The sequence below is a fragment of the Acidovorax sp. BL-A-41-H1 genome (assembly GCF_051942715.1).
Map to the genome: position 1 here is coordinate 56,992 of NZ_JBPVJQ010000013.1, position 56,090 is coordinate 113,081.

The 56,090-nt window shown below is 65.5% G+C and carries 53 protein-coding genes and 2 tRNA genes (2 of these 55 only partly in view); 27 read left to right on the forward strand and 28 right to left on the reverse strand.

The window, feature by feature from the left end:
* The 10 genes from ACTPOI_RS25295 to ACTPOI_RS25340 all read right to left on the reverse strand — a co-directional run.
* Positions 1 to 908: the 5' portion of a methyl-accepting chemotaxis protein gene (locus ACTPOI_RS25295; RefSeq protein ID WP_440114265.1), read on the reverse strand. The gene continues 682 nt to the left of window position 1, outside the view; 908 of the gene's 1,590 nt are visible here — the first part of the coding sequence; the start codon lies at positions 906 to 908; its stop codon lies off the left edge, out of view.
* Positions 909 to 1,294: 386 nt separating this feature from the next.
* Positions 1,295 to 2,845, reverse strand: a complete 1,551-nt coding sequence (locus ACTPOI_RS25300) for a methyl-accepting chemotaxis protein (protein WP_082606736.1) — start codon at positions 2,843 to 2,845, stop codon at positions 1,295 to 1,297.
* A 382-nt stretch (positions 2,846 to 3,227) separates the two neighbouring features.
* Positions 3,228 to 4,235 carry a P1 family peptidase gene (locus ACTPOI_RS25305; protein WP_440114268.1) on the reverse strand — a complete coding sequence of 336 codons (1,008 nt, stop codon included), beginning with the start codon at positions 4,233 to 4,235 and terminating at the stop codon, positions 3,228 to 3,230.
* 77 nt (positions 4,236 to 4,312) lie between these two features.
* Positions 4,313 to 4,684, reverse strand: a complete 372-nt coding sequence (locus ACTPOI_RS25310) for a copper-binding protein (protein WP_440114271.1) — start codon at positions 4,682 to 4,684, stop codon at positions 4,313 to 4,315.
* Entirely contained in the window at positions 4,681 to 5,214 is a 534-nt protein-coding gene (locus tag ACTPOI_RS25315; protein ID WP_094287792.1) for a DUF411 domain-containing protein, read from the reverse strand. Before ACTPOI_RS25315 ends, ACTPOI_RS25310 begins: the two co-directional genes overlap by 4 nt.
* Positions 5,215 to 5,243: 29 nt before the next feature.
* Entirely contained in the window at positions 5,244 to 5,741 is a 498-nt protein-coding gene (locus ACTPOI_RS25320) for a cupredoxin domain-containing protein (RefSeq protein ID WP_094287794.1), read from the reverse strand.
* 13 nt (positions 5,742 to 5,754) lie between these two features.
* The gene (locus ACTPOI_RS25325; RefSeq protein ID WP_440114275.1) at positions 5,755 to 7,137 is read right to left on the reverse strand and encodes a multicopper oxidase family protein; all 1,383 of its coding nucleotides are present in this window, start codon (positions 7,135 to 7,137) and stop codon (positions 5,755 to 5,757) included.
* Positions 7,138 to 7,140: 3 nt separating this feature from the next.
* Positions 7,141 to 8,574: a TolC family protein gene (locus ACTPOI_RS25330; RefSeq protein WP_440114278.1), complete on the reverse strand. Its 1,434-nt coding sequence runs from the start codon at positions 8,572 to 8,574 to the stop codon at positions 7,141 to 7,143.
* An 84-nt stretch (positions 8,575 to 8,658) separates the two neighbouring features.
* Positions 8,659 to 8,781, reverse strand: a complete 123-nt coding sequence (locus ACTPOI_RS25335) for a hypothetical protein (protein ID WP_289814346.1) — start codon at positions 8,779 to 8,781, stop codon at positions 8,659 to 8,661.
* Positions 8,782 to 9,173: 392 nt separating this feature from the next.
* The gene (locus tag ACTPOI_RS25340; protein ID WP_440114281.1) at positions 9,174 to 9,707 is read right to left on the reverse strand and encodes a hypothetical protein; all 534 of its coding nucleotides are present in this window, start codon (positions 9,705 to 9,707) and stop codon (positions 9,174 to 9,176) included.
* Between the two features lie 221 nt (positions 9,708 to 9,928).
* On the opposite strand from ACTPOI_RS25340, the gene ACTPOI_RS25345 reads away from it, so the two are divergent.
* Positions 9,929 to 13,486 carry an EAL domain-containing protein gene (locus ACTPOI_RS25345; protein ID WP_440114284.1) on the forward strand — a complete coding sequence of 1,186 codons (3,558 nt, stop codon included), beginning with the start codon at positions 9,929 to 9,931 and terminating at the stop codon, positions 13,484 to 13,486.
* Between the two features lie 43 nt (positions 13,487 to 13,529).
* Here ACTPOI_RS25345 and ACTPOI_RS25350 read toward each other — a convergent pair whose 3' ends face one another.
* From ACTPOI_RS25350 to ACTPOI_RS25360, 3 genes are all read right to left on the reverse strand, one after another.
* The gene (locus ACTPOI_RS25350; RefSeq protein ID WP_440114287.1) at positions 13,530 to 14,186 is read right to left on the reverse strand and encodes a YitT family protein; all 657 of its coding nucleotides are present in this window, start codon (positions 14,184 to 14,186) and stop codon (positions 13,530 to 13,532) included.
* A gap of 139 nt (positions 14,187 to 14,325) precedes the next feature.
* The gene (locus ACTPOI_RS25355; protein WP_440114290.1) at positions 14,326 to 15,237 is read right to left on the reverse strand and encodes a DUF3703 domain-containing protein; all 912 of its coding nucleotides are present in this window, start codon (positions 15,235 to 15,237) and stop codon (positions 14,326 to 14,328) included.
* 3 nt (positions 15,238 to 15,240) lie between these two features.
* Entirely contained in the window at positions 15,241 to 15,912 is a 672-nt protein-coding gene (locus ACTPOI_RS25360) for a cation transporter (RefSeq protein WP_252658300.1), read from the reverse strand.
* Positions 15,913 to 15,986: 74 nt separating this feature from the next.
* Here ACTPOI_RS25360 and ACTPOI_RS25365 point away from each other — a divergent pair, with 74 nt between their 5' ends.
* From ACTPOI_RS25365 to ACTPOI_RS25380, 4 genes are all read left to right on the forward strand, one after another.
* Positions 15,987 to 16,451 (forward strand): Cd(II)/Pb(II)-responsive transcriptional regulator, encoded by a 465-nt coding sequence (locus ACTPOI_RS25365; RefSeq protein WP_252658299.1) that lies wholly within the window; start codon positions 15,987 to 15,989, stop codon positions 16,449 to 16,451.
* A gap of 146 nt (positions 16,452 to 16,597) precedes the next feature.
* Positions 16,598 to 17,398 carry an MlaE family ABC transporter permease gene (locus ACTPOI_RS25370; RefSeq protein ID WP_094288118.1) on the forward strand — a complete coding sequence of 267 codons (801 nt, stop codon included), beginning with the start codon at positions 16,598 to 16,600 and terminating at the stop codon, positions 17,396 to 17,398.
* Between the two features lie 22 nt (positions 17,399 to 17,420).
* Positions 17,421 to 18,428 carry an MlaD family protein gene (locus ACTPOI_RS25375; RefSeq protein WP_440114295.1) on the forward strand — a complete coding sequence of 336 codons (1,008 nt, stop codon included), beginning with the start codon at positions 17,421 to 17,423 and terminating at the stop codon, positions 18,426 to 18,428.
* Positions 18,425 to 19,114: a hypothetical protein gene (locus tag ACTPOI_RS25380; RefSeq protein ID WP_440114298.1), complete on the forward strand. Its 690-nt coding sequence runs from the start codon at positions 18,425 to 18,427 to the stop codon at positions 19,112 to 19,114. Before ACTPOI_RS25375 ends, ACTPOI_RS25380 begins: the two co-directional genes overlap by 4 nt.
* 13 nt (positions 19,115 to 19,127) lie before the next feature.
* Here ACTPOI_RS25380 and ACTPOI_RS25385 read toward each other — a convergent pair whose 3' ends face one another.
* The 4 genes from ACTPOI_RS25385 to ACTPOI_RS25400 all read right to left on the reverse strand — a co-directional run bounded on the left by ACTPOI_RS25385 (position 19,128) and on the right by ACTPOI_RS25400 (position 20,650).
* Complete coding sequence (locus ACTPOI_RS25385) at positions 19,128 to 19,505, reverse strand: hypothetical protein (protein ID WP_440114301.1); 378 nt, start codon at positions 19,503 to 19,505, stop codon at positions 19,128 to 19,130.
* Between the two features lie 151 nt (positions 19,506 to 19,656).
* The gene (locus tag ACTPOI_RS25390; protein ID WP_252658296.1) at positions 19,657 to 19,842 is read right to left on the reverse strand and encodes a hypothetical protein; all 186 of its coding nucleotides are present in this window, start codon (positions 19,840 to 19,842) and stop codon (positions 19,657 to 19,659) included.
* Positions 19,843 to 20,211: 369 nt separating this feature from the next.
* Positions 20,212 to 20,296 (reverse strand) — tRNA-Leu (locus ACTPOI_RS25395).
* A 269-nt stretch (positions 20,297 to 20,565) separates the two neighbouring features.
* A tRNA-Leu gene (locus ACTPOI_RS25400) sits at positions 20,566 to 20,650 on the reverse strand.
* 19 nt (positions 20,651 to 20,669) lie between these two features.
* Between ACTPOI_RS25400 and rnr the strand changes: the two genes are divergently transcribed.
* Positions 20,670 to 23,003: a ribonuclease R gene (rnr, locus tag ACTPOI_RS25405; protein ID WP_094287812.1), complete on the forward strand. Its 2,334-nt coding sequence runs from the start codon at positions 20,670 to 20,672 to the stop codon at positions 23,001 to 23,003.
* Between the two features lie 87 nt (positions 23,004 to 23,090).
* Here rnr and ACTPOI_RS25410 read toward each other — a convergent pair whose 3' ends face one another.
* Complete coding sequence (locus ACTPOI_RS25410) at positions 23,091 to 24,092, reverse strand: alpha/beta fold hydrolase (RefSeq protein WP_440114305.1); 1,002 nt, start codon at positions 24,090 to 24,092, stop codon at positions 23,091 to 23,093.
* 110 nt (positions 24,093 to 24,202) lie between these two features.
* On the opposite strand from ACTPOI_RS25410, the gene ACTPOI_RS25415 reads away from it, so the two are divergent.
* Positions 24,203 to 24,952 (forward strand): helix-turn-helix domain-containing protein, encoded by a 750-nt coding sequence (locus ACTPOI_RS25415; RefSeq protein WP_440114308.1) that lies wholly within the window; start codon positions 24,203 to 24,205, stop codon positions 24,950 to 24,952.
* Between the two features lie 6 nt (positions 24,953 to 24,958).
* Here ACTPOI_RS25415 and ACTPOI_RS25420 read toward each other — a convergent pair whose 3' ends face one another.
* The 3 genes from ACTPOI_RS25420 to ACTPOI_RS25430 all read right to left on the reverse strand — a co-directional run bounded on the left by ACTPOI_RS25420 (position 24,959) and on the right by ACTPOI_RS25430 (position 29,220).
* Positions 24,959 to 26,497, reverse strand: a complete 1,539-nt coding sequence (locus ACTPOI_RS25420) for an NAD(P)H-hydrate dehydratase (protein WP_440114311.1) — start codon at positions 26,495 to 26,497, stop codon at positions 24,959 to 24,961.
* A gap of 81 nt (positions 26,498 to 26,578) precedes the next feature.
* Positions 26,579 to 27,811, reverse strand: a complete 1,233-nt coding sequence (locus ACTPOI_RS25425) for an FAD-dependent oxidoreductase (RefSeq protein WP_440114314.1) — start codon at positions 27,809 to 27,811, stop codon at positions 26,579 to 26,581.
* Between the two features lie 53 nt (positions 27,812 to 27,864).
* Complete coding sequence (locus tag ACTPOI_RS25430; RefSeq protein WP_440114317.1) at positions 27,865 to 29,220, reverse strand: amidase; 1,356 nt, start codon at positions 29,218 to 29,220, stop codon at positions 27,865 to 27,867.
* Positions 29,221 to 29,402: 182 nt separating this feature from the next.
* On the opposite strand from ACTPOI_RS25430, the gene rpsB reads away from it, so the two are divergent.
* From rpsB to ACTPOI_RS25510, 16 genes are all read left to right on the forward strand, one after another.
* Positions 29,403 to 30,155 (forward strand): 30S ribosomal protein S2, encoded by a 753-nt coding sequence (gene rpsB / locus ACTPOI_RS25435; protein WP_094287824.1) that lies wholly within the window; start codon positions 29,403 to 29,405, stop codon positions 30,153 to 30,155.
* Positions 30,156 to 30,261: 106 nt separating this feature from the next.
* Positions 30,262 to 31,191: a translation elongation factor Ts gene (gene tsf, locus ACTPOI_RS25440; RefSeq protein WP_094287826.1), complete on the forward strand. Its 930-nt coding sequence runs from the start codon at positions 30,262 to 30,264 to the stop codon at positions 31,189 to 31,191.
* 66 nt (positions 31,192 to 31,257) lie between these two features.
* A complete protein-coding gene (pyrH, locus tag ACTPOI_RS25445; RefSeq protein WP_026436856.1) occupies positions 31,258 to 31,980 on the forward strand; it encodes a UMP kinase in 723 nt (240 codons plus the stop codon).
* A 49-nt stretch (positions 31,981 to 32,029) separates the two neighbouring features.
* Positions 32,030 to 32,590: a ribosome recycling factor gene (gene frr / locus ACTPOI_RS25450; RefSeq protein ID WP_094287828.1), complete on the forward strand. Its 561-nt coding sequence runs from the start codon at positions 32,030 to 32,032 to the stop codon at positions 32,588 to 32,590.
* 23 nt (positions 32,591 to 32,613) lie between these two features.
* Positions 32,614 to 33,345: a polyprenyl diphosphate synthase gene (uppS, locus tag ACTPOI_RS25455; protein WP_440114323.1), complete on the forward strand. Its 732-nt coding sequence runs from the start codon at positions 32,614 to 32,616 to the stop codon at positions 33,343 to 33,345.
* A gap of 30 nt (positions 33,346 to 33,375) precedes the next feature.
* Positions 33,376 to 34,230, forward strand: a complete 855-nt coding sequence (locus ACTPOI_RS25460) for a phosphatidate cytidylyltransferase (protein WP_440114326.1) — start codon at positions 33,376 to 33,378, stop codon at positions 34,228 to 34,230.
* Complete coding sequence (ispC, locus tag ACTPOI_RS25465) at positions 34,230 to 35,408, forward strand: 1-deoxy-D-xylulose-5-phosphate reductoisomerase (protein WP_094287834.1); 1,179 nt, start codon at positions 34,230 to 34,232, stop codon at positions 35,406 to 35,408. The genes ACTPOI_RS25460 and ispC overlap by 1 nt, the downstream gene beginning before the upstream one ends.
* Positions 35,409 to 35,437: 29 nt before the next feature.
* The gene (rseP, locus tag ACTPOI_RS25470) at positions 35,438 to 36,802 is read left to right on the forward strand and encodes an RIP metalloprotease RseP (RefSeq protein WP_094287836.1); all 1,365 of its coding nucleotides are present in this window, start codon (positions 35,438 to 35,440) and stop codon (positions 36,800 to 36,802) included.
* Positions 36,803 to 36,846: 44 nt separating this feature from the next.
* Positions 36,847 to 39,144 (forward strand): outer membrane protein assembly factor BamA, encoded by a 2,298-nt coding sequence (bamA, locus tag ACTPOI_RS25475; protein WP_094287838.1) that lies wholly within the window; start codon positions 36,847 to 36,849, stop codon positions 39,142 to 39,144.
* The gene (locus ACTPOI_RS25480; RefSeq protein ID WP_063459514.1) at positions 39,144 to 39,665 is read left to right on the forward strand and encodes an OmpH family outer membrane protein; all 522 of its coding nucleotides are present in this window, start codon (positions 39,144 to 39,146) and stop codon (positions 39,663 to 39,665) included. Before bamA ends, ACTPOI_RS25480 begins: the two co-directional genes overlap by 1 nt.
* Positions 39,666 to 39,692: 27 nt before the next feature.
* The gene (gene lpxD, locus ACTPOI_RS25485; protein WP_240515611.1) at positions 39,693 to 40,676 is read left to right on the forward strand and encodes a UDP-3-O-(3-hydroxymyristoyl)glucosamine N-acyltransferase; all 984 of its coding nucleotides are present in this window, start codon (positions 39,693 to 39,695) and stop codon (positions 40,674 to 40,676) included.
* Positions 40,677 to 40,692: 16 nt separating this feature from the next.
* Entirely contained in the window at positions 40,693 to 41,133 is a 441-nt protein-coding gene (gene fabZ / locus ACTPOI_RS25490; protein ID WP_094287840.1) for a 3-hydroxyacyl-ACP dehydratase FabZ, read from the forward strand.
* 20 nt (positions 41,134 to 41,153) lie between these two features.
* Positions 41,154 to 41,942 (forward strand): acyl-ACP--UDP-N-acetylglucosamine O-acyltransferase, encoded by a 789-nt coding sequence (gene lpxA, locus ACTPOI_RS25495; protein ID WP_094288124.1) that lies wholly within the window; start codon positions 41,154 to 41,156, stop codon positions 41,940 to 41,942.
* 9 nt (positions 41,943 to 41,951) lie between these two features.
* Complete coding sequence (gene lpxB, locus ACTPOI_RS25500; protein ID WP_440114333.1) at positions 41,952 to 43,115, forward strand: lipid-A-disaccharide synthase; 1,164 nt, start codon at positions 41,952 to 41,954, stop codon at positions 43,113 to 43,115.
* Positions 43,081 to 43,707 (forward strand): ribonuclease HII, encoded by a 627-nt coding sequence (gene rnhB / locus ACTPOI_RS25505; protein WP_440114336.1) that lies wholly within the window; start codon positions 43,081 to 43,083, stop codon positions 43,705 to 43,707. The genes lpxB and rnhB overlap by 35 nt, the downstream gene beginning before the upstream one ends.
* Positions 43,708 to 43,728: 21 nt before the next feature.
* Entirely contained in the window at positions 43,729 to 44,502 is a 774-nt protein-coding gene (locus ACTPOI_RS25510; protein ID WP_440114339.1) for a TrmH family RNA methyltransferase, read from the forward strand.
* Between the two features lie 105 nt (positions 44,503 to 44,607).
* Here ACTPOI_RS25510 and ACTPOI_RS25515 read toward each other — a convergent pair whose 3' ends face one another.
* Positions 44,608 to 45,426, reverse strand: a complete 819-nt coding sequence (locus tag ACTPOI_RS25515) for a hypothetical protein (RefSeq protein WP_440114342.1) — start codon at positions 45,424 to 45,426, stop codon at positions 44,608 to 44,610.
* Positions 45,427 to 45,707: 281 nt separating this feature from the next.
* On the opposite strand from ACTPOI_RS25515, the gene carA reads away from it, so the two are divergent.
* The 4 genes from carA (at position 45,708) to ACTPOI_RS25535 (ending at position 51,261) form a co-directional block, all read left to right on the forward strand.
* Entirely contained in the window at positions 45,708 to 46,871 is a 1,164-nt protein-coding gene (gene carA / locus ACTPOI_RS25520) for a glutamine-hydrolyzing carbamoyl-phosphate synthase small subunit (protein ID WP_094287855.1), read from the forward strand.
* Positions 46,871 to 50,116 carry a carbamoyl-phosphate synthase large subunit gene (gene carB, locus ACTPOI_RS25525; RefSeq protein ID WP_440114346.1) on the forward strand — a complete coding sequence of 1,082 codons (3,246 nt, stop codon included), beginning with the start codon at positions 46,871 to 46,873 and terminating at the stop codon, positions 50,114 to 50,116. Before carA ends, carB begins: the two co-directional genes overlap by 1 nt.
* Positions 50,117 to 50,317: 201 nt before the next feature.
* Positions 50,318 to 50,794 (forward strand): transcription elongation factor GreA, encoded by a 477-nt coding sequence (greA, locus tag ACTPOI_RS25530; protein WP_094287859.1) that lies wholly within the window; start codon positions 50,318 to 50,320, stop codon positions 50,792 to 50,794.
* 17 nt (positions 50,795 to 50,811) lie between these two features.
* Complete coding sequence (locus ACTPOI_RS25535) at positions 50,812 to 51,261, forward strand: DUF4149 domain-containing protein (protein WP_440114350.1); 450 nt, start codon at positions 50,812 to 50,814, stop codon at positions 51,259 to 51,261.
* 119 nt (positions 51,262 to 51,380) lie between these two features.
* Here the strand turns inward: ACTPOI_RS25535 and ACTPOI_RS25540 are convergent, their stop codons facing one another.
* From ACTPOI_RS25540 to ACTPOI_RS25565, 6 genes are all read right to left on the reverse strand, one after another.
* On the reverse strand, positions 51,381 to 52,148 hold the full coding sequence (locus tag ACTPOI_RS25540; RefSeq protein ID WP_440114353.1) for a glycosyltransferase: 768 nt from the start codon (positions 52,146 to 52,148) through the stop codon (positions 51,381 to 51,383).
* Positions 52,148 to 52,621 (reverse strand): YhbY family RNA-binding protein, encoded by a 474-nt coding sequence (locus ACTPOI_RS25545; RefSeq protein WP_094287868.1) that lies wholly within the window; start codon positions 52,619 to 52,621, stop codon positions 52,148 to 52,150. The genes ACTPOI_RS25540 and ACTPOI_RS25545 overlap by 1 nt, the downstream gene beginning before the upstream one ends.
* A gap of 78 nt (positions 52,622 to 52,699) precedes the next feature.
* Positions 52,700 to 53,296, reverse strand: coding sequence for a recombinase family protein (locus tag ACTPOI_RS25550; protein ID WP_440114357.1), 597 nt, complete (start codon positions 53,294 to 53,296; stop codon positions 52,700 to 52,702).
* A gap of 273 nt (positions 53,297 to 53,569) precedes the next feature.
* Positions 53,570 to 54,517, reverse strand: coding sequence for a rolling circle replication-associated protein (locus tag ACTPOI_RS25555; RefSeq protein WP_440114364.1), 948 nt, complete (start codon positions 54,515 to 54,517; stop codon positions 53,570 to 53,572).
* A gap of 369 nt (positions 54,518 to 54,886) precedes the next feature.
* Complete coding sequence (locus ACTPOI_RS25560) at positions 54,887 to 56,086, reverse strand: zonular occludens toxin domain-containing protein (RefSeq protein ID WP_440114367.1); 1,200 nt, start codon at positions 56,084 to 56,086, stop codon at positions 54,887 to 54,889.
* Positions 56,083 to 56,090, reverse strand: the final stretch of a protein-coding gene (locus tag ACTPOI_RS25565) for a DUF2523 domain-containing protein (RefSeq protein ID WP_440114370.1). 292 nt of this gene lie beyond the right edge of the window; only the last 8 of its 300 coding nucleotides appear in the window; the start codon falls outside the window, past its right edge; its stop codon occupies positions 56,083 to 56,085. Before ACTPOI_RS25565 ends, ACTPOI_RS25560 begins: the two co-directional genes overlap by 4 nt.

Consider the following 56,090-nt stretch of genomic DNA (forward strand, 5'->3'; position numbering starts at 1 on the left):
GCACTGGCCTGCTGCTCGGTGCGCATCGACAGGTTCTGGTTGCCCTGCGCGATCTCGGCGCTGGCGGTGGAGACGCTCTCAGACCCCTGGCGCACCCCCGCCACCAGGTTCGACAGACTTTGGCGCATGGCCTCCATCGAGGCAACCACCGTGGCGATTTCGTCCTTGCCCTGCGCCACCAGCGGCGTTGCCAGATTGCCCTGCGCAAACTCCTGCGTGGCCCGACTGGCCTCGCTCAGGGGCCTGACGATGGATCGCATGGTGGCGATGCCCAGTACGCAGGCAAACACCACCATCGCCACACTCAGCACAATCAGTTGCAGGCGCAGCGATTCAAACTGGCGCATCGACTGCTCGCTGGCCCGTTTGCTGATGGCGTCGCTCTCGGCCAGGAATGCGCCGATGTTGCCCACCAGCTTGGTCAGCAGGGGGCGGCATTCCGCATTGATCTTCTGGATTGCCACGTCCTTCTCGCCCTGGCTGCCCAGCCGTGTGATCTCCAGCGCGATCGGCCCATAGGCGGCTTCCGTCTCCTTGATCTGGGCCAGCAGGCTGCGCAAAGGGGCTGTTTCGGGTGGGGCGGTCTGGAGGGCTTCCTCCACGCTCTTGAGTGCCCGCCCCATGCTGTCGTGCGCCGCCCCGATGAGCCGGAGTTCGGCGGCGGCATCTTCCTTCGACCCGGCAATCATCAGGTTGCGGGCCGAGATGGCGCGTGCGTTGGCCGCATCCAGCACCTGGTTGCCCAGGCTTTTGACCACATTCAGGTGATTGACCTGGTTGTCCAGGCTCTCCTGCGTCTTCGCCTCCCCATGCAGCCCCATGGCAGCCACCAGGATCAAAGCACCGGTGATAACCACATAGCCCATGCCAAGACGCGCCTTGATGCTCAGGTTTTGCAGGACATTCATGCGATAGGCCCTCCAACTGGTGGTAACGATGATGCACTTTTGTGGGCTGAAGCGCCACGTTCTCAAGCTTTTGTGAGCCAGCAGCCAGCAGCCAGCAGCCACATGCGCACAGGTCGCGCAGGGCGCGCAGGGCGCCACGGCGCGTTCCCGCCGGGGCTGTGGCGTGGTCATTGATGTTGAGCGCCTTTCCAGTCCAGTCAAGGTTTTTTTGACCGCGCACAAAAGATCCTGCGAGCCATGCGCTGCGCTCCTGAATCCCATTGCCATTGGGGTATCGCCGCGCCAAGCGAGTGGTGGAACTGCTGGCCGGGTCGTCGGGCTAGTCAGAAGGGACGGCCCCAATCACCCATCCGTTGACAGGATGGCTGAAGGGCATTTTTTCCGGCTCAACCGGCCTTGAGTCTGAAGCGTGCCACGACCTCGATCAACCGCCCGGCCTGGTCGCGCAGCGACTCAGACGCCGCTGCAGATTGCTCCACCAGTGCAGCATTCTGTTGGGTCATGCTGTCCAGTTGAGAGATGGCGGTGTTGACCTCGACCACGCTCTGGGTCTGTTCCTTGATGGCGCTGGCGATTTCGCCAATCAAATGGCTTACCTGCTGTACCGAGCCCACCACTTCATCCATTGTTCGGCCAGCTTCCCCGACCAACTGCGCCCCGCCTTCCACCTGGTCAACCGAGCTTGATATCAGCTCTTTGATCTCCCGTGCTGCCTGCGCGCTGCGCTGCGCGAGCGTTCGCACCTCGGTGGCCACCACCGCAAACCCGCGCCCCTGCTCGCCGGCCCGTGCCGCTTCCACGGCTGCATTCAGGGCCAGGATGTTGGTCTGAAACGCAATGCCGTCAATCACGCCAATGATGTCACCAATCTTGCGCGACGAGGACTGGATACCGTCCATGGTGCTCACCACACGTGCCACCACCTCGCCGCCCCGGACGGCCACGGTCGAAGCTGCCGACGCCAACTGGTGAGCCTGCTGCGCAGACGTTGAGCTGTGGCGCACCGTTTCGGTGACTTGCTGCAGCGCTGCAGATGTCTCCTCGATGCTCGCGGCCGCCGCCTCGGTGCGCACTGACAAGTCCTGCCCGCCGTTGCTCACCTCTTCACTGGCGGTCGCAATGCTGTCGGCGCTGCGACGTACGTTCGTGACGGATTCATTCAGGGCCTGTTGCATGCGGGCAAGGGCGCGCAGCAAGTCGCCTAACTCATCGCCGCGCGACGAATGCACTTCGCCCGTCAGGTCGCCATCAGCGATGCGATCGGCGGTGCCCGCCGCAAAACTCAGAGGAATGGTGAGCGAACGTGTCAGCACCCAGCCAATGGCGGCACCGAGGGCCAAGGCCACTGCAACCATCAGCCAGATGCCCCAGAGCACCGCGCGGTAACTCTCGGTGCCTTTTTGCTGTGCCTTTTCCACACCTTCATCGTTGCGCTGGTTGAGCTTGCCAATGGCGTCGGTGGTTGCACGAAATGCCTGCCGTGAATCACCCCGCAGGTACGCCAGGGCCTCTTCACCCTTGCCGTCCCGCACCAGGGCCAGCAGTTGGCTCTGGGTGCCTTTGTAGCGTTCGACCGCAGCTTTGAAGGTGTCAAAAAGCTTGCGCTCTGCGTCGTCGTCCAGGGTGTTTGCGTAGGCCTGCAGCAGCTTGGGTACCAGGGTCCACTGCTTGTCTATGCGCGCACTTTCTTCTTGCAGGGCTTTGTCACCGCCACCCAGGAGCACCTGCAGCTCGGCACGGCGCATTTGATTGAGCGCTTCGTTGAGGCCTGCCAACTGCTGGGTGCTGGGCAACCAGTTGGTGGCAAGGTCTTCCACGCTGCCTTGCACCCGATTGACGCGGTTCACGGCAAACAGCCCCATGGCCAGCACCAATGTCAGCAAAAGGCCAAAACCCAGGCCCATGCGCAAACCGACTCGCAGATTCGACAGTCGCATGCTTTTCTCCTCAAAAAATTGGCTAGATTCAGATCGAGAACATGTTCCTAACAAGTAAGTAGCAAGTAGCGCAAGCACCGGGGGCCTCGGTGCTTACCGCGCAGGGAATGCGCGCTCGGCGCATGAAAAGGCCTGCGAGGAAAAACGGCCACAGCCGCAGCTATTGCGAGCATCGGCAGCGCCGCAGACCACCCCATGCCCCGATTGAACTCGGAACAGCGACATGCGCAAAGGTTGTTTTGCGCACAGTATCCGCCGCCCAGATGGTTTTGGATAGGTGTGGAGGCGTGGGCGCAAAGCAGAAGCCCATGGCCCCGGCTGGATCCGAGGCTGGATAGGGAGGAAGTGGCGCTCAGCGCGAAGGCGACGCCGTCGTCCCGGCCTACCGCAGGTCGGCGGCAGCAGGGAGGTACAGGCCTTCGGCGGTGGTGATCGCCCGTGCCGCCCGTGCCGCCCGCGCTGTGGCGATGGCCGTGGCCTCGGCCGCCATGGTGGCCAGCACCATCATGCCCAGGCTCTTGCCGCTGCGGCCCGTGCCCAGGCTGAAGAGGGTGTCGCCGTCGGACATGGTGTGCACCGGGTTGATGCTGCGCGCCAGGCCATCGTGTGCGGCCACGGCCAGGCGGTGAGCCTGCACCTTGGTGATGACGGCATCGGTGGCCACCACGCCAATGGTGGTGTTGGTGCCCGCCAGCAGCGGCTGGGGCGGGTCGCCGCGCAGCAGGGCGCGGCGCGTGTCGCGCAGGCGCAGGCCGTCGTCGGTGCGGGCCCCGGCAATCACTTGTGCAGTGTCCGGGTCGATCACGTCGCCCAGCGCATTGCAGGCGATGAGCGCCCCCACCGTGACGCCGTCTACGGTGACGGAGGCGGTGCCGATGCCGCCCTTCATGGCACGCTGGATGCCGAAGATCTTGCCCAGCGCCGCGCCGGTGCCCGCGCCCACATTGCCTTCGGCCGGGTCTGCGGTGGATGCTGCCTCGCACGCGGCATAGCCCGCAGCGGCATCGGGACGCACGCGCATGTCGCCCACCAGCAGGTCGAACAGCACGGCGGCAGGCACGATGGGCAGGCGGCCCACGGCCACGTCAAAACCGATACCACGCTCTTCCAGCCAGCGCACAGCGCCCGTGGCGGCGTCCAGCCCCCAGGCGCTGCCACCCGCGAGCATGATGGCGTGCACCTGGTCCACCAGGTTGGAGGGGTGCAGCAGGTCCGTCTCGCGTGTGCCGGGGGCGGCGCCACGCACATCCACGCCAGCCACGGCGCCCTCGCGGGTGATGATGACGGTGCAGCCCGTGGGGCGGCGGGTTTCGGTGAAGTGGCCGACCTCGATGCCGGCCACGCGGGTGATGCTGCCAGCGTCGCCAGCCAGTGTGTTGGAGGAAGTCATGGCCGCTGATTATGGTGCCCGGGCGCCTTGCGGCACTTGCGCAGTATCAGCGCCCCGGTGCCGCGCGCGGAGCCGCTTCAGGGCGCTTTCTCGATCCGCTGGACATGGTAGGCCCCGCTGACCTGTTCGGCCCTAAAGCGCACCTTGTCACCCGGTTTCAGGTCACCGACTACGCTGGCGTCTGCCACGCGGAACACCATGGTCATGGGTGGCATCTCCAGGTTCTTGATCTCTCCGTGTTTGAGGGTGAGGCGCAGGGTGCGCGGGTCCCAGCGGGTGATTTCTCCTTCGCTCAGATCCGCCTGCGGTGCGGGCGCTGCGGTGGCTTCAGTGTGGTGGTTGCTGTGGCTGTCAGAGGCTGCTGCAGCAGGTGCCTGTGCCCAAGCGGTCCCAGTGCCCAGCAAGAGCAGGCTGGCCGCCACCGGGATGGGGAGGAATGTCTTCTTCATGTCGATGCCTTCTTGTTGTAGCTGTTGAATACGCGCGTGCTGCCATCGTGGGCCACCAGCAGCACGTCGTACGGATCACGCCGATCGCCATACACGGCGCCGTCCATGCCCGGCGAGCCCACAGGCATGCCGGGCACCGCCAGGCCCAGGGCCTTGGGCTTTTGCTGCAACAGCTTGCGCACGTCGCTGGCTGGCACATGGCCTTCGACCACATAGCCGCCGACCAGCGCGGTGTGGCACGAACCCAGTTTTTGCGGCAGGCCCAGGCGGGCGCGCACCGCGTTGTTGCCGGTGGCGTGCACCTTCACGGCAAAGCCATTGGCCTGCATGTGGTCCACCCAGTCCTGGCAGCAGCCGCAGTTCGGGTCTTTCCAGACCTCCAGGGGCGTGGCGGCCGCTGTGGGCGGGGTGGCGCGGGCAGCGGAGGGCAGCAGGGCAATGGCCAGGCCTGCGCCCGCCAGCGGCAGTGCGGTGGCAAGCCATTGGCGGCGGGTGGGCAGGGCAGGCGTGGTGCGTGGTGTGGGGGTCATGGTGTGATTCCTGCGTGGATGGGGGCGGGTCATGGCTTGCGCGGGCGAACGGTGATGGTTCCCGTCATGCCCGCCTGGTAGTGGCCCGCGATGAGGCAGGCAAAGTCAAAACTCCCGGCGCGGTTGAACTGCCACACGATGTCGCCCTTCTTGCCAGCGCCCACATGGGCCATATAGGGCTCGTCGTGTTCCATGCCGGGGTGCTTGACCATCATCTCGGCGTGCGCGTCCAGCTCGGCCTTGGTGCCGATCACGATCTCGTGCAGCACCTGGCCCTTGTTCTCGGCGCGCAGCCGCACGGTCTCGCCTTCGCGCACTTCGATGTGGCGGGGCGTAAAGCGCATGTCGTCCGTCATGCGGATGGTGATGGTGCGGGCCACGGCCTGGGTGTCGCCTGCTATGCCCCAAGGCTTTTGTTCCTTCACCACCGGGGCATTGCGGTTGTGATGGGGCATGTTTTCATGACCAAAAGAGGCGTTTCCGCCGGCTAGTAAAGCGCAAATAGCTATCAATTTAATAGTATTCATGGTGTGTCCTGTCTCAGTGTTGGTGACCGCTGGCGGCGGGTTTGCGGGCGCTGGCCGCGCCTGGGGCGGTGCCCGGCGCCGTGGTGCGCGCGGGGCGGGGTGTGCTGGCCGGGGCGCCTTGCCATTCGTAGGCCTGCGTGCCCGGTGGCTGGGTGTAGTCGCCGGGGTCGCGGTAGTCGCCTGCCGCCAGCCCCGCACGCACCTTGAAGGTGGTGAACATGCCGCCCATCTCCAGCGGGCCATAGGGGCCGGTGCCGGTCATCATGGGGAAGGTGTTGTCCGGCAGGGGCATCTCCATCGCTCCCATGTCGGCCATGCCGCGCTCCCCCATCACCATGTAGTCGGGCACGATCTTCTGGATCTTGCCGACCAGGCCCCGGTGATCCACGCCGATCATGGTGGGCACGTCGTGCCCCATGGCGCCCATGGTGTGGTGGCTCTTGTGGCAGTGCAGGGCCCAGTCGCCGGGTTCGTCGGCGATCAGCTCGATCTGCCGCATCTGGCCCACGGCCACGTCGGTGGTCACCTCGGGCCAGCGCGCGCTTTTGGGCACGGGGCCGCCGTCGGTGCCGGTCACCTCGAACTCATGGCCGTGGATGTGGATGGGGTGGTTGGTCATGGTGAGGTTGCCCACGCGGATGCGCACGCGCTCGCCCTGGCGCGCCACCAGCGGGCTGATGGCGGGGAACACGCGGCTGTTCCAGCACCAGATGTTGTGGTCCAGCATGGTGTTGACCTTGGGGGTCATGCTGCCGGGCTCCACATCGAAGGCGTTGAGCAAAAACGCGTAGTCGCGCTGCACGGTGGCAATCTGCGGGTGGCTGGCCTTGGGGTGGGTGATCCACAGGCCCATCATGCCCATGGCCATCTGCACCATCTCGTCGGCATGCGGGTGGTACATGAAAGTGCCGGGGCGGCGCGCCACGAACTCGTACACAAAGGTCTTGCCCGGTGGAATCGCCGGCTGGTTGAGCCCGCCCACGCCGTCCATGCCGTTGGGCAGGCGCTGGCCATGCCAGTGGATGGCCGTGTGCTCGGGCAGGCGGTTGGTGACGAAGATGCGCACGCGATCACCCTCAACCACCTCGATGGTGGGGCCAGGGCTCTGGCCGTTGTAGCCCCACATGTTGACCATGAAGCCGGGCGCCACCTCGCGCACCACGGGCTCGGCCACCAGGTGGAATTCCTTGACGCCTGCATTCATGCGCCAGGGCGCGGTCCAGCCGTTCAACGTGACCACGGGGTTGTAGGGGCGGCCCGTGGGCGGGTGCAGCGGCGGCGCGGTGTCGGCGCTGGACTGCATCGCAGGCTCGGGCAGTGCGGCCAGGGCCACGCGGCTGACGGAGGCGGCAGCCACGGCCGTGGCAGCGCCGGAGAAGAAATTGCGGCGGTTCATGGTTCAGTGACCTTGTGGGGTGGTGGAGGCGGCGGCGCCGGAGGTGAGGCCCTGCAGTGCGCCGGGAGAGGTTCCCGTTAGCGCAAGTTGCAGGTCGGTCTCCGCCAGCCAGAAGTCGCGTTGCGCTTCGATGGCGTTGGCCACGGCCTGGGTGCTGGTGCGCGCTTCAGCCAGCATGTCCCACACGCTGGCCAGCATGCCGTTGTAGCGCAGCGTGGTTTCGTCGCTGATGAGTTGTTGCAGGGGCACTACTTCGGCCTGTTGCTGGCGCGCCAGGTCCAGGGCGGTGCGGTAGGTCAGCCAGGCGGCGCGCACCTCGCTGCGGGCGCGCGCGGCGGTGTCCTGCAGCTGGGCGGCGCTTTGCTCCACCTCGGCCTGCGCGCGGGTGCGTGCGGCGCCGCCCCAGTCGAACAGGGGCAGGGGCAGCTCCAGTTCCCAGCCCCGGGTGATTTCGCGGTGGCCGCTGTCACGCTCGGTGGCGGTGTTGCGGCTGTAGGCCAGGCCGATGTCGACAAACACCGCGCCCGCGCGGCTCCAGCCCTGGCGCACGGCCTGGGTGTCGAGCTGGCGGCGAGCGGCCTGCACATCGAGCCGCTCGCGCAGGGCGGTGGCTTCGATGCCGTCTGCGGGCAGCGCGCTGGCGGGCAGCGGTGGCAACTGGGCAGCCAACTGGTACTGCGTCTGCAAGCCCCACAGGCCGAGGCGGCGGTGGAGCTCCTCGCGCGCGGTGGCGGCAGCCAGGCGGGCGCGCGCGTGCTGGCTGCGGGCCTCGTGCAGCGTGGCCTGTTCGCGGGCCTGCCGCAGGCGGCTCCAGTTGCCCACCTGCACCATGCGGCGGGCCAGCTCGGCACCGGCCTCGGCGGCTTCCACCATGCGCCCATGCGTGGCGGCCACCTGTTCGGCCGCCACGGCACGCAGCCAGGCGCGGCGCGTGTCGGCGGCCAGCAGCACCACGTCCTGCGCGGCTTGCAGCGTGGCGATCTGCAGGCGCTCGGCCTGGCGCTGGGTGCGCCAGGGCAGGGTGATGAGGTCCAGGAGGCCAAAGGCCAGGGTGCGTTCGATCTCCCGCTCGTGGCTGTTGGCAAAGCGTCCCAGGCTCAGGTGTGGGTTGGGCAGGGTGATGGCCTGCACCCGTTCGGCATCGGCCACGCCCAGCGCGGCCAGGCGGGCCTGCAGGCCGGGGTTGTTCAGCAGCGCAATGCGCACGGCTGCATCTTGGGTGAGGGGCTGAGCCAGCCAGCCTTCGATGGATTGCTGCGCTGTGGCGCGGGCAGCGGGGTCGGTGGCGGGCAGGGCTGCCTGCACGCCGCCGGTGCGGCCCTGGGTGAGCGCGGCCACGTCGCCGCGCAGGCCGTCGGGCGACACGCTGGCGCAGCCCGCGAGGGCGAGGGCTGCGGCGAGGGTGGACAAGCGCTGCAGGTGGGGTAGGCGAATCATGGCTTGCCCCCATGCATGGGCTGGTCGCCGTGGTGGCTGCGGTGGTGCTGGTGCATGGGCTTGCGGGATGCGCCAGGGGCCGCTTCAGCGCCACTGTGCTGGTGTGGTGAGGACGATGACGAGGATGAGGATGAGGATGAGGATGAGGATGAGGATGAGGATGAGGATGAGGGCGGGCTGGTCGCGGCGCCCTGCTGCTTCTCCCACACCACGATGTCGGCGTGGCCGCGCGGGAACTGGCCGACCGCGTGGTGGGCGTCCTGCCAGGACTGCCCCGTGGGCAGATCGGCCAAGGCAGCGGCGGCTGGGCGAGCGAGGTGAATCAGTGGGGCCGTGGCCGCACTGGGTTCGGCCGCAGGGGCTGCAGCGTGGGGGCTTTGGGCAAAGGCAGTGGGCACCGCGACCCAAGGTGTGAACAGCGGCGCAAGCAGGGCAAGACAGGCCAGCCGGGTGCGGGGTGGCCGCAGGCATGGAGCCGGGGGGTAAAAAAGGGCGCGCATGGCGATCTCCAGACAGCGAGAAAAACAGGCAATGCGCTGCAACCGGCGCGCCCCAGGTGGGGCGGACCGGCGGTGCAGACGCACTTCGGGCGTCGGAGATCAGGCGATGGGGGGTTTGATGGCCAGTGCCGCCGGGGCACTGTCAAATGGCGCCGTGCTCAGGGCGCGCAGGGGGCCGGGGGGCTGGTGCACCGGGATCAGCGCTGCGGGCACATCCAGCATGGCCGAATGGCAGATCTCGCAGGCCGAACAGGCGCTGGCGTGGTGTTCGTGGGCGGCGCAGCCGGTGCTGGCGCCATTGCACGCGGCCGCATCGGCAGCGGCTGGGGCCGCCAAGGCGTGGTCATGGTCGTGATCGTGGTGGTCGTGTTCGGCTTCGGGCTCTGCGGCCGTGCTCTCGGGGGGCGGGTGGCTGCCGTGGTGTGAGCCATGTGCGCCGTGGGTGGCAGAGGGAGCCTGATGGGCCTCGGCCGGGGTGTGGGAGGCGGCGGCACGGGCGGTATCGGCCTGGCTGTGGCTGTGTGGTGCGGCGGGGGACTGGAGCGGGGGCAACACCCCGGCGGCCATGGCGGTGCCGGTGAGGCCCCGCAGGACCAGCACCACCATCAGCAAAAGAGAGAGGCCGCGACGCATCTGCCAATGATACGGCGCGCAAAGGGTTGGTTCCCCTGTGCGCGGACTTTTCTCCTCCCGGCAGCGCTGGTCGAACTGCGCAAACAATGGAGGACGGCCGGGGCGGTGGGCGCTAACATGCAACAAAACATGTCCGCTGCGGGGTGCGGCCCACGGGTTGTGGCCTGTGCGGCGGACCAGCGCGCCAGCCTTCTTTCCTTGTCGAGCACAGAAAGGTCGGTATGCCCCCCTGGGTTGCAGGAATGTGGAGCACCTTGCCCGCGCGGATCCGCTGGCTGGTGCTGTGGGCCACGTTGCCAGCCGTGCTGCTGGTCGTCTACCAGGCCCGGGCCCACCGCGCCGACGCGATTGCGGCGGCAGAAGCCCGCGCGCTGCAGACGCTGCATTCGGTGGCTGGCACCCAGCAGCGCCTGATCCAGAACACGCGGCAATTTCTCCAGCAACTGGCCGCCATGCCGCAGGTGCGCGACCCCGCAGCGCCCGAATGTGGCCGTTACCTGGCCGAGGTGCTGTCGCTCAACACCACCTACGTGAACATCGGTGTGCCGCGTGCAGACGGCGATCTGCTGTGCAATGCCCGCCCGCTGAAGGCACCGGTCAATGTGGCCAACCGCCCGTACTTTCAGCAGACCATCACCGGACGGGACTTTGCCGTGGGCAGCTTCCAGGTGGACCGCGCCGCCCAGGTGGCCAGCGTCAACTTTGCCTACCCGGTGATCCCGGCGGGCACGCAGGACGTGGTGGGGGCGGCCGTGGCCGTGGTGTCGCTGGAATGGTGGAGCCTGCGGCTCACCGACCTGGGCCTGCCCGACGGGGCCGTGGCCCGGGTGTCGGACCCCGATGGCCGCGTGCTGGCCCGCTACCCGCCCGAAGCCAGCGAGCTGGGCGCCCCGTTCGCCGATGGCGAGTTCCGCGCCATGGTGCTGCAAACCCCGCAGGGCCAGCGCCTGCGCACGCGTGCCGATGGCGCCCCAGAGCTGGTGGTGTTCCAGCCCCTCATCGAGGCGGGCGGCAGACCGGTGGCGACCATGAGCCTCACGGTGCCGCTGGAAAACCTGTATGCCGCCGCCAACCAGCGCATGTGGACTGAGATGGCCTTCTTGCTGGCCGGGCTGTTGGTGTCGGTGGTGGTGGCCCAGGTGGGCGTGCAGCGTGGCGTGGTACGGCCCCTGCAGCGCCTGCTGCACGCCACCGACGAGCTGGCCGAGGGGCGTTATGTGTCGCGCGCGCCCGCCACGGGGCTGCAGGAGCTGACCGAGCTGGGCCGCCGCTTCGACCGCATGGCGCTGACCCGCCAGAACGCCGAGGCCGAGCTGCGCCAGAGCGAGGAGAACCTGGCCATCACCCTGCATTCCATTGGTGACGCTGTGGTGGCCACCGATGCGCAGGGCCGCATCACCCGCATGAATGCGGTGGCCGAGCGCCTGACCGGCTGGCCGCTGGCACAGGCCCTGGGCCAGCCACTGGCCGATGTGTTCCGCATCGTCAACGCCAGCACGCGCGAACCCCAGGTGGACCCGGTGCAGCAGGTGATGGACAAAGGCCAGGTGGTGGCGCTGAGCAACCACACCACCTTGCTTGCGCGCCACGGGGCCGAGTACCAGATCGCCGACAGCGCAGCCCCCATCCGCAACCCCCAGGGCCAGATCGTGGGCGTGGTGCTGGTCTTCAGCGACGTGAGCGAGTCGTACCGCGTGCGCCGCAAGCTGGAGGACAACGAGGCGCGTTTTCGCACCCTCACGGCGCTGTCGTCCGACTGGTACTGGGAGCAGGACGCGCAGTTTCGCCTCACGCATGTGGAAGGCCGTGCCGATGACCGGCTGGTGCAGGAGGCGTCGCTGCACATGGGCAAGACGCGCTGGGAGCTGGCTGCGCCGGGCATGAGCGATGCGCAGTGGGAAGAGCACCGCGCGCTGCTGGAGCGCCACCAGGAGTTCCGCGACTTCGAGTTCGAGCGCCACGACCGGCAGGGCCACTCGTACTGGGTGTCCATCAGCGGCACGCCGGTGTTTGACGCAGACGGCGTGTTTTGTGGCTACCGGGGCGTGGGCAAGGACATCACCGCCCGCAAGCGCGACGAAAACGAGTTGCGCATTGCCGCCATCGCGTTTGAGTCGCAGGAGGGCATGATCGTCACCGATGCCGACACCCGCATCCTGCGCACGAATCGCGCCTTCAGCCGCATCACCGGCTACAGCGCCGACGAGGTGATGGGCCAGCGCACCCGCCTGCTGGCCTCGGGCCACCATGACAAGGCTTTCTTTGACGCCATGTGGGCCAGCCTGGCCAGCACGGGCGAGTGGAAAGGGGAGCTGTGGAACCGCTGCAAGAGCGGCGAGGTGAACCTGCATTTCATGGCGATTGCCGCCGTGACGGACCGCCACGGGGCGCTGACCCACTACGTGGCCACGCTCAGCGACATCACGCAGCGCGCCGCCGCGGCGCGCGAGATCGAGCACCTGGCCTTCTACGACCCGCTTACCCACCTGCCCAACCGCCGCCTGATGATGGACCGCCTGCAACAGGCGTTTGCCACTGGCGCCCGCTCCGGCCTGCAAGGGGCCTTGTTGTGCCTGGACCTGGACCATTTCAAGACCCTGAACGACACCCTGGGCCACGATATGGGTGACGTGCTGCTGCAGCAGGTGGCCGAGCGCCTGACCCGCTGTGTGCGCGAAGGCGACACCGTGGCGCGCCTGGGCGGCGATGAGTTTCTGGTGCTGCTGGAAGACCTGGGCGCCCAGGCCACCGATGCGGCCGAGCAGGCGCAGACTGTGGGCGAGAAGATACTGGCCGCGCTCAACCAGCCCTACCAGCTGGCATCGCACCATGTGCACAGCACCACCAGCGTGGGCGCCGTGCTGTTCAGCGGCCAGGGGCAGACGGTGGAGGATGTGGTCAAGCACGCCGACCTGGCCATGTATGCCGCCAAGACCGCCGGGCGCAACAGCATCCGCTTTTTTGATCCACGCATGCAGGCTGCCGTCACCGCCCGCGCAACGCTGGAGAACGACCTGCGCACGGCCGTGGAGCAGGGCCAGTTCACGCTGCACTACCAGTCCCAGGTGGGGTGCGGCACTCGGGTGGTGGGGGCCGAGGCGCTGATCCGCTGGAACCACCCCACACGCGGCATGGTGTCACCGTTCGAGTTCATCCCCCTGGCCGAAGAAACCGGCCTGATCCTGCCCATGGGCCTGTGGGTGCTGCAGACCGCCTGCGCGCAGCTGCGCCGCTGGCAGGACCACCCCGCCACGGCCGAGCTGCAGCTGGCCGTGAACGTGAGCGCGCGCCAGTTCCACCAGGACGATTTCATCGAGCAGGTGGTCACGGTGCTGCGCCAGACAGGTGCGCGGCCCGACCGCCTGAAGCTGGAGCTGACCGAAAGCCTGGCGCTGGACAACGTGGACGACACCATCGCCAAGATGAATGCCCTGCGTGCGCTGGGCCTGGGGTTTTCGATGGACGACTTTGGCACGGGGCAGTCGTCCCTGTCCTACCTTACGCGGCTGCCGCTCGACCAGCTCAAGATCGACCAGAGCTTTGTGCGCAACATCGGCATACAGCACACGGATGCGCTCATCGTGCAGACCATCATCGGCATGGCGCAGAGCCTGGGCATCGACGTGATCGCAGAAGGGGTGGAGACCGAGGCGCAGCGGGCGTTTCTGGAGCAGCATGGCTGCACGCTGTGGCAGGGCTATTTGTTCAGCCGCCCCGTGCCCATCGAGGTGCTGGAGCACCGCCTGCACAGCGCATTGGGCTGGCGGGTGTCCACCTAGAAGACGTGTTTCTTGGAGTGCTCAACCGCCCTTGGCCGGGGGACTACACCGCCATGTAGCGCCCCGGCCGGTGGTTCATGGCCAGCACCAGGTTCAGCGCCACGGCGCCCGCAATGGACCAGGCCACGCGCAGGGGCTCCACCGTCCACAGCGCCAGCAGCACGATGCCGCAGTCCACGGCCATCTGCACCTTGCCTGCGCGCCAGCCATAGCGGTCCTGCAGGTACAGCGCCGCAATGCCCACGCCGCCCAGGCTGCAGCGGTGGCGGAACAGCACGAGGAAGCCTGTGCCCGTAATCAGCCCGCCCGCAATGGCCGCATACAGCGGCTGCAGCTGCGCAAACTGCAGGAACTGCGACTGCAGCTCGGTCAGCAGTGACAGCAGCAGCACCGCGATGAAGGTCTTGACGGTGAACGCCCGCCCCAGCTTGCGCAGCGCGAGCCAATAGAACGGCAGGTTCAGCACAAAGAAGATCTTGCCGAAGCCGATGCCCGTGGCGTAGTGCAGCAGAAACGCCAGCCCCGCAGTGCCTCCGGTGAGCAACCCCGCGCTGGTGAAAAACGCCACCCCCACCGAAATCAGCAGCACCCCGGTGAAGATCGCCACGGCGTCTTCCGTGAGGCTGTGGGGCACCACCACCGGTGCGGCGGGCGCCGCGCTGGGGGTGGACGGGGCAGGGGCTGCGGGGGAGCTGGACATGGGCGAAAAGAGGGGCTGGAGGGAGTGCGTGCGCCGAATTGGAGCACGCAAGCCCTATGCCTGGCTTGTCGCGCGTCAAGTTCTGGCGCCGTGCCGGGCGCTGATTGCGGTGGGGCGGGGGCACCGTTGTGGCACGGGTTTACTCATCATTTGATAGCTGCTTGGGCAAGCTGGTCGCGCGCAGAGGCCATTTTGTATCAAAATTTTCACCCACTGCCGTGGCGGCCAGCGCTTCGTCGATCAGCGGGGTGATCTCTGGCCGGGGCGCCATGGGCGCGAACGCACTCACCCGCGCACGGCCGATGTTGCCCATGGGCAGCCGTGCCAGCGCGTGGCCCAGCGGCACCAGCGCCAGCCGCAGCAACTGGCCCGCCGCCTCGCGCGGGTCGCGCAGCTGCAGGGCATAGCGCAGCATGGCGGTGTGCGAGCGCCAGTGCAGCGACAGCGTGGTCTGCCCCAGCACATGGGCGGCCTCCAGCCAGTGCCAGCGCGTGGTGGGTGGTGCCCCGGCGTCGCGGGCAAAGGCGGCGAGCAGGTGGTCGAATGCGGCATTTTTTTGCCAAGGCGGGATGGCGGTGCTTGGCCCGCGCTGTGCGGCCAGCTGGCGCCAGCGCCGCTGGCGGTGCCGGTAGAACAGCTGGGCAAAGGCTGCGCTCAGCGGCGTCATCAGCCAGGGCAGGTGGCGGGCTACGACCTCGATGTCGTCGGTGTACAGCGTGTGGCCATCGGGCAGGGCCTGCAGGGTGATGCGGTGGTCCCAGCGCCGCATCAGCGCGCCCTCGCCGTTGTCGCGCAACGTGGGCCAGCCACCGGCCTGCGCGGGCGCCTCGACGGAGATGCGCACGGTTTGCGGCCCCATGGGCAGCAGGCCGAGCAGCCACATCTGCACGCGCAGCTCGCCAGGGGACCAGTGGGCGGGCCAGGGCGCGCCGCCCGGGCGCTTGAACCGCATCAGCGGCGCGGTGATGTGGCGGAACACGGCGGTGCTTTGCAGCTGCGCCACCACCCAGTCGGGCGGCGCATTCAAGGGGGTGGACAGGTGTACGCGCATGGCTCAACGCCCCTGCAGCTGCGCACCCGCAGCAGTGCTGGCCAGCTCCTGCCGGGCGTGGCGGACCACGCTCCAGCCCCCGCTGATGGCCAGGCCGGCCATGATGGCGGCCACCACCAGGTCGGGCCACACCGTGCCCGTGCCGAGCACGCCCAGGGCCGCGCCCATCACGGCGAGGTTGCCCAGCGCGTCGTTGCGGGTGCACAGCCACACGCCACGCATGTTGGCGTCGCCCTCCCGGTAGGCATACAGCAGCGCTGCCACGCCCAGGTTGGCGGCCAGCGCGAGCAGGCCCACGCTGCCCATGGTGAAGGGCTCAGGAGGAATGCCCTGCCACGCGCCCCAGGCCACGCGGCCGATCACAAACACGCCAAAGGCCAGCATGCTGGCGCCCTTGACCAGGGCAGCGCGGGCGCGCCAGCTGAGGGCCATGGCCAACACCCACAGCGACAGGCCATAGTTGGCTGCGTCGCCCAGAAAGTCGATGGCATCGGCCAGCAGCGAGGCCGAGCCCGAGCGCATGCCCGCGCCCAGCTCCAGCACAAACATCGCGGCGTTGACGAGGAGCGCAATCCACAGGATGCGACGGTAGCGCGGATCGGCGCCAGCGGGCGCGCCGTGGCTGTGGCCAGGGGCGCCGTGGTCATGGTGGTCGTGATTGCAATGGGCAGACATGGATTTCTTCTCCTGGCGGTTCTTGAAAGCGATGGCATCATTGGAAACCTTGAAGTCACTTGAAGGTCAAGCCCATGCATCAGCATGCCGCACAGTTCCGCATCGGCGAGGCCGCCCAGCAGTCCGGGGTGTCGGCTGCCAACATCCGCTATTACGAAAAAGAGGGCTTGCTACCCCCCGGTGCGCGGGAGGGCAACAGCTACCGCCTTTACAGCGGCGCCGATGTGCACCGGCTGCGCTTTATCCGCCTGTGCCGGGCCATGGACATGTCGCTGGACGAGGTGCGCACCCTGCTGGCGCTGGACTGGGGCCGCAAGGCCGACTGCGACGCCGCGCGCGACACGCTGGATGCCCACCTTCAGCATGTGCGCACCCGCCTAGCCGAGCTCCAGGCGCTGGAGTCTGACCTGCTCGCCCTGCGCAGCCGCTGCGATGGATCGGACGCCACCTGCCACATCATCGAAGCCCTGCACGAGCGGGCCGACGCGCAGCAGGTGGCCCTGCCCACCCCGGCAGTGCCGGGCAAGCGCCATGTGTGAGGGCATGTTTCCTGGGGATGGCAATTGCTATTGTTTTAATAGCTTGAAAGGCATATCCATCAGGCGGAAGAGCCCAAAAAAGCATGTATCCCCGTGCCTGCAGGCGCGCCATGCGCCCGTGTGCAGGCCGCCGCTATGATCCGGCCATGATCTCGCGCCTGCCCGGCCTCTCCCTGCCCGAACGTGTGTGGAACACGGCGCGGCGCTGGGCGGTGGCCTGGTGGCGCATCCTGTACCTGGGGGCTGTGGTGCTGGTGCTGGTGCTGTCGCCGTCCAGCTACGGCAAGGGCACACGCCGGGCCCTGGCCCGCCACTTGTATCTGGACACGGCACCCGTGCTGCTGGGCTTCACGGTGCTGGCGGCGCTCATCAGCCTGGTGCTTACGCGCATCGTGGTGGTCACGGCGCTGAGCTATGGGCTGTCCCGCTACGCGCTGGAGATGGTGATCCGCGTGCTGGTGCTGGAGCTGATTCCGCTCACGGCGGCCCTTTTTGTGGCCATGCGCTGCACCATCCCCAACGGCGCGCAGCTGTCGCGCCTGCGGCAGGCGGGGCGGTTTGATGCGCTGCGCAGCCAGGGCTCCGACCCGGTGCGCATCGAGTTGCTGCCGCGTGTGATTGCCGGGGTGTTTGCCTGCGTCACGCTGGCCGCGCTCAGTTGCGTGGTGGCGCTGGTGCTGGCCTACCTGGGCGTGTATGGTTTCAACATGGCCGGGCTGTCTGGCTACACGCGCATGTTTGGCCAGGTGTTCTCGCCCAGCGTGACCATGGTGTTTGTGCTCAAGACCCTGTTCTTCAGCCTGGCCGTGGCGCTGATCCCCATGGCCGCAGGCCTGTACGACAGCGGCGAGCGCGCCCAGCCCGACTCGGAGCTGGGTGGCCTGGCCCGCATGTTTGCCGTGCTGCTGCTGATCGAGACCGCCTCGCTCATGGGCAACTATTACTGACTGGTTTGTTCCACCCGCATCGATGAACGATCCCACCCCCACGCCCCCCACCGCAGCCGATGGCGTGCCGCCCGTCGAAACCCTGCGCCCCGTGGCCTACCTGGAGCTGAAGGCCGCCGCGCTGCTGCTGTTCACGCTGGCGCTCATCGTGGGTTCGGGCCTGTACCTGCTGTATGCGCGGGGCGCGTTCGAGCCCACCCAGACCCTGGTCCTCACGGCCGACGATTCCGAAGGTGTGGTGGTAGGCATGGACATGACGTTCTCGGGTTTCCCCATTGGCCGGGTGCGCCGCATCGAACTGGCTGATAGCGGCAATGCCCGCATCCTGGTCGATGTGCCCCGCAAGGACGCGCACTGGCTGCGCGTGTCCAGCGTTTTCACGCTGGTGCGGGGGCTGGTGGGGGGCACCAACATCCGGGCGTATTCCGGCATCCTCACCGACGACCCGCTGCCTGATGGCGCCGTGCGGCCCGTGCTGCGCGGCGATGCCACGGCCGAGATCCCTCAGCTCATGGCTACCGCGCGCGAGCTGCTCACCAACCTCAACGCCCTGACCGCTCCGGACGCTGCGCTGGGCAACAGTCTGACCAATGTCAAAACCCTCACCGACCGCCTCAATGGCCCCGGGGGCGCGCTGGGTGTGCTGATGGGCAACGAGACCGATGCGAAAAAAATCATCGCCACGCTGGAGCGTACCAATGCGCTGCTGGCGCGGCTCGATGGCATGGCCGCGCGGGCCGACCGGCAGGTGCTGGGCAGCGACGGCAGCAAGGACGCGTTGGTGCCCGAAGTGCGCGCGGCCGTTGCGCAGCTCAATGGCCTGCTGGCCGACACCCGCGCCAGCGTCAGGAAGGTGGACGCCGTGCTGGTCGAAGCCCAGGCCGTTGGCGCCAACGCCCGCGAGGCCACCAACGACCTCGGGGCCCTGCGTGCCGAGGTGGAGAGCAACCTGCGCAAGGTGGAAAGCCTGGTCAACGAGATCAACCGCAAATGGCCTTTTGCACGCGACACGGAGCTGAAACTGCCATGAAGCGATATGCCATTCCTCGTCTGCGGGTGCCGGGGCGGCTTGCCGCCGTGGGCTGCGCCTTGCTGCTGGCGGCCTGCTCCAGCAAGCCCCCGGTGCCCGATTGGCAGATGAACGCCCAGGGGGCCGCCACCAAGGCCACCGAGGCCTATCTGTCGGGCAATGCGCGCGTCGAGCAACTGGAGTGGGACCGGGCCCGCGCCGAAGTGGCCCGCACCGGCCGCGCTGACCTGCTGGCTCGGCTGGAGTTGATGCGCTGCGCGGCGCAGGTGGCCAGCCTGGTGGTGACGCCGTGTGATCGGTTTGAAGCGCTGCGCCCGGATGCGTCTGCACCCGAGCAGGCCTATGCCGACTACCTAGCCGGTCGTGTGTCGCCGCAACAGGTGCCATTGCTGCCGGAGGCCCAGCGCAAGGTGGCCGCAGCGGGCGAAGCCGCCACGCTGGCGGGCATCGAAGATCCGCTCTCGCGCCTGGTGGCTGCCGGGGTGTTGTTCCAGACCGGTCGCGCCACTCCTGCCGTGATGGCCGATGCCACCGAGACGGCGTCGGCCCAAGGCTGGCGCAGGCCGTTGCTGGCCTGGCTGCTACTGCAGGTGCAGCGGGCCGAGGCAGCCGGTGATGCGGAAGCCGCCGCCGCACTGCGCCGCCGCGTGGGCATCGTGGAGCAGGGCGCGACGAAGGCGAAGTAGGCGGTGGAGCGGCTCAGCGCAGGCGCGCCTGGAGCTGGCTCTCGATGTCGCTGCGCTCTGCGGCAAATTGCTGGGCGCTGATCTCGTTGGCTTCAAACTTGCGCGCCATGGACAGCAACAGCACCGTGTTTTCCAGTCGTGTGTCTTGCTGCAGCGACGGCGGCAGGGCCGTGAGGCGGTCGAAGCTTTGTTTGTACAGCTCGCTCCAGCTGAGCGCGCCCGCCTGGGCCTGGGCCCGCGCGTCGTCATGCCATCGCGAGAACTCCTCCAGGGCCCCGTCTCGGGGGCTGGAGCAGCCCGCAAGCCCCCCCAGGAGCGCCAGTGCTGCCCAAGGACGGGCGGTGAAGAGTGAGCGAAGAATGTCTGCAGGGATTCGAAAACGTGGGTTCACGATCGTCCTCCATTCCTGAATGCCACCCAAAAATCAAGGTGTGCAGCGCGGAATGGTACTCTGATGCTATCGTTTTTGCTACGGTGTTGCTGTTTTGACCCACACGCCCGCGTGTCGGGCGTGGTGCCCAAGCCGCAAGGGGGGCAGTGGCTCAGTGGCTTACCAAGCCGCTGGACAAAATCTCGTCCAGCCCGGCAGGCAGGTGCAGCATCGAATCCACCGACTGCACGGCCACTTCGGGCATCAGCACGGTGACTGCCGCCAGCACGGCCAGCACCACGGTGCCCAGAAAGGCTGCCACGGCGCGTGCGCCAGGTGGGAGGGGATGGCGTTTCATGATGAAGTCCTCGTCATCAAGAGACAAAAAAGGATGGGCGTCGCAATGACCGCCCAGGCAGCCTCAATGGCTACCGGGTAGGATTTCAGCAAGGTGCCGCAGTTCCGTCTGTAAGACAAGAGCGATACCGGGGCTCCATAGGGAGGCTGTTACGGCTGGTTGCCTTCTTTGCGAAGCCGACACGACTGGCGGAGGCGATAGGGCGGGGCGTGCGATATGGCGGCCGCGAGGACGGCTCAAGGGCAGGCGACCCTGCGTGATCCGGGCCTTGTGGGTGGAGCAGGCTGGTGCCCACGTTCAAGTGCGTCTTCCGCAGCGAAGCGGGCAAAGAAAAAGCCTGCAAGTTTTGCAACTTGCAGGCTTTGTATTTGGTGCCCAGGAGAGGACTCGAACCTCCACGATGTTACTCGCTAGTACCTGAAACTAGTGCGTCTACCAATTCCGCCACCTGGGCTTTCAGATCAGCTTTGAATTATAGAGCGTTTTTTGAGGGCTCCGGCCAAGTTGCTCATTTTTTTGAAAATTGTTTGCGGCACTCTTTTGTCATCGTGCACCGTGGTAGCCGGATGGTGCGTCTGCATGAGGCTGCGGTTGGTTCAGTGGGGGTGGCCTGCCTGATGTGCGCACATGGTCTGCGTGCGCAGGTCGCCTGAAAAATAAAAAAGCCGCTGTGTGTGCAGCGGCTTTGATATTTTGAAAACCGTCTCCGGTTCTCGTTAAACTTGGTGCCCAGGAGAGGACTCGAACCTCCACGATGTTACTCGCTAGTACCTGAAACTAGTGCGTCTACCAATTCCGCCACCTGGGCATTTCAGGAAAGACTCAGATTGTATAACAAAAAAACCACCCCCGGCGCGCAACCCGTTGCGCATTTGTCTCAGGAAATTGAAGGCAGCGTGCAGGGGCACCGTGATGGGCACGGTTTTGTCATCCGCGACGATGGCGAAGGCGACATCTTTATTCCCCCCAACGAAATGCGCGCCGTGCTGCACAAAGACCGTGTGCGCGTGCGCATCGTGCGCCAGGACCGCCGTGGCCGCCCCGAGGGCCGCGTGGTCGAAATCATCGAACGCCCGCCCCAGCCCATCATTGGCCGACTGCTGCAGGAAAGCGGCGTGTGGCTGGTGGCGCCAGAAGACAAGCGCTACGGCCAGGATGTGCTGATCCCCAAGGGCGCCACAGGCGCAGCGAAGCCCGGGCAAGTGGTCGTCGTTGAACTGACCGAGCCGCCTGCACTGTTCGGCCAGCCCGTGGGCCGCATCACCGAAGTGCTGGGCGAGGTGGACGATCCCGGCATGGAGATCGAGATCGCCGTGCGCAAGTACGGCGTGCCACACGAGTTCTCGGCCGAGTGCCTGGCCCAGGCCAAGGAGTTGCCCGACAAGGTGCGCGCGCAGGACAAGAAGCGCCGTGTGGACCTGACCGACGTGCCCCTGGTCACCATCGACGGCGAAGACGCGCGCGACTTCGACGATGCCGTGTACTGCGAGCCCGCCAAGGTGGGCCGCAGCAAGGGCTGGCGCCTGTTGGTGGCCATTGCCGATGTGAGCCACTATGTGGAGACCGGCAGCGCCATCGACATCGATGCCTACGACCGCGCCACCAGCGTCTACTTCCCGCGCCGCGTGATCCCCATGCTGCCCGAGAAGCTCAGCAATGGGCTCTGTTCTCTGAACCCCGAGGTGGAGCGCCTGTGCATGGTCTGCGACATGCTGGTCACCGCCAAGGGCGAGGTGCACGCCTACCAGTTCTACCCGGCTGTGATGTTCAGCCACGCGCGCTTCACGTACACCGAGGTCGCGGCCATCCTGGCCAACACGCGCGGCCCCGAGGCCAGCAAGCGCAAGGACCGCGTCAAGGACCTGCTCAACCTGCACGATGTGTACCGCGCGCTGCTGATCGCGCGCCAGGCGCGCGGCGCGGTGGATTTTGAGACGACGGAGACGCAGATCGTCTGCGACGAAAACGGCCGCATTGAAAAGATCGTGCCCCGAACCCGCAACGACGCGCACAAGCTCATCGAAGAGGCCATGCTGGCCGCCAACGTGTGCAGTGCCGACTTCATCGCGCAGGGCGGTCAGCCCGGCTTGTTCCGCGTGCACGAAGGCCCCACGCCCGAGAAGCAGGAGATTCTGCGCAACTACCTCAAGGCCATGGCCGTGGGCATGAGCATCGGCGACGACCCCAAGCCGGGCGACTTCCAGGCGATTGCCACGGCCACCAAAGACCGGCCCGACGCGCAGCAGATCCACACCATGCTGCTGCGCTCCATGCAGCAGGCCATCTACACGCCTACCAACAGCGGCCACTTTGGCTTGGCGTTTGATGCCTACACCCACTTCACCAGCCCGATCCGTCGCTACCCCGATCTGCTGGTGCACCGGGTCATCAAGGCGATTCTGAACAAGACGCAGTACAAGCTGCCTGCGCTGCCCACGCCGGGCGAGGCGCATGCCAAGCTGGCCAAGCGCCTCGCTGCGCGCGTGGCCGCGCCTGGCACCAAGCCACGCAAAGACGTGAAGCCGCCCAGCCGCGAGACGCAGGCCTGGGAAGCCGCCGGCCTGCATTGCAGTGCCAACGAGCGCCGCGCCGACGAGGCGAGCCGCGACGTGGAAGCCTGGCTCAAGTGCAAGTACATGCGCGAGCACCTGGGCGAGGAATACAGCGGCGTGGTCAGCGCTGCAACGAGCTTTGGCATCTTTGTCACGCTCGACGCCATGTATGTCGAAGGCCTGGTGCACATCACCGAGCTGGGCGGCGAATACTTCAAGTTTGACGAGGCGCGCCAGGAGCTGCGCGGCGAGCGCACCGGTATCCGCTACGCCATCGGTGCCCGTGTGCGGGTGCAGGTGAGCCGTGTGGACCTGGACGGCCGCAAGATCGACTTCCGCTTGGTGCGCGAAGGCGAAGAGCTGCTGGGCCGCGCGCTCAAGGACAAGGGTGTGGGCCCTGACGGCGCAGGCGGCGGTGCGCGCAAGGCTGGTGGCCGTGCGGGAGGCCGCAAGGCAGACAAAGGCGCTGCGATGTCGGCCACCGAAAAGGCGGGTCTGACCCGCGAGCGCGCGGCGCGTTCGCCCATCCAGTCGTTGAAGGCCTCGGTCAAGAAAGCGGTGGCGGGCAAGTCCAGCAAGGGCAAGGCGCGCAAGCCACGCCGGGGGTGACCAGCCGCGTCCCCCCGGGCGCTGGTTGTTGAAACCGATTGCTCATTAATTGATAGCTGCTACCGCTTGATGGACGGGCGGTAGAAGCTATTTTTGTTGAATTTTCTGGGACGCCAGCGCGCTGGGCGGTGCCAGGCCCTCCAGAAAACGCGCATACCGCTGCGCCGTGTCGGCAGGCGCTTCCATCATGGGCAGATGGCCGATGCCGGGCAGGGCTTCCAGTTGCGCCTGGGGCAACAGCTTCTGCAAGGGCGAGAGGCCAGAACGGTCAAACACGCGGTCGCTGTCGCCCCATAGCGCGAGCACGGGGTGATTTTGTAGATCGCCCAACCGCTGTTGCAGCAAATAGCGGTCCTTGAGCTGGGCGTCCCACAGGCGGGTGTTCGACGGCGCGTTGCCCAGCGCTGCCTGCTCGGTGGCGTGCAGGATGGGGTAGGGCAGGAAGGGGCGTCTTTCAAACACCAGGTCCATCATGGCGCGGAAGGCTGCGGCGTCGTGGGCGACCAGCGGGCGCTGGCCTGCGTCGATACGCCGGTCCATGGTGCTGGGCTTGGGCGAGCGGATGCCATGGGGCGCGCCGATGAAAGCCACGCTGGCCACGCGCTCGGGGTGCTGCAATGCAAACAGCGCGGCGATGGTGCCGCCCATGGAGTTGCCCGCGAGGTGGGCCTTTTCGATGCCCAGCGCGTCCAGCAACGCGCCCAGGCGCTGGGTGTGCGCGGCGTAGTCATAGGGCTGGTCGTCCAGCCGCGTGCTCTCGCCAAAACCGGGGAAGTCTGGGGCAACCACCCGGTACTGGCCGGTAAGGGGGCGCGCAAAATCCACCCAATGGTCCTTCTCCGCAAAAATGCCGTGCAGCAGCACCAGGGGCGTGGCGCCTGGGTTGCTGGGCGCCGGTTGGGAGGGCGCACCGCTGTCCAGGTAGTGGACGGTGTGCAGCGCGGCAGTGATGGTTTTTTCTTCCATGCCCGCGAGGCTGCGGTTGAGGTGGAGCAGGGGCTCCTTCAGCAGCGACGGCGCGCCGTAGTAGAAACCCACGCCGCCAATGGCGAGGGCGGCAGCAACAGAAATGAAGGCAATGCGTTTCAAGAACCAGTCTCCAATAGAACGATGGGGTGCCGTGGTGCTGCGCTGTGGGCGCGCGCCGGTGCCGACCAAGGCTACCGAGAACCGTGCCGCAAGACTTGTAGGTTTGGGCTATGCCGCAGCGCAAGAACACCCTGACGCTGGGCGCTGACCGCGCGCTGTATGTGGGCGAGATCCCGGCCACAGGCTGGCATTGCCATGCGTCGCCTGTGCTGCTGATGGGGCTCTCGGGCCGGTTTGCGTTGCAATGGGGCACGGGGCTGGTGGAGACCTGCCACAGCGCGCTGGTGGATGCCGGGGTGGAGCATCTGTTCGACCCCTGTGGCGAAGTGGTGGCGCTGGTGTACCTGGAGCCGGATTCGCCAGAGGCGCGCGGCCTGCGCAGCGTGTTCCAGCGGCAGGGTGGCGTGCTGCTGGATGTGGCGGCGCCGGTGGGGGCGCGTGCGGCCATAGAGGGCCATCTGCGCTCCTTTGATCTACCGGCCCTGCTGCACCGCCACCTGCTGCAGGCGGCGCCCCCGCTGGACCCGCGCGTGGCCCACAGCCTGCACACCCTGCGCCGCCCGCAGCACGAGCAGGGGCGCCTGGCACGGGCGGGGCTGGCGTCTGCGGCGCGGCTGTCGGCCTCCCGCTTCAACCACTTGTTCCGCGCCGAAATGGGCGTGAGCCTGCGCAGCTACCGCGTGTGGTCGCAGGTGCGGCTGGCCATGGCCGGGCTGGCGGTGAGCCCGCGCCTGACGGATGCGGCGCTGCATGGCGACTTTGTGGACTCGGCGCATTTCAGCCGCATGTTCCGCCAGACCTTTGGCATGACGCCGTCGAGCGTGCTCAAGCCGCTCAAGCAGGTCATGCTGTTGGAATAGGGCCTGTCACCCACCCACGCGCCGCGCCAGCGCACTGGCGGTCAGCGCCTGGCCCGCTGGCCAGGCATCGGCCGCCTGGCCATGCTGGTACACCGCTTCGCTGGCGGCGCGCAGGGCGCTGGCGCCGGCGGCTAGGTGCGCGCCCACCATGCCCGCCAGCACATCGCCCGTGCCCGCCGTGGCCAGCCGTGCGTTGCCGGTGGGGTTGATGGCCGGGACGCGGTCGGGGGCGGCAATCACGGTGCCCGAACCCTTGAGCACAGCCACGCAGTTGAATTGGTCAGCGAGTTGTTGCGCGGCATCCAGCCGGTCGGCCTGGACCTCGGCGGTGGTCAGGCCCAGCAGGCGGGCAGCCTCCAGCGGGTGGGGGGTGATGACCGTGGGCTGCCCATGCTGGCCGCGCGCCACCACCAGCGCGTGCAGGGCGGCTTCGGCAGCGATAGTGTTGAGTGCATCGGCATCCAGCACCAGGCGCGCGGCGCGGGGGATGACCTCGGGGAGCACGCGTGCGATGGCTTGGCCGCCGCCGCAGCCGCAGACCATGGTGAGCTGTTCCAGTGCCAGCGCATCGAAGCGGCGGAACATCAGTTCGGGCTGCTGCAGGTCGAGTTGCTGGTGGCCGCTGTCGAGCAAGGCCACCAGCACCCGGCCTGCACCGCTGTGCAGAGCAGCCGATGCTGCGAGCAGGGCGGCACCCGCCATGCCCATGCCGCGTGCTGACAGGCCCTCGCCACCCACCACGGCCACGTCGCCAAAGCTGCCCTTGTGGCTGGCATGGGCGCGTGGCGCAGGCAGCGGCGGGCCACAGAGCCAGGCCGTGGGCGCCTCGTGCCCGGGGTGGGCGCCCAGGTCGTCCCACCACACCTGGCCCGCAGCGTCGCGCCCGGCGGCGGTGAACAGGCCGGGCTTGAGGGTGAGCAGGCTCAGCGTGTGGCGTGCCGGGCCCGGCATGTGTGTGATGTGGGGATGGTGGTGTGGCGCAGCATGGGGTGCAAAGCCCGCTGCAAACTGGCCGGTGTCGGCATCCAGCCCGCTGGGCAGGTCCACCGCCAGCACGGGCGCCGGGCTGTGTTGAAGGGCGTGTTGGCAGGCCCGCAGTCGCGCATCGGGCACGCGGATGGGGGCGTGGGGCGATGAGGACACGCCGATGCCCAGCAGCGCGTCAATGCACAGATCTTGCGAGCCCAGGTCGGCGGGGGGCGTGTCGGCCCACGCCACGCCCGCAGCCAGGGCGCGTTGCCATGATGCTTTTGCGTCCGCCGGAGCCTTGTCGGGCTGGCCGAGCCAGGTCACCACCACCTGGCGGCCACTGCGCTGCAGGTGCATGGCGGCCTCCAGTCCGTCGCCGCCGTTGTTGCCGGGGCCGCAGGCAATCCAGACCGTGCGCGCGTGGGGCGCCAGGGCCTGGGCCAGTTGCGCCACGGCCAGGCCCGCACGCTGCATCAGGGTGTGCGGGGGCAGGGTGGCCGCCGCCGCCTGCTCGATGCGGCGGGTGGCGGCGGTGTGGAACAGCGGGTGGGGTTGGTGGGGGGTGATGCGGTGCATGGTGGCGGCAGGTGCTGCACGGCGCCATGCCGTGCGCCTGCCATTGTGCGTCGCCACCCCGGGGGCGACAACGCGCCTGCGTCAGAACTGCCGCATGCCTAGGCCGTCCAGCGGCACCTCGGGCGCTCGCTGTGCCATCAGGTCCGCCAGGGCCCGCGCGCTGCCGCAGGCCAGTGCCCAGCCCCCGGCGCCGTGGCCGGTGTTGAGCCACAGGCCCGGCACGCCGCTGGCACCCACCACCGGGGCACCGTCGGGCAGCAGGGGGCGTGCGCCCCGCCAGACCTGCACGCCGGACGAGAGCTGCGCACCGCCCGGGAACCAGTCGTTGAGCGTGCGGTACAGGCGCTGCAGCGTAGCGGCGTGGTGCTCGGCGTCGGCACCCGCCAGTTCGGCGCCGCCCGCAATGCGCACACGCTGGCCCAGGCGCGTGATGGAGATCTGCTGGGCCACATCCACCACGCTGCCTTGAGGGGCATGGGTGGATTCGCGCAGTGGGGCGCTGACGGAGTAGCCATACACCGCCGCCATGGGCAGGCGCATACCCAGCGCGGGCAGCAGCGCGGCCGAGGCCGTGCCGGCGCACAGCACCACGGCATCAAAACGCCGCAGGTCGCTCTCGCCCTGCACTACCACGCCGACCGGGGTAGCCCCGATGCGATCGATGCGGGTGTTGAAGGCAAAGTGCACGCCCGAGCCCTGCGTGCCCTGGCGCAGCAGCTGCGCAAACAGGCGGCAGTTGCCAGCGCGGGCATCGGGCAGGTGGATGGCACCGGCCAGCGGCGCCTCGGGCGACAGGCCGGGCTCGATCTGGCGTGCGATGTCGGCATCCACTTCGCGCAGGGCCACGCCGCTGTCGCGCAGCACCTGCAGGGCGGGCTGGATCTGGGCGCGTTCTTGTTCCGTGCGCAGCAGCACCAGGCGGCCTACGCTGGCCTCAAAGTCGAGTTCGTGCCGTTGGGCCAGGGCCTGTAGCCGGCTTTGGCTGTATTGCGCCAGGCGCTCCAGCGCCGCCGCGGGGGCGCTGCTGGCGTGTGTGGCGCTGCGCCAGCGGCTGAGCCAGGCCCAGTTGGCCCGGCTCAGCCCGCCGGAAAGCCGCAGCGTGGCGTGTGGCCCCATCAGCCGCAGGGCGTGGCCGAATCCGGGCACTGCCCAGGGGCTGAGCAGGTGGGGGGCGAGCAGGCCTGCTGTGGCAAAGCTGGCTTCTTCTGCGGCGGCGCTGCGTTGTTCAAAAACGGTGACTTCGTGGCCGTCGCTGGCCAGCTCGTACGCGGTGGTGACGCCGACAATTCCGGCGCCCACGATGGCAATCTTCATGAAATTTGGGTGTTTTTGGCCTCTTGCGCCTGTTGGTAAAGCGCGAGCAGCTATTATTTTTGTAGTGTTTGTTCGATCTGCAGGCCCACGTTGAGCACGGTGTCGTCCCGCAAGGCCCCGTGCCAGACCATCAGGCCCACCGGGAGTTCCCCCGCTGCATGGCAAGGCAGCGACAGCGCGCAGCCGTCCAGCAGGTTGACCACGCTGGTGTTGCGCAGCAGCAGGTTGTTGACGCGGAAGAACTCGGCGTCGCGGGCGGCGTCCTGGGCCTTGTCCATGCCTTCTGCGGGAGCGACATCGGCCAGCAGCGGTGCCAGGATGGGCACGGTGGGCGAGAGCAGGGCGTCGTAGGGCGCCATGTCGGCGAGCATGCGGGCGATCCATTGCTGGCGCGCCTGCAGCAGATCGATGTACTCCCAGGCCATCAGCGTGGCGCCTTTTTCGATGCGCATGCGCACGCGGGGGTCGTAGCGGTCGCCCGCGCGCTGCAGCAGCGCGCGGTGCCAGGCGTAGGCTTCGGGGGCGGCAAAACCATAGGCTGGCTGCTCCAGCACAGCGGGCAGGGCGACGGTGTCGATCTGCGCGCCCGCCTGGCGCAAGGCTTCCACACTGCGTTCAAAGGCGCTGGCCACGGTGGCGTCCAGCCCGTCGAGGAAGAGGGTGGATGGCACGGCCAGCCGGTATTGCGACAGCGGTGCCAGACTGCGCGTTACGCGGCGGGCGGCTAGCACCTCGTGCGCCACGATGGCATCGCGCACGGTACGCGTCATGGCGCAGGCAGTGTCCAGGGTGGTGGAAAGCGGCACGGCGCCTGCAGTAGGAACCAGCCGGGCCGTGTTCTTGAAGCCTACGATGCCGTTGAGCGCTGCGGGAATGCGGATGGAGCCCCCGGTGTCCGACCCCAGCCCGATGAACGCCGCCCCGGTGGCCACGGATACCCCCGCGCCAGAGGACGAGCCGCCCGGCACACGCGCTGCGCCGGGCAGCGCGCCGGAGCGCGCATCCCAGGCGGCGGGCGTGCCATGGTGCGGGTTCACGCCCACACCCGAAAAGGCGAACTCGACCATGTTCGTGCGGCCGATCAGGCTGGCCCCGGCTGCGCGCAGGCGGGCGACTGCAGGACAGTCCTGGGTAGCGGCCGGTGCATCGGCCAGAACGGTGGAGCCTGCGGGCGTGGCCTGGCCTGCGATGTCGAACAGGTCCTTGACCGACACCGCCAGTCCCGCCAGGGGCAACTGGGCCAGGCCGGACTGCACCGCCGTGGTGCGTGCCTCGTCGAACATTGTTCGTACAAAGCTGTGGGTGTTGGCGGGGGTCTGGGCGGCGCCGATGCAACGTTCCAGCTCGGCGGGCGCAGTGGTGGCGCCCTCCCGCAGTCGGTCGCGGGTGGTGATCAGGTCAGGCAGCATGGTGTGCTAGAATCTTTGGGTTTTGCTGGGAGCAGCGACGCAGGCGGTGCATGCATCGCAGGTGTGGCGGCTGTCACAAAGCCAATCGCAAAGCAGCCCTGTCAAGGTGTTGCGGCATCCGTGAAGAACACGGCGCCGCAAATATTGGGGCTGATTTTAGACCTAACCTTTGGAGTATTTTTATGTCCGTTACCATGCGCGAAATGCTGGAAGCCGGTGTCCACTTCGGTCACCAAACCCGCTTCTGGAACCCCAAGATGGCCCCCTACATCTTCGGCCATCGCAACAAGATTCACATCATCAACCTGGAAAAGTCGCTGCCACTGTTCCAGGAAGCCCAAAAGTTCGCCAAGCAACTGGCTGCCAACCGCGGCACGATCCTGATGGTCGGCACGAAGCGCCAAGCCCGTGAAATCCTGGCCACCGAAGCGCAACGCGCTGGCGTGCCTTTCGTGGACCAGCGCTGGCTGGGCGGCATGCTGACGAACTTCAAGACCGTGAAGACCTCGATCAAGCGCCTGAAGGACATGAAGGCCCAGCAAGAAGCTGGCCTCGACAGCCTGAGCAAGAAGGAGCAACTGACGTTCTCCCGCGAAATCGAAAAGCTCGAAAAGGACATCGGCGGCATCCAAGACATGGCTGCTCTGCCCGACGCCATCTTCATCATCGACGTGGGCTTCCACAAGATCGCCGTGGCCGAAGCCAAGAAGCTGGGCATCCCGCTGATCGGTGTGGTTGATACCAACCACTCGCCCGAAGGCATCGACTACGTGATCCCCGGCAACGACGACTCGGCCAAGGCTGTGACGCTGTACGCCCGTGGCATCGCTGATGCGATCATCGAAGGCCGTGCCAACGCCGTGAACGAAGTCGTGAAGGCTGCCGCTGGCGAGAGCACCGACGAATTCGTGGAAGTGCAAGAAGCCGCTGCCTGAGCGCCCGGCTGCGCGATCCGTCGCGAACAAAAGCGGGGCCCCTGGTGAGCCCCCTTTTTTTTAGCCCGAATCTGAACCCATTGAACTGAATACTGAAGGAATAAAGATGGCTGCAATTACCGCAAGCATGGTGGCTGAACTGCGTGGCAAGACCGACGCTCCCATGATGGAATGCAAGAAGGCGCTGACCGAAGCCGATGGCGACATGGCCAAGGCCGAAGAGCTGCTGCGCGTCAAGCTCGGCACGAAGGCTGGCAAGGCCGCCTCGCGCGTGACGGCTGAAGGCGTGGTTGCCAGCTTCATCAGCGGCAACGTGGGTGCCCTGATCGAAGTCAACAGCGAAACCGACTTCGTTTCCAAGAACGACAGCTTCATCGCCATGGCCAATGCCGCTGCCAAGCTGGTCGCTGAGCACAACCCTGCCGACATCGACGCCCTGGGTGCCCTGGCCTACGAGCAGGACAGCTTCGGCCCCACGCTGGAAGACGTGCGCAAGGGCCTGATCGGCAAGATCGGCGAGAACATGTCGTTCCGCCGCTTCAAGCGCTTCAGCGGCTCCAACCTGGCTGCCTACCTGCACGGTTCGCGCATCGGTGTGGTCGTCGAGTTCGACGGTGACGCCACCGCCGCCAAGGACGTCGCGATGCACGTGGCTGCCATGAAGCCCGTGGCCCTGACCAGCGCCGACGTGCCTGCCGACCTGATCGCCAAGGAGCGCTCGGTGGCCGAAGGCAAGGCCGACGAAGCCAACAAGGAACTCGTGGCCGCTGGCAAGCCTGCACAGAGCGCCGAAATCACGGCCAAGCGCATTGACGGCGCCGTGCAGAAGTACCTGAAGGAAGTCTCGCTGGCCGACCAGGTCTTCGTGAAGGCTGCCGACGGCAAGCAAACCGTGGCCCAGATGCTCAAGGCTGCCAACACCAACGTGAAGGGCTTCACCCTCTACGTGGTGGGCGAAGGCATCGAGAAGAAGGCTGACGACTTCGCTGCCGAAGTGGCTGCCCAGGTGGCTGCCGCCAAGGCCGCTGCTGCCTGATCGGCTGCACCGCAGCCCCGTCCCCCACTTTTTTTACCGCCGTACCTGCCTTTGGAGAAATCACCCATGTCCCACGCTGCACCAGCCCACAAGCGCATCCTGCTCAAGCTGTCTGGTGAGGCGCTGATGGGGGATGACGCCTTTGGCATCAACCGCGCCACCATCGTTCGCATGGTGGAAGAGATTGCCGAAGTCACCCGTCTGGGTGTGCAGGTGGCGGTGGTGATCGGTGGGGGCAATATTTTCCGTGGTGTCGCGGGCGGCTCGGTCGGCATGGACCGGGCCACCGCCGACTACATGGGCATGCTGGCCACCGTGATGAACGCGCTGGCCCTGGCCGATGCCATGGACAAGCAAGGCCTGGTGGCCCGTGTGATGTCCGCCATCGCCATCGAGCAGGTGGTTGAGCCCTATGTGCGCCCCAAGGCCTTGCAGTACCTCGAAGAGGGCAAGGTGGTTGTGTTTGCCGCTGGCACGGGCAACCCTTTCTTCACCACGGACACGGCAGCAGCCCTGCGCGGTGCCGAGATCGGCGCCGAGCTGGTGCTCAAGGCCACCAAGGTGGACGGCGTTTATACTGCCGACCCCCAGAAGGACCCCACGGCCACGCGCTATACAAAGCTCAGCTTTGACGAGGCCATGTCCCGCAATCTGGGCATTATGGATGCGACCGCCTTTGCCCTGTGCCGCGACCAGAAGCTGCCGGTGAAGGTGTTTTCCATCATCAAGCACGGCGCCCTGAAGCGCGTGGTGATGGGCGAAGACGAAGGTACGCTGGTTTACGCTTGACCACGATGGATGGGCCTGCACCGGATGCAGGCTGGCCGCAGGAGAAAACATGACGATTGCCGACATCAAGAAAACCGCAGAGACCAAGATGGACCAGTCCATCACGGCCTTCAAGAACAACCTGCAGAAGATCCGTACGGGCCGCGCCAACCCAGCACTGCTCGACACGGTGCAGGTGGAGTATTACGGCTCCCTGGTGCCCCTCTCCCAGGTGGCCAATGTGGCTCTCATCGATTCGCGCACTATCAGCGTGCAGCCCTGGGAAAAGGGCATGGGCGCCAAGATCGAAAAGGCCATCCGCGAGAGCGACCTGGGTCTGAACCCGGCCTCCATGGGCGACCTGATCCGCGTGCCCATGCCCCCCATGAGCGAAGAGCGCCGCAAGGAAATGACCAAGCTCGCGCGCAACGAGGGCGAGAGCGCCAAGATTGCCGTGCGCAACCTGCGCCGCGACGCGAACGAATCCGTCAAGAAGCTGGTCAAGGACAAGCTGGCATCCGAAGACGACCAGAAGCGCGCCGAAACCGACGTGCAGAAGTTCACCGACAAGCACATCGCCGAAATCGATGCGCTGGTGGCCGCCAAAGAGCAGGAAATCATGGCGGTTTAAGCCCCCAGGGCTTGATCGTTCCCATGTCTGTTTCTCCGGTGGTGCCACACCACATTGCCATCGTCATGGATGGCAACGGCCGCTGGGCCAAGCGCCGCCTTCTGCCGCGCCTGGCGGGCCACAAGCAAGGGGTTGACTCGCTGCGCCGCTGTGTGCGCGCCTGCGCTGAGCGCGGCGTGGGCGTGTTGACCGTTTTTGCGTTCTCTTCAGAGAACTGGAATCGCCCTGCCGACGAGGTGTCGGGCCTCATGGAACTGCTCGCGCTGGCGCTGGGCCGTGAAGTGCCGCAGCTCAAGAAAGACGGCGTGCGTCTGTACTTTGTGGGTGAGCGTGCGGGTCTCTCGCAGAAAGTCCGCGAGGGGCTGGCGCAGGCAGAAGCCGCCACGGCCGAAAACACGCGCCTGGTGCTCAATGTGTGTTTCAACTACGGCGGTCGCTGGGACATTGCCCAGGCGGCAGCGTCACTGGCGGCGCGCGGCGAGCCCATCACCGAGGCCAGCCTGCACGGGGCGATGGGCATGTCCCATGTGCCCGACCCGGACCTGGTGATCCGCACCGGCGGCGAAATGCGGATCAGCAACTTCCTGCTGTGGCAATCTGCGTACGCCGAGTTTGTGTTCAGTGACCGGCTGTGGCCGGACTTCGATGAGTCGGCGCTGGACGAGGCGATTGCCGCCTTCGGCAGCCGCGAGCGCCGTTTTGGCAAAACTTCCGAACAGATCCTGTCCGCGCATCCCGATCCGATGCCGGGCTGAGAACCCCAGCAGGTTCTTCTGAAAGGCCCCATGCTCAAACAGCGTGTCATCACCGCCCTTGTCCTGCTGGCCATCCTGCTGCCAGCACTTTTTTATCCCTCCACCGTACCCTTTGCTGTGGTGGTGCTGGTGCTCATGGCCGCTGGTGCGTGGGAGTGGGGCCGCCTGAGCGGGCTGGGCCAGGCAGGCTCAGTGGCTGTGGGGGCTGTCTGCACGGCATTGTGCGCGGGGTCCTGGGCGCTGGGCTGGGTGGATCGCCCGCTGACGGCGCTGTGGGTCGCAGGGGGCGGGCTCTGGGTGCTGGCGGCTGCATGGCTGCTCCAGGCCGGCGTGCCGGGCTGGCCCCGCATTCCAGCCGGTGTGCGCCTTGTTGCCGGGGTGCTGGCCCTGTGGCTCGCCTGGCTGGCGGTGGTGCAGGCGCGCAACGTCGGGATCAACTTTTTGCTGTCGGTGCTGCTGCTGGTGTGGGTGGCCGACATCTTTGCCTACTTTGCGGGTCGTGCGTTTGGCCTGCGCTTCACCAAGGGCAAGCTGGCCCCCTCCATCAGCCCGGGCAAAAGCTGGGAAGGCGTGTGGGGCGGGCTGGCGGGTGTGGTGGTCATGGCCTTCGCCTGGGTGGCAGCCGACGCTCACTGGCAGGCCCTGGTGCCCAGCTTCTACAGCCGCATGGCGCAGCAGGGCTGGTGGCTGCTGGTGGTTGCGGCCTTGTTCATGGTGGCCATGAGCGTGTCCGGCGACCTGGTGGAATCGCTCATCAAGCGCAGCGCCGGGGTCAAGGACAGCAGTGGCCTGCTGCCAGGGCACGGTGGTGTTCTCGACCGCGTGGACGCCCTGTTGCCAACCTTGCCCCTGGCCATGATGCTCACGCGCCTCACGACCCCATGATGAAACAAAAAATCACCGTCCTCGGCTCTACCGGCTCCATCGGCACCAGCACCCTCGATGTGGTGGCGCGCCACCCGGATCGTTTTGAGGTGTTTGCACTGAGTGCGGCCACCCAAGTGGATGTGCTGCTGGCCCAGTGCGCGCAGTTCCGGCCTCGTTATGCGGTGATGGCCAGTGCGCCCCATGCGCAGCTGTTGGCTGAAAAAATCAAGGAAAACAGCCTGCCTACGCGCGTCCTGTTTGAGGTTGATGCTATTGAAAATATAGCATTACATCCTGATGTGGATGCCGTCATGGCCGCCATCGTCGGGGCTGCCGGTCTGGCGCCTTGTCTGGCTGCGGCCCGTGCGGGCAAGCGATTGTTGCTGGCCAACAAGGAGGCGCTGGTGGTGGGCGGTGGCTTGTTCATGCAGACGGTGCGCCAGGGCGGCGCCACGCTGCTGCCCATCGACAGCGAGCATTCCGCCATCTTCCAGTGCCTGCCCGAGGATCCGTCCACCTGGCCCGACCGGGTGGACAGTATTTTGCTCACGGCATCCGGCGGGCCTTTCCGCCAGCGTGACCCTGCGACCCTGGCCGAGATCACTCCGGCCCAGGCCTGCGCACACCCCAACTTTTCGATGGGCCGCAAGATCTCGGTCGATTCGGCGACCATGATGAACAAGGCGCTGGAGGTGATCGAGGCGCGGTGGCTGTTTGACCTGCACCCGGACCAGATCAAGGTGGTGATCCATCCGCAGCAGATCATCCATTCGATGGTGCAGTTCAAGGACGCATCCATCCTCGCGCAGCTGGGCACGCCGGACATGCGCGTGCCCATCGCCTGTGGCCTGGCCTGGCCTGAGCGCATTGCCAGCGGTGCCAGCAGGCTGGATTTCTCGACGCTGAGCGCGCTGGCGTTCGAAGAGGCCGACGCCATCCGTTTCCCGGGCCTGCATCTTTCGTGGCAGGCGCTGAAGGCGGCCGAGGGCACGACCGCCGTGCTGAACGCCGCCAATGAAGTGGCCGTGGGGGCATTTTTGTCCGGGCGCCTGCGGTTTGATCACATTCATGCGGTCAACCTTGCAACTTTGGAGGCCGTGATGCCCTCCAAGCCGGATTCGCTCGAAGCCCTGCTGGATCTGGACACCCAGGCCCGCAGCGCTGCAGAGCATGCCGCAGGCCGATTGGCGGCCTGAGCCCTCCCGACCCACGGAACCATTTCGCCATGCTGCTGACCCTTGTTGCTTTTGTCGTGGCCCTCGGTCTTCTGATTGCGGTACATGAGTACGGCCACTATCGGGTGGCTGTGGCCTGTGGGGTGAAGGTGTTGCGCTTCTCCGTGGGTTTTGGCCACCCCCTGCTGCGCTGGCAACCCAAGGGGTCTCCCACGGAGTTTGTGGTTGGTGCTTTTCCGCTCGGCGGCTATGTGCGCATGCTGGACGAGCGCGAGGCGCCTGTGCCGCCCGAAGAGCGCCACCTGGCGTTCAACACCCAGCCTTTGCGCTCGCGGGCAGCCATTGTGGCGGCCGGCCCCCTGGCCAACTTGTTGCTGGCGGTGCTGCTGTATTCCATTGTGAACTGGAATGGCGTGGAAGAGCCCCGCGCCGTGCTGGCGAGTCCCGTGGCCGGATCGGTCGCGCACAAAGCGGGCTTGCGGGGGGGCGAACTGGTGGAACGTGCGGCGCTGGGCGCCGACGAGATGGAGCCCGTCCGCTCGTTCGAGGATCTGCGTTGGCTGCTCACGCGTGGCGCGCTGGAAGGGCAGACGGTGCGTCTGGATGTGAAGCCGCAGGCGGGCGCCGCGCACCGAGAGATTCTGCTGGACATGTCGGGCATCGACAGCCGCGAAGCCGATGCGCAGTTGTTCCGCAAGATCGGGATTCTGGGGCCGTGGACGCGCCCGGTCCTGGGCGAGGTCATGCCCGATGGCGCAGCGGCCCGCGCCGGCTTGCGCGAGGGTGATTTGGTGCTCAAGCTGGGGGCCGCCGACGTGGTGGATGGCCAGCAGTTGCGCGAGTTGATCCGCCAGTCGCTGCGCGGGAATGAGCCCCTGTCGCAGGCCTGGCGCATTGACCGCGCGGGGCAGTTGCTCACACTGGATGTGTTGCCCGAAGCCAAGCAGGAGCAGGGCGCCACGGTGGGGCGCATTGGTGCTTTTGTGGGCGCCCCCCCCGAGTTTGTGACCGTGGATTACGGCCTGTTCGAGGGCGTCTGGGCTGGGATGGTCAAGACCTGGGATGTGTCGGTGCTGACCTTGCGCATGATGGGGCGCATGGTGATCGGCGAGGCATCTCTCAAGAATCTGAGCGGCCCCTTGACGATTGCAGACTACGCCGGGCGTTCGGCCAGCATGGGGTTGACCCAGTACCTCGTGTTTCTTGCCCTCATCAGCGTGAGTCTGGGCGTGCTCAACCTGCTGCCGCTGCCTGTCTTGGACGGTGGGCACCTGATGTATTATCTTTGGGAGGGTGTCACGGGCAGGGGAGTGTCGGACGCATGGATGGAGCGTCTGCAGCGTGGAGGCGTTGCGGTCTTGCTTCTCATGATGTCCATAGCCCTGTTCAACGATATCACCCGGCTCTTTGGCTAACCTTTTGCCGCGATTGCCCTGCAATGGCGGCTCCAGCTTCATTCATGAAAAAACACATCAATCGCCTGGGCGTGCGTACCGCATCGGCCGTTGCCGCCATGGTTTTTGCCGCCAATGCGGCATGGGCTCTGGAGCCTTTCAAGGTGCAGGATATCCGTGTGGAGGGCCTGCAGCGTGTAGAGCCCGGCACCGTGTTTGCCTCCATGCCCCTGCGGGTGGGTGATGACTACAACGACGAGAAGGGCGCTGCTGCCATTCGCGCGTTGTTTGGCCTGGGCCTGTTCAAGGACGTGCGCCTGGAGGCCAGCGGCAACGTGCTGGTGGTGGTAGTCGAAGAGCGCCCCTCCATCGCGGATGTGGACTTTGCGGGCGCCCGCGAGTTCGACAAGGACGCCTTGAAGAAGGCCATGCGTGATGTGGGCCTCGCGGAAGGTCGTCCTTATGACAAGGCCTTGACCGATCGGGCCGAGCAGGAACTCAAGCGCCAGTACATCAACAAGAGCCTGTACGGTGCCGAGGTGGTGACCACCGTGACGCCCATCGAGCGCAACCGTGTGAACCTGACCTTCACGGTTGTGGAGGGGGAGCCCGCACGCATCAAGGAAGTGCGCATCGTAGGCAACAAGGCCTTCAGCGAATCCACCCTCAAGGGGCTGTTCGACCAGGACACGGGCGGCTGGCTCAGCTGGTACACCAAGTCCGACCGCTACTCCCGCGCCAAGCTCAATGCTGACCTGGAGACGCTGCGCTCGTACTACCTGCAGCGCGGCTACCTGGAGTTCCGCGTGGATTCCACGCAGGTGGCGATTTCGCCAGACAAGCAGGACATCTCCATCATCGTCAACGTCACCGAGGGCGAACGGTTTGTGGTGTCGGGGGTGAAGCTGGAGGGCAACTACCTCGACCGTGAGGATGAGTTCAAGTCCCTGGTGACGATCCGCCCCGGCGAGCCCTACAACGCCGACCAGGTGACCGAGACCACCAAGGCATTCTCCGAGTACTTTGCGCGATTCGGTTTTGCATTTGCCCGGGTCGAGGCCGTGCCGGAAATCGACCGCGAAAACAACCGCGCTGTGCTGGTTCTGCAGGCCGAGCCATCGCGCCGCGCCTATGTGCGCCGCATCAACGTGAGCGGCAACAACCGCACGCGGGACGAAGTGATCCGCCGCGAGTTCCGCCAGTACGAAGCTTCATGGTACGACGGCGACAAGATTCGCCTGTCGCGCGACCGCGTGGACCGCCTGGGCTTCTTCACAGAAGTCAATGTCGAGACCCAGGAGGTGCCGGGCGCGCCCGACCAGGTGGATCTGGTGATCAACGTGGCCGAGAAACCCACGGGTTCGCTGCAGATGGGGGTCGGATTCTCCAGTGCTGAAAAGGCCTCGCTTTCGTTTGGTATCAAGCAGGAGAACATCTTCGGCTCCGGCAACTACCTGGGGATCGATGTCAACACCAGCAAATACCGCCGTACGCTGGTGTTCAGCACCACCAATCCCTACTTCACGGCCGACGGCATCTCGCGCACGCTGGACGTGTACTACCGCACCGACAAACCCTATGAGGACCAGGGCGGCAACTACCAGCTGGTCACGACCGGGACTTCGGTGCGTTTTGGGGTACCGTTCAGTGAAACCGATACCGTGTTCTTTGGCGGTGGTCTGGAGCAGACCCAGATCAAGCCCGGAACCAACATTCCCGCGACCTACCTGTACTACGCCGACAAGTTTGGCTACACCAGCACCTCCATTCCCTTGACGGTGGGTTGGTCGCGCGACGATCGGGACAGTGCCCTGGCTCCCAACTCAGGCCGTTACCAGCGCCTGAATTCCGAGTGGTCCGTGGCCGGCGATGCGCGTTATGTGCGTGCGAACTACCAGTACCAGCAGTACATACCGCTCAACAAGCGCTTCACGGTGGCTTTCAATGGTGAGGCGGGCATTGGCAAGGGCATGAACGGCCGCCCCTTCCCTGTGTTCAAGAACTTCTATTCGGGTGGCCTGGGTTCCGTGCGTGGCTTCGACCAGGGTACGCTCGGCCCGCGCGACGTGACAGGGGCCTCTCTGGGCGGGCCCAAGAAGGTGACCCTGAATGCAGAGCTGATTGCTCCTTTCCCCGGGGCAGGGAACGACCGGACCTTGCGTGTGTTCACTTTTGTGGACGTGGGGAACGTGTACGGAGAGCATGAAAAAGTCACTTTCAGCGACATGCGTGCCTCCGTGGGCCTGGGGCTGAGCTGGATTTCCCCGCTCGGTCCGCTGCGTTTGGCGTTTGCGCAGCCGGTGCGCAAGTTCGCTGGCGATAAAATCCAAAAATTGCAATTCCAGATCGGAACGTCTTTCTAATGAAATCCTTTTCTCGCCATCTCTCTGTGGCCCTGCTGCTTGGCGTTGTTGCCGTCGCAGCCCCTGCGCAGGCGCAGGAATTCAAAGCCGGTTTTGTCAATACCGATCGCATCTTCCGTGAAGCCAGCACCGCCAAGGCTGCGCAGGCCAAGCTGGAGCAGGAGTTCTCCCGCCGCGAGAAAGAACTGGTGGACCTGGGCAACACCCTGAAAACCGCCACCGACAAGTTTGAACGCGAAGCCCCCACCATGGCCGAGAGCCAGCGCACCACGCGCCAACGCCAGCTTGTGGACCAGGACCGCGACTTCCAGCGCAAGCGCCGTGAGTTCCAGGAGGACCTGAGCGCCCGCAAGAACGAAGAGCTGTCCCAGGTGCTGGAGCGCGCCAACAAGGTCGTCAAGCAAGTGGCAGAGGCTGAAAAGTACGACGTGATCCTGCAAGAGGCCGTCTACATCAATCCCAAGCATGACATCACCGACAAGGTGATCAAGGCGTTGAATGCCGCTGCTGGCGCCAAGTAATCAGCCACAGCGCTGGGCAGGTGGCGCGTGAGCGGCTTGCTGCTCGGGCACATTGTGGATGTGCTCGGTGGTTCGCTGGAGGGGGGGGCGCGTGACACCGCCATTGCCCGCATCGCGCCACTGGAGGTTGCAGGCCCCGGGGACCTCAGTTTCCTGAGCAACCCCCGCTACCAACAGCAACTGGCCGCCTCCCGGGCGGCCTGTGTCATTGTGGCGCCTGCCTTGCGCGAGGCCGCTCTGGCGCGTGGCGCCTGCATCGTGGCAGACAACCCCTATGTCTACTTTGCGCGTGCCACCCAGCTGTGGCGGCAGCGCAATGCGCCCGCACGGCCCGCTGGCGTGCATCCCAGTGCCGTGGTGGACCCCACGGCCCAGGTGCACCCCACAGCCACCATCGGCCCGCTGTGTGTGGTCGAGCGCGGTGCGCGCGTGGGAGCCGACACCGTGCTCAAGTCGCGGGTCACCGTGGGTGAGGATTGCCATATCGGCGCGCGCTGCATCGTGCACTCCGGTGTGGTGATCGGTGCCGACGGTTTTGGTTTTGCGCCTGAAAACGGGCAATGGGTCAAGATCGAGCAACTGGGTGCAGTCCGCATCGGCGACGATGTGGAAATCGGCGCCAATACCTGCATCGACCGGGGCGCGCTGCAAGACACCGTGATTGAAGACGGCGTCAAGCTCGACAACCTGATCCAGGTGGGTCACAACGTACGCATCGGCAAGCATGCCGCGATGGCTGGGTGCGTGGGCATTGCGGGCAGCGCCACCATTGGTGCACATTGCACGGTGGGCGGCGGCGCGATTGTGCTGGGGCACCTGGAACTGGCCGACAACGTGCATATCTCGGCGGCGACGGTCGTTACCCGGTCACTGACCCAGCCTGGCCAGTACACGGGCATGTTTCCCATCGACGACAATGCGCGGTGGGAAAAGAACGCTGCGACACTCAAACAACTGCACAGCCTGCGCGAGCGCATCAAGGCGCTGGAGCAGGCCCTCAAAGCAGCATGAACGGAAGAACAACTCGATGATGGATATCCACGCAATTCTCAAGCAACTGCCGCACCGCTACCCCTTTCTGCTGGTGGACAAGGTGATTGAGCTTGAGAGCAACACCCGCATCAAGGCGATCAAGAACGTCACCTTCAACGAGCCGTACTTTGGTGGGCATTTCCCGGGACGCCCCGTGATGCCCGGCGTGCTGATCCTCGAAGCCCTGGCGCAAGCCGCCGGGCTGCTGGCTTTTGATGCCATGGGCAAGGTGCCCGACGAAAACAACATCTACTACTTTGTCGGCATCGATGGCGCGCGCTTCAAGCGTCCCGTGGAGCCGGGCGACCAACTGGTCCTGACCATCACCATTGACCGCGTGCGCGGCGGTATCTGGAAGTTCAAGGGTGTGGCGAGTGTGGGCGATGAGGTGGCCTGCGAGGCCGAACTCATGTGCACCATGCGCAGCGTGGGCTGACCGACTCTGGCCATTGGATCGTGAGCAACATTCATCCCACTGCCATTGTTGAGGCGGGTGCCCGCATCGACCCTTCCGTCACGGTGGGGCCCTATGCGGTGATTGGTTCGCAGGTTGTGATCGGTGCAGGCAGTTCCGTGGGGTCTCACTGCGTGATCCAGGGCCGCACCACTATCGGCCAGGACAACCGGATCTTCCAGTTTGCATCCCTGGGGGCCGAGCCGCAGGACAAAAAGTACAAGGGCGAAGACACCGAGCTGGTCATCGGCGACCGCAACACGGTACGCGAGTTCTGTACCTTCAACCGGGGTGTTCCGGGGGCGGGCGGCAAGACCAGCATCGGCGACGACAACTGGATCATGGCCTACACCCACATCGCACACGACTGCCATGTGGGCAACCACACGACCATGGCCAACAACACCACGCTGGCCGGCCATGTGCTGATTGGCGACTGGGTCACGGTGGGCGGGCTCACCGGTATCCACCAGTTTGTGAAGATCGGTGCGCACGCCATGATCGGGTTCTCCAGCGCTGTGTCGCAGGACGTGCCGCCTTTCATGATGGTCGATGGCAACCCGTTGTCCGTACGGGGGCTCAACCTGGAAGGCTTGCGCCGCCGAGGGTTCTCGGCCGCACGCGTGGCGGGCATCAAGCAGATGCACCGCGCGTTGTACCGCCAAGGGCTGACACTGGACGCCGCGCGCGCCGCCATGGCCGAGTTGCCCGCCGCCCATCCGGAGGCGGCTGCCGATGTCGCGCTGGTGCTGGCGTTCCTGGATGCGTCCACGCGCGGCATCGCGCGCTGAGGGGCTGCGATGAGTGTTTCCCCCCGCATCGCCATGGTGGCGGGCGAGACGTCGGGCGACTTGCTCGCCGGTCTTTTGATCGACGGCATGCAGGCCCATTGGCCGGGGTTGCAATCCTGCGGCATCGGCGGCCCGCAGATGGCACGCCGGGGCTTTAGTGCCTGGTGGCCCAGCGACAAATTGGCCGTGCATGGTTACAGCATGGAAGTGCTGCGCCGCCTGCGCGAGCTGCTGGGCATCCGCAAGCAACTGCGCGAGCGCCTGCTCAAGGACCGCCCCGACGTGTTCATCGGCGTGGACGCGCCCGATTTCAACCTGGGGCTGGAGGCCGACCTGCGGGCCGCTGGCGTCAAGACGGTGCACTTCGTATGCCCGTCGATCTGGGCCTGGCGCGCCGAGCGGGTGGAGAAAATCCGCCGCAGTGCCGACCATGTGCTGTGCATTTTCCCGTTCGAGCCGGAGTTGCTTGCGCAGCATGGCATTGCCGCCACCTACGTGGGCCATCCGCTGGCCGGGGTGATCCCCATGGTGCCTGACCGCGCAGCAGCCAGGGCGCAGTTGGGCCTTCAGGACCGCGACGAAGTCCTGGCCATTCTTCCCGGCAGCCGGTCTTCAGAAATCCAGTACATCGCCCGCCCATTTTTTGAGGCGGCTGCGCTTGTCCGCCAGGCGCGACCAGCCATCAAATTGATAGTTCCTGCTGTCCCGGCGTTGCGCGGCCGCATCGAGCAGGCGGCCCAGGCCTGTGGCCTGGGGGATGCCGTGCAGATCATCACCGGACAGTCCCACACGGTGCTCGCGGCCTGTGACGCCACGCTGATTGCCAGTGGCACCGCCACGCTCGAAGCCGCGCTGTTCAAGCGCCCCATGGTGATTGGCTACCACATGCACCCGCTGAGCTGGTGGCTGATGCGCCGCAAGCAGCTGCAACCCTGGGTGGGCTTGCCCAACATTCTGTGCCGCGAGTTTGTGGTGCCAGAGCTGATCCAGGATGCCGCCACACCGCAGGCGCTCTGCACGGCCACGCTGGAATGGCTGGATGCCCGGCACAACAACCCCGCAAAAATCACGGCGCTGGAGCAGCGCTTTGCAGCGTTGCACCAAAGCCTGCAACGCAATACCCCCCAATTGGCTGCCGATGCGATCCAGAAAATCCTCTCCCCCGCTGCCTGAGCAGGCCTGCCTGCCCTGGCATCCACCCGGCTTGGCGGCTGGCGTGGACGAGGCGGGCCGGGGCCCTCTGGCCGGGCCCGTGGTGGCTGCTGCCGTCATCCTCGATGACCTGCATCCGATTGCAGGCCTGGTCGACTCCAAGAAGCTCACCCCGGCGCGGCGTGAAAAGCTCTATGACGAGATTCGTGCCAAGGCGCTGTGTTTCTGTATTGCCGAGGCCAGCGTGGAAGAGATCGACCGCCTCAATATCCTGCAGGCCACGATGCTGGCCATGCGCCGGGCCGTGATGGGGCTGCGCCTCAAGCCGGTGATGGTGCTGGTGGATGGCAACCGGCTGCCCGTGCTCGATGTGCCGGCCGAGGCCATCGTCAAGGGCGATGCGCTGGTGCCCTCCATCTCGGCGGCGTCCATTCTGGCCAAGGTGCATCGCGACCGCTGGTGCGTGCAGGTGCACGAAGAATTTCCCCAATACGGTTTTGCTGGGCACAAGGGCTACGGCACGGCTGTGCACATGGCCGCCCTGCGCGAGCATGGCGCTTGTGTGCACCACCGGCGTTCGTTCGCCCCGGTGGCCCAGAACCTGCCGACCTGATCGGGCTGCACGAGACTACCGATGACCTCTTCGTCTGTGATTGCCATCCACTCCCGCGACAACGCCTTCGTCAAGGACCTGCGCCGCCTGGCCCAGGACACCACGGCCTACCGCAAGCAAGGCCGCGTGTGGCTGGAGGGGGACCATCTCTGCCGAGCGGCGCTGGCACGCGGACTGCGCGCGTCGGTCGCGGTCTTTTCTGAGTCTTTTTGGCCTTCTGCGCGCGTTGAGTATGCCCAAGGTGCTATCAAAACAATAGTGTTGGCCGATGCGCTGTTTGCCGATATCAGCGGGCTGGAATCTCCGGCGCGCATGGGGTTCATCCTGGACCTGCCGGCCCCAGCTGCCCTGCGAGCCGATGCTGCGACCGTGGTGCTGGACCGGGTGCAGGATGCGGGCAACGTGGGCTCCATCCTGCGCAGTGCCTCGGCGTTCGGGTTTCGGCAGGTAGTAGCCTTCAAGGGCAGTGCTGCGCTGTGGTCGCCCAAGGTCTTGCGTGCCGGGATGGGCGCGCATTTTGCGCTGGACCTGATCGAAGGGGTGGGGCTGGAGGATGTCCAGGCGCTCCAGGTGCCCTTGGTGGTGACCAGTTCGCACGCGGGCGACTATCTGCACCGCGCTGCCTTGCCCTGGCCCTGCGCTTGGGTCATGGGGCATGAGGGCCAGGGTGTTTCTGCCGCTCTGGAGGAGCGGGCCGCCTTGCGCATCCGCATTGCCCAGCCCGGGGGCGAGGAATCGCTGAATGTGGCCGCCGCCGCAGCCATCTGCCTGCACGCCAGCGGCGCGGGCCGCTGAACTCCGGCAAGCGCAGGCACCGCCCCAATTCAGCGCGCATGTGCCAATCCCATGGGCGGGGCGGGCCTCTGGCACAGGCCCCCGTGAGTCCCTCGTGCGTGCGGCTTATTGGTTGCGCATAAACTGGCGGACAAATTCCTCCTGGTTGGGGGCGTCCTTCTCGGTGCTGAACACCACCTGCTGGTTTTCCACCCGGATCTTGAGCCGGGGGCCGAAGTGGCACTGCACCTGGCCCAGGCCTGCTGCCGTTGGTTTGAACTGTGGGGTGTTGCGGCATAGGCTGTCGATCTCCGAGGCCACCACACCGCAAAAACTGGGGATGCTGAGGCTCTGCAGCTTTTCGTCATCGATGCTGGCCCAGTCCACCGTGGTCTTTACGGGAGTGCCACAAGATGCGCTGGCGTCCAGGTCCATCTTGGCGAGTTCTGCCTGGGCGCCTGCCAGCCGCTTGTTGCGGTCGAAGCGGGCCAGTTTCTCCTGTGTGCCCTGTTTGAGTTGGCGCTCGTAGCTGGCTTGCAGGTCGGCCAGCTTGAACGCCTTGCTCTTGTCGTCGCTGAAGGCCAGGGCGACGCCATCCCGTTTGCCCGGCAGGTACACCACATAGTGGTCTCCGCCACGGTAGGTGTGGCTTTGTTTGTGCAGCAAGCCGTAGCTGCGGCCATCGATGCGGGTGGTGTAGACCTCGCGTGCGGAGCCCTGGGGTTCTCGATTGCTCAGGAACACCACCTGGTCGATGGGGTCATTGATGCCACTCACGCGCACGAGCGCCTGCTTGCCGTCGGCGGTGGGTGCCAGCACCACTTCCACCCCCTGCGGGGCCACAAACACCTGGGGATATTTGGCCAGTTCGATGGCGTGGGATGCCATGGCGGCAAGGCTGCCGACAAAGGCCAATGTCAGAGAGCGGGGGAGGAGGGGGTGCATGGGGACATATCCTTGGGTGGTTGCAGATCAGCGGCGCAGTCTAGGTGGGGCAGCGTGGCCCGTAACACCGGAAGCGTTTGCTTACGTAACAAGGTTATGCAAGACGTGCATTTGATGTGAAGTGCCGGGGCAAGGGTATAATCGGGAGCTTTTCTCGCAACAGCGTCGCCCGACCGCACCCAAAGCAACAACCCATCTGAGAGCAGCCACTGGCACTATCGCACCTTGTGTGTGCGGGTGGCCTGCAGGCGCCGGGCGACCGTAACCATCCGGAGAACCCAGTGCTTTTGTCTCTACAGGGAAGTTTCCCGCCCGCCATCCTGGCGCTCGCAGACGGCACGGTCTTTATCGGCAACTCGATTGGTGCCACCGGCACCACGGTCGGCGAAGTGGTGTTCAACACCGCCATCACCGGCTACCAGGAAATCCTCACCGACCCCAGCTACTGCCAGCAGATCGTGACGCTCACGTATCCGCACATCGGCAACTACGGCGTCAATGCGGAAGACATCGAAGCCGACAAGGTCCATGCCGCAGGCCTGATCATCAAAGACCTGCCCCTTCTGGCCAGCAACTTCCGATCCACGGAAACGCTTTCGCAGTACCTCGTGCGCGAAAAGACGGTGGCCATTGCCAACATCGACACCCGCAAGCTGACCCGCCTGCTGCGCACCCAGGGTGCCCAGAATGGCGCCATCGTGGGCCTGGCCGCAGGGCAGGTGGTGACGCAGGGACTCATCGATGAAGCCATTGCCAAAGCCAAGGCCGCCCCCAACATGGCCGGGCTGGATCTGGCCAAGGTGGTGACCACGGCATCGCGTTACGAGTGGACGCAGACCGAGTGGCAACTGGGTTCCGGCTACGGCGTTCTCGCGCAGCCCCGCTTCCATGTGGTGGCATACGACTTCGGTGTGAAGAAGAACATCCTGCGCATGCTGGCCGAACGTGGCTGCAAGGTCACCGTGGTGCCCGCACAAACGCCTGCCGCCGACGTGCTGGCCATGAATCCTGACGGGGTCTTCCTGTCCAACGGACCTGGCGATCCTGCGCCCTGCGACTACGCCATCGAAGCCACGCGCCAGATCATCGACGCGGGCGTGCCCACTTTCGGCATCTGCCTGGGCCACCAGATCATGGCCCTGGCCAGCGGCGCCACCACGTTCAAGATGGACAACAGCCACCATGGCGCCAACCACCCCGTGAAGGATCTGGACAACGGCCGCGTGAGCATCACCAGCCAGAACCACGGCTTTGCGGTGGATATGGCCTCGCTGCCTGCCACGCTGCGCGCCACGCACATCAGCCTGTTCGACGGCACGCTGCAAGGCCTGGCCCGCACCGACAAGCCTGCGTTCTGTTTCCAGGGCCACCCCGAAGCATCGCCCGGCCCGCACGACATCGCCTACCTGTTTGACCGCTTCACCGCGCTGATGGAGAAGAAATAATGCCAAAGCGCACAGACCTCAAATCGATCCTCATCATCGGCGCCGGCCCGATCATCATCGGCCAGGCCTGCGAGTTCGACTACTCCGGCGTACAGGCCTGCAAGGCCCTGCGCGAAGAAGGCTACAAGGTCATCCTGATCAACAGCAACCCTGCGACGATCATGACCGACCCGGCCACGGCCGACGTCACCTACATCGAGCCCATCACCTGGCAGACGGTCGAGAAGATCATCGCCAAGGAGCGCCCTGATGCCATCCTGCCCACCATGGGCGGCCAGACCGCGCTGAACTGCGCGCTGGACCTGTGGCGCAATGGCGTGCTCGACAAGTACAAGGTCGAGCTGATCGGCGCCACGCCCGAAGCCATCGACAAGGCCGAAGACCGCCTCAAGTTCAAGGATGCCATGACCAAGATCGGTCTGGGTTCCGCGCGCTCGGGCATTGCCCACAGCATGGACGAGGCCTGGGCAGTGCAGAAGAACGTGGGTTTCCCCACGGTGATCCGCCCCAGCTTCACGCTGGGTGGCACGGGCGGTGGCATTGCCTACAACCCCGAAGAGTTCGAGACCATCTGCAAGCGCGGCCTGGAAGCCTCGCCAACCAACGAGCTGCTGATCGAAGAATCGCTGCTCGGCTGGAAGGAATACGAGATGGAAGTGGTCCGCGACAAGGCGGACAACTGCATCATCATCTGCTCCATCGAGAATCTGGACCCGATGGGCGTGCACACCGGTGACTCCATCACCGTGGCCCCTGCGCAGACCTTGACCGACAAGGAGTACCAGATCATGCGCAACGCCTCGCTCGCGGTGCTGCGCGAGATCGGCGTGGACACGGGCGGCTCCAACGTGCAGTTCTCGGTGAACCCGAAGGACGGCCGCATGATCGTCATCGAGATGAACCCGCGCGTGTCGCGTTCGTCTGCGCTCGCGTCCAAGGCCACGGGCTTCCCGATTGCCAAGGTGGCCGCCAAACTGGCCGTGGGTTACACGCTGGATGAGCTGCGCAACGAAATCACGGGTGGCGCCACGCCCGCGTCGTTCGAGCCTTCGATCGACTACGTGGTCACCAAGATCCCGCGTTTCGCGTTCGAGAAGTTCCCCACGGCCGACAGCCGCCTGACCACACAGATGAAGTCGGTGGGCGAGGTGATGGCCATGGGCCGCACTTTCCAGGAATCCTTCCAGAAAGCCCTGCGTGGCCTGGAAGTGGGCGTGGACGGCATGAACGAGAAGACCCAGGACCGCGAAGTGCTCGAAAAGGAACTGGGCGAGCCCGGCCCCGAGCGCATCTGGTATGTGGGCGACGCGTTTGCCATGGGCCTGTCGGTGGACGAGGTGTACGACCTCACCAAGATCGACAAGTGGTTCCTGGTGCAGATCGAGGAGATCGTGAAGATCGAACTCGAACTCGACCAACTGGCCGCCGACAAGGGTGAAGGCGCATTGGCCGCCCTGGATGCGGACACGCTGCGCACGCTCAAGAAGAAGGGCTTCTCCGACCGCCGCCTGGCCAAGCTGCTCAAGACCACCGAGAAGTCGGTGCGCGAAGCACGCCGTGCCCTGAAGGTGCGCCCCGTTTACAAGCGCGTGGACACCTGCGCCGCCGAGTTTGCGACCAACACCGCCTACATGTACTCGACCTACGAGGAAGAGTGCGAGGCAGAGCCCACCGACAAGAAGAAGATCATGGTGCTGGGCGGTGGCCCCAACCGCATTGGCCAGGGCATCGAGTTCGACTACTGCTGCGTGCATGCTGCACTCGCCATGCGCGAGGATGGCTACGAAACCATCATGGTCAACTGCAACCCTGAAACGGTTTCGACGGACTACGACACCTCTGACCGCCTGTACTTCGAGCCGCTGACGCTGGAAGACGTGCTCGAAATCGTGGACAAGGAAAAGCCACACGGCGTGATCGTGCAGTACGGCGGCCAGACGCCGCTCAAGCTTGCGCTGGGCCTCGAAGCAGAAGGCGTGCCGATTATCGGCACCAGCCCCGACATGATCGACGCGGCCGAAGACCGCGAGCGCTTCCAGAAGCTGCTGGGCGACCTGGGCCTGCGCCAGCCGCCCAATGCTACGGCGCGTACCGAAGCGGAAGCCCTGGAAAAGGCAGCCACGCTGGGTTACCCCCTTGTGGTGCGTCCCAGCTACGTGCTGGGTGGCCGTGCGATGGAAATCGTGCACGAGCAGCGCGACCTGGAGCGCTACATGCGCGAGGCCGTGAAGGTGAGCAATGACTCGCCCGTGCTGCTGGACCGCTTCCTGAACGACGCCATTGAGTGCGATGTGGATTGCCTGCGCGACCCCGAAGGCAAGACCTTCATCGGCGGTGTGATGGAGCACATTGAGCAAGCCGGTGTGCATTCGGGCGACTCGGCCTGTTCGCTGCCGCCGTACTATCTCAAGCAAGCCACGGTCGACGAGCTCAAGCGCCAGTCGGCTGCCATGGCCGAAGGCCTGAACGTGGTGGGCCTGATGAACGTGCAGTTTGCCATTCAGGAAGTGGACGGCAAGGACGTGATCTACGTGCTGGAAGTGAACCCCCGCGCGTCGCGCACGGTGCCGTTTGTCTCCAAGGCCACCGGCATCCAGCTGGCCAAGGTGGCTGCGCGCTGCATGGCGGGCCAGTCGCTGGCTTCGCAGGGCATCACCAAGGAAGTGACGCCGCCTTACTTCAGCGTGAAGGAAGCTGTGTTCCCCTTCGTCAAGTTCCCTGGTGTGGACACCATCCTCGGCCCAGAGATGAAGTCCACCGGTGAAGTGATGGGCGTGGGCAAGACCTTTGGCGAAGCCTTTGTGAAGAGCCAGCTGGGCGCGGGCACCAAGCTGCCAACGTCGGGCAAGGTGTTCCTGACCGTCAAGAACAACGACAAGCCCCGCGCAGTAGACATCGCGCGTCAGCTGGTGGCGTTGGGCTTCGACCTGGTGGCGACCAAGGGCACTGCTGCAGCGATTGCCGAGGCGGGTGTTCCGGTGGTGGTGGTCAACAAGGTCACCGAAGGCCGCCCGCACATCGTGGACATGATCAAGAACAACGAGATCGTGATGGTGATCAACACCGTGGAAGAGCGTCGCAATGCGATTGCCGATTCGCGGGCGATCCGCACCTCGTCCTTGCTCGCCCGTGTGACGACTTTCACGACCATCTTTGGTGCTGAGGCGGCTGTGGAGGGCATGAAGTACCTCGACAAGCTCGACGTGTACTCGGTGCAGGAACTGCACGCCCAGTTGGCTGCTTGATCGTGGCCTGGGGGTGGCTTGCTGCCCGGTAAAAGCGGCATAATCTGCCCCTGACCAGACACCGCCGCGCGGCAACGTGCGGCGGTTTCCTTTTGTAGATTGCCGTTTCACACAGCCCGGCCCGTCCGGGGTGTGACATGGCGGCTGACCGGTGGAAGTGCATTGCGCTTTCACCGTTTTGATTTGTGGAGTCTCAACAAAATGGCCACTATTCCGATTACCAAACGCGGCGCTGAAAAGCTCAAGGAAGAGCTGCACCGTCTCAAGACCGTGGAGCGGCCCGCCGTGATCACGGCCATCGCTGAAGCGCGTGCGCAAGGCGATCTGAGTGAAAACGCCGACTACGACGCGGCCAAGGATCGCCAGGGCTTTATCGAAGGCCGCATTCAGGAGATCGAGGGCAAGCTCTCCGTGGCGCAAGTCATCGACCCCAGCGGTGTGGATGGCGGCGGCAAGGTGGTTTTTGGCGCTACGGTCGAGCTGGAGGATGAGGACTCTGGCGATACCGTGAAGTACCAGATCGTGGGTGAGGATGAGGCCGATCTGAAGCAGGGCCTGATCAATATCTCCAGCCCCATCGCGCGGGCGCTGATCGGCAAGGAAGAGGGCGACACCGCCGAAGTGCAGGCGCCCGGCGGCATCCGCCGCTACGAAGTGGTGGCCGTGAGCTACCTGTGAACGCCGCCGTGCAGCGCATGCGCCAACGTCTTCCAGCCCTGGTGGCTGCCCTCTGGTGGGGCAGTTTGACCACCATCGGCTTTCTGGTAGTGCCTCTGTTGTTTGCATACCTGCCGTCCCCCAGCATCGCTGGCAACATGGCGGCCCGGCTGTTTGCTGCGCAGACCTGGGTGGCCGTGTCATGTTGCCTGGTGCTGCTGTTGATTTCCCGGCCCAGGAACGCTGTAGCGCAATACCCGTGGGCGCAGGGTGCTATGCTTTTTGTACTGGGTGGCCTGCTGCTGGCATTGGTCAATCAGTACGGCGTGGCTCCTCGCATCGTGGCCCGGCAAGACCTGCGTCTGTGGCACAGCGTGGGGACGGTGATGTACATGCTGCAGTGGGGCTGTGCGCTGGCGGTGTTTTGGCACACCCTGCGCCAGGACGCGGTTTTGATCCAGCCTGTGGTGAATCCAGACAAAGTCTGAGTGGGCTGGCTGGAGCGGGTCAGGATAGCGGTCCAAGATCGCCGGTGCGCCGTAGTGCTGCTAACTCGGGAGTGGCCGAGCTGCTACTGACAAGGCCGCAATAGCAGCTTTCGGTGGGCCTACTCGTACCAGTGCTCCGCAACCCAGGTGGCGGGCCGGATGTAGCGAAAGCGCCGGTTGCGCCGACCGGCCAACGCATCGGGCGGGTTGCATTCACCGTGAAAAATCACGATCCGAGCCCCGGGGGGCACAAAGGGCGCCCTCCAGTAATTGGTGGGCCAGGCCGGGATGCCGTGATACTTGAAGCTCGGGCACCACTCCGCAGGCCAGTAGGCGAGCTTGCCCTGGCGGTGTAGGAAGTCCGACAAGTAGGCCTGTTCGTTACGGAACTGCGCACGAATCTCTGCAAAATGCCCCCGAAAGTGCTCCAGCACATCGGGGTGCGCGCCCAGCTCAAAGCGGTACACGGACGAATTGCCGGTGATGCGCCAGGGGCGCTTGTAATCGTGGATGATCAGGAATTCGCCGGGCTGGGTGAAGAAGTCGTCCAGCGATCCGGTGATCACCACGTCCACATCGAGGAATAGGGCCGTGCCTTTGAGGCCATGCAAGTCCTGGCTGAAAGTGGCCAGCTTGGTCCACCCCCTCTCGGGAATGCCGGGCGGCAGATCAAGTGGAGGTATGGGCAGGCATTGCACCTCGCTGCGTATGCCGGTGTTGTCATCCGTCAGGCAGACAAAGCGGAAGTCGCCGCTCAGGTGCCGACGGACCATGGCGTAAAGCCGGTTGACATACTCGGGGCCGTATTTCGTGCCCCATTTCATGCAGAGGATGTGGCGGACAGGCGCTGCGCCGACCGGGGCTGCAGGTGCTACCGCGCGGTTCATCAGTCTGCCTGGCGCTTTTTGATGGATTTTTGCTTGGGCTTGGCGCGCTTGATCTGACCACCCGAGGTCAGGCGCTGGTTGCCCAGCACACGCAATTGCTTGATTTCAGGGCGTTGGCCGCCCCGTTTGCTGAACTTGAGCACCTTGACGTCGCGCGGCCCGGGCATACGGTCTTCGTCTACCGCCTTGGCCTTGGCGGGGATGGGGCGCCAGAGTACCAGCAGCTTGCCAATGTGCTGCACCGGGGCGGCGTTGAGTTCTGCGGCAAGCTCCTGGTACATCAGTTCGCGCGCTGCGCGGTCGTCGCCGAAGACGCGGACCTTGATGAGCCCATGGGCATTGAGGGCAGCATCCACCTCTTTCTTGACGGCGGGAGTCAGGCCATCGCCGCCGATCAGGACCACGGGGTCCAGGTGGTGGGCATTGGCGCGTTGTTCCCGGCGCTCGGCGGGAGTCAGTTGAATTTGGGGCATGGGCCGTATTATCGAGGCTGAAAGAAAAAAGTAATGAAAGTCAACACTTGGAGACGGCAACGACACCGACAACGCATGTCACAGATAGTCCTTCAATACCGGGTACAGCCCGGTATTTTTTCGCCCGGCTCTTTCTGCACGCAAGCGGCGAACCACTATGAGGGACACCCCAAAATGACGCGCCGTTGCCGACTGCGTGGCGCCACCGTCAATCATGGCCAAAACGGCCAATTCCTGCTCTGGTGACAGCAGCTTAGGGCGCCCGAAGGTGACCCCCCGCTTGATTGCCGCCACTTGCCCGGCAACGGTTCTTTCCCGCGTAATCGACCGCTCAAGCTGCCCCACGGCGCCCAGTATCTGGATCATGAAGATACCCAACGGGCTGGACGTGTCTAGCGGCTCTGTCAGTGACTTAATCGCCGCCCCTGAAGCCTTAATCCTGTCAAGAATCGAGAGCAGGTCTTTGAGTGACCTAGCGATGCGATCCATCTTGTAAACCACCAGCACATCACCGGGCCGCAGTTGACCTAGCAACTTTTGAAGCTCAGGCCGAGGACCGACAGAGCTACCCTTTTCTTGCCGCACCTCCAACACGCCAGCCTTTGCCAGTGCATCCAGTTGCAAATGCGTTTCCTGATCCTTTGTAGACACGCGCGCGTAACCGATGAAAGCCATTCACTCCCTCCATAGAAGACCCTGCGTTTTCCAGTCCCTATTGGTGAGCGCGAACCTCAGCAGGGACCGAACGACGACCGCCTTGCTGCAGCCGTATTGGGATGCTAGGTCCTCGATAGTTTTACCAATCGGTAAAGAAATAGGCACATCAAGGCGCGCATGCTTTGAGCGAAATTTCGCCACGCGCTGAGAATCACTTGCAGGCTTTCGGCTGCGGCCGACGTTACCGGTAACGACACGCTGAACAGTGGAGGCGGCAGCCATATCCACCCCTCACCCTCTCGACGCGGCCACGGCCCGTTTTGAAGGCAACTCACCGTAGAGAACAAACCAGTCTTTCCACTTCGACAGGCGTTCAAGCACAACGGCGTGAACGTCCAGGAGACACGAGTAGGCGGCTTCCCATGCGGCCAGTGGTGTGGCGAAGTGGCCCATGTTGACGGGCTTGGGGACTTCAGGGGCGCCGAAGGCTGAATAGCGGTTTGAGAACGCCTCACCGTCACGGAATGCCTTGACGATGTACTTTGCGATGTAGGAGGCGATTTGGGCCGGGCTGCGCCTGCTGGATGCCTTGCGCCGGGCTATGTCGATATTGCCCTCACGTGCCCCCGTCACAGAGCGCCAGATTGAGCGGATGACGTTGAAGCTTTTGACCTTACAGGGCAGGCCGTGGGGGCCGGACTGGGTGAAGAAGGTGGGCACATTGGCGGTTGCGATGTGCCAATGGATGGCCCCGCGCTTTTGGGTTTCGTACACGGCTACCGCACGGAAATCGGGCATGACGCGGCGCAGGCGGCGCACGAACTCTTTGAGGTCCTTTTTGGCCTGCTTTACGCACTGTTCGTTTTGCCGGTAGGTGAGCGTTAGGAGGGTATCGGCGCCCATGGCTTTGCAGAGCTTGCGGACCTTTGCATTTGCCCGGTTTGCCGCGATCGTGAGGGACTTCTCGCGCAGCTCTTCGGCGTTGTCTTCGCGATGCTTGATGACCGTTTCGAGGTACATCTCAAGCGCCATGGGGGACCAATCAAGCTCTTCCCACTTTGTCGGGGCCACCCCCGTAACCTCGATATGGCCGTTGCCCAGATCATGGGCTTTGACGTTGATGCCATCGCCCATCTTGCCCTCAAAAGCAACAAGGGGGACGCCACTGCGGTGCATATCGAGCAGCTCAGCAGGCGTGAATTTGGCAGTAGGGCGGGTTTCGTCGAAAATGCGGATCATGTTGACCAGTCGTAGTGGTTGACATCACGAACCCCGGACAGTTGGCGCTGTTGCGGGGTTCACCTTTTTCAGGCGTCTATGCCTGATGTTCCAAAGTGTTTATGGGATAAATCTAGGCCGGGCTTCGCCCGGCCCCGCCGCCGCGCTTCGCTCGCGTCAGCGGGACCGGTGCGCAGGCATGCCACGCGGGGTTATCAAACAGATCCATTTGGATCAACAGGAGAGGGGCAGTAACGCGGGTACGGGCCGCACAACGGTTAACCATGGGGCCTGTCGCCCCATACCCCAACCCCCGAGCCTGCGGCGCGTGACTAATCGTCACTTCGGGGCCCCCGGTTTGTCTCTCAGAAACAGAGCGCATGCGGCACCTCACTGGGTCAGGCTGGAGCGCACCTGGGCATTACGCGCTGCAAGGCCCTGCGACCACTCGGACACCGGCTTGACGGGCTCAGGGCGTGCCGCTGGCATTGGCGCGGGCACTGTGCGCGGCGGCTCAGATTGGGCGGCTTGCTGGGCCGCTGGTGGGCTCTGCTGGGCCTGCTGTAGACGTGCTGCGCCGTGCCCTTGCCCCTGCTGATTCCAATCAACAAAGAAGCCATGGCGGACGATCTGACCGCACGTTGAAGCGGAGACACGGAGCAGAGTGCCCTGCTGTGTGTAGCAATCACACCTTGCCCCCATCTGGACACACGCCGCAGGGTATGGCGCTACGGTAGGCGCTGTGACCTGATCATAGGCAGGTGCGGTGTGCGGAAAGTCCGCCAGCCGGGGTTTGCGATGCTCGACATACTCCGAGACCGTCATTGGTGCCTGCCCCCTTGATGCTGCGGCCGCAGGCGCGGGTGCTGCGATCGCAGGGGCACCGAGCGCTGGTGACGCCGTTTGCTCCGTGGCGGGCTTCGCTGCAGAGAAGAACTGGTGGCCCACGTAGCCCGCCATGCCGACAGCAAGCAGCAGTGCGCCTACACCTTTCCAGACCTTTGCGGGAATGCCCTTCTTGCGCGTGTCCATGCTGGTGGATGTGTACCAGTCGTAAACCTCCCGAGGCCACTTGCGGCTGGTGACCTCACCATCCTTGCCTGAGCCATCCTTTTGCGGCTGATCCTTGACCGCCGACCACTTCAATTCATTGCTGGCGTCGCCCATCAACGACGCCTTGAAATGCCGATGCCAAGAGGGCGCGGCGATCAGACGACGCACGAAGCTATCGATGTTCAGAGGGTGCTGCGTAATGAAGAAGAAGTCAAACCCGCGTTTGCGGTTGTCCTGGGCGAGTGCGCCAATCCATGCGGGAGGCTGACCCGTTGCGCGTGTCGGCATGACCTTCTGGCATTCGTCAACGATGCAGATCGACCCATCCGGCAATTCTTCCCAGTTGGATGGCTCGAAAGGTTGCCAGCCGAAATCAAGCAGGGGTTGCTTTGCCTCGAAACCCCAGAAGAACACAGGGCGCCCGGTGCGCTCTTGGAGGTCACGCACATCCCGCAGCGTAAACAGCGTTTTGCCTGCGCCGTTGCCGCCTGTTGTCAGGTACAGATAGCCAAGCTGATAGCGAAGAGAGCGCCTCATTTCA

Coding starts and splice junctions, on each gene's coding strand:
- rseP (WP_094287836.1), top strand. CDS start 35,438: ATGCTGCTGACCCTTGTTGCTTTTGTCGTGGCCCTCGGTCTTCTGATT.
- ACTPOI_RS25355 (WP_440114290.1), bottom strand. CDS start 15,237: ATGCGCGTACACCTGTCCACCCCCTTGAATGCGCCGCCCGACTGGGTG.
- ACTPOI_RS25545 (WP_094287868.1), bottom strand. CDS start 52,621: ATGCCCCAAATTCAACTGACTCCCGCCGAGCGCCGGGAACAACGCGCC.
- ACTPOI_RS25510 (WP_440114339.1), top strand. CDS start 43,729: ATGACCTCTTCGTCTGTGATTGCCATCCACTCCCGCGACAACGCCTTC.
- ACTPOI_RS25305 (WP_440114268.1), bottom strand. CDS start 4,235: ATGACTTCCTCCAACACACTGGCTGGCGACGCTGGCAGCATCACCCGC.
- ACTPOI_RS25340 (WP_440114281.1), bottom strand. CDS start 9,707: ATGCGTCGCGGCCTCTCTCTTTTGCTGATGGTGGTGCTGGTCCTGCGG.
- ACTPOI_RS25420 (WP_440114311.1), bottom strand. CDS start 26,497: ATGCACCGCATCACCCCCCACCAACCCCACCCGCTGTTCCACACCGCC.
- ACTPOI_RS25550 (WP_440114357.1), bottom strand. CDS start 53,296: ATGGCTTTCATCGGTTACGCGCGCGTGTCTACAAAGGATCAGGAAACG.
- fabZ (WP_094287840.1), top strand. CDS start 40,693: ATGATGGATATCCACGCAATTCTCAAGCAACTGCCGCACCGCTACCCC.
- ACTPOI_RS25430 (WP_440114317.1), bottom strand. CDS start 29,220: ATGCTGCCTGACCTGATCACCACCCGCGACCGACTGCGGGAGGGCGCC.
- ACTPOI_RS25345 (WP_440114284.1), top strand. CDS start 9,929: ATGCCCCCCTGGGTTGCAGGAATGTGGAGCACCTTGCCCGCGCGGATC.
- uppS (WP_440114323.1), top strand. CDS start 32,614: ATGTCTGTTTCTCCGGTGGTGCCACACCACATTGCCATCGTCATGGAT.
- ACTPOI_RS25555 (WP_440114364.1), bottom strand. CDS start 54,517: ATGATCCGCATTTTCGACGAAACCCGCCCTACTGCCAAATTCACGCCT.
- ACTPOI_RS25325 (WP_440114275.1), bottom strand. CDS start 7,137: ATGAACCGCCGCAATTTCTTCTCCGGCGCTGCCACGGCCGTGGCTGCC.
- ACTPOI_RS25310 (WP_440114271.1), bottom strand. CDS start 4,684: ATGAAGAAGACATTCCTCCCCATCCCGGTGGCGGCCAGCCTGCTCTTG.
- ACTPOI_RS25480 (WP_063459514.1), top strand. CDS start 39,144: ATGAAATCCTTTTCTCGCCATCTCTCTGTGGCCCTGCTGCTTGGCGTT.
- ACTPOI_RS25390 (WP_252658296.1), bottom strand. CDS start 19,842: ATGAAACGCCATCCCCTCCCACCTGGCGCACGCGCCGTGGCAGCCTTT.
- rnhB (WP_440114336.1), top strand. CDS start 43,081: ATGCGATCCAGAAAATCCTCTCCCCCGCTGCCTGAGCAGGCCTGCCTG.
- ACTPOI_RS25360 (WP_252658300.1), bottom strand. CDS start 15,912: ATGTCTGCCCATTGCAATCACGACCACCATGACCACGGCGCCCCTGGC.
- ispC (WP_094287834.1), top strand. CDS start 34,230: ATGAAACAAAAAATCACCGTCCTCGGCTCTACCGGCTCCATCGGCACC.
- ACTPOI_RS25370 (WP_094288118.1), top strand. CDS start 16,598: ATGATCTCGCGCCTGCCCGGCCTCTCCCTGCCCGAACGTGTGTGGAAC.
- ACTPOI_RS25350 (WP_440114287.1), bottom strand. CDS start 14,186: ATGTCCAGCTCCCCCGCAGCCCCTGCCCCGTCCACCCCCAGCGCGGCG.
- ACTPOI_RS25560 (WP_440114367.1), bottom strand. CDS start 56,086: ATGAGGCGCTCTCTTCGCTATCAGCTTGGCTATCTGTACCTGACAACA.
- ACTPOI_RS25535 (WP_440114350.1), top strand. CDS start 50,812: ATGCGCCAACGTCTTCCAGCCCTGGTGGCTGCCCTCTGGTGGGGCAGT.
- ACTPOI_RS25330 (WP_440114278.1), bottom strand. CDS start 8,574: ATGATTCGCCTACCCCACCTGCAGCGCTTGTCCACCCTCGCCGCAGCC.
- lpxB (WP_440114333.1), top strand. CDS start 41,952: ATGAGTGTTTCCCCCCGCATCGCCATGGTGGCGGGCGAGACGTCGGGC.
- ACTPOI_RS25320 (WP_094287794.1), bottom strand. CDS start 5,741: ATGAATACTATTAAATTGATAGCTATTTGCGCTTTACTAGCCGGCGGA.
- ACTPOI_RS25415 (WP_440114308.1), top strand. CDS start 24,203: ATGCCGCAGCGCAAGAACACCCTGACGCTGGGCGCTGACCGCGCGCTG.
- frr (WP_094287828.1), top strand. CDS start 32,030: ATGACGATTGCCGACATCAAGAAAACCGCAGAGACCAAGATGGACCAG.
- ACTPOI_RS25460 (WP_440114326.1), top strand. CDS start 33,376: ATGCTCAAACAGCGTGTCATCACCGCCCTTGTCCTGCTGGCCATCCTG.
- ACTPOI_RS25540 (WP_440114353.1), bottom strand. CDS start 52,148: ATGAACCGCGCGGTAGCACCTGCAGCCCCGGTCGGCGCAGCGCCTGTC.
- bamA (WP_094287838.1), top strand. CDS start 36,847: ATGAAAAAACACATCAATCGCCTGGGCGTGCGTACCGCATCGGCCGTT.
- ACTPOI_RS25515 (WP_440114342.1), bottom strand. CDS start 45,426: ATGCACCCCCTCCTCCCCCGCTCTCTGACATTGGCCTTTGTCGGCAGC.
- rpsB (WP_094287824.1), top strand. CDS start 29,403: ATGTCCGTTACCATGCGCGAAATGCTGGAAGCCGGTGTCCACTTCGGT.
- greA (WP_094287859.1), top strand. CDS start 50,318: ATGGCCACTATTCCGATTACCAAACGCGGCGCTGAAAAGCTCAAGGAA.
- ACTPOI_RS25375 (WP_440114295.1), top strand. CDS start 17,421: ATGAACGATCCCACCCCCACGCCCCCCACCGCAGCCGATGGCGTGCCG.
- ACTPOI_RS25300 (WP_082606736.1), bottom strand. CDS start 2,845: ATGCGACTGTCGAATCTGCGAGTCGGTTTGCGCATGGGCCTGGGTTTT.
- ACTPOI_RS25365 (WP_252658299.1), top strand. CDS start 15,987: ATGCATCAGCATGCCGCACAGTTCCGCATCGGCGAGGCCGCCCAGCAG.
- pyrH (WP_026436856.1), top strand. CDS start 31,258: ATGTCCCACGCTGCACCAGCCCACAAGCGCATCCTGCTCAAGCTGTCT.
- carB (WP_440114346.1), top strand. CDS start 46,871: ATGCCAAAGCGCACAGACCTCAAATCGATCCTCATCATCGGCGCCGGC.
- ACTPOI_RS25380 (WP_440114298.1), top strand. CDS start 18,425: ATGAAGCGATATGCCATTCCTCGTCTGCGGGTGCCGGGGCGGCTTGCC.
- ACTPOI_RS25425 (WP_440114314.1), bottom strand. CDS start 27,811: ATGAAGATTGCCATCGTGGGCGCCGGAATTGTCGGCGTCACCACCGCG.
- ACTPOI_RS25315 (WP_094287792.1), bottom strand. CDS start 5,214: ATGACCCCCACACCACGCACCACGCCTGCCCTGCCCACCCGCCGCCAA.
- tsf (WP_094287826.1), top strand. CDS start 30,262: ATGGCTGCAATTACCGCAAGCATGGTGGCTGAACTGCGTGGCAAGACC.